Consider the following 57,671-nt stretch of genomic DNA (forward strand, 5'->3'; position numbering starts at 1 on the left):
GTCATTAAAGAGACCGATGAGGAAGTGCGCCCGGAAGATGAAGACAACTGGCTAAATACACTGGATGAAAGTGCTGATATAAAACATTCAGAGGACACAAAGCCTGCCGAAGACGAAAGTGACTTGTATCTGCTGGAACTCTTTGAAGAGGAAGAAAAAGAGGATCGTAAAAAAATAGAGATTTTAGACCATGAAGAAATTCAACTATCAGACGATAAAGAAAAAGAAGAAGGACTAGCAGATTACGTAGAAAAAACAGAAGAACGGAACGAACAATATTTAAGCAGCTTGTTTGAAGAAGACCTGATTGAAGCAGAAAACGATATAGAAGAAACCATTCCTGAGATGGAACGAGCGTTTCTGTTGGAGTCGGAGAACGAAGAAACAAAAGCAGAGGATATCGATCTGACTGAGGACGACATGATCAAAGAAAAAGAAGTATTTTTAACAGAGGAAGAGGAGCAGAAGGAGGAAGCAGAATCTGAACAAGAGGATCTTCCAGAAAACAACGCCCCAGCTTCTTTAGTGGAAGAAGTGTCCCTGTTGAAGCCAGAGCACGAAGAAACAAAAACAAAGGATATTGATCTGGCTGAGGGTGATATCATCACAGAAAAAGAAGCATTTTTAACAGAGGAAGAGGAGCAGAAGAAGGAAGCAGACTCTGAACAAGAGGACCTTCCAGAAAACAGCGCTCCAGCTTCTTCATTGGAAGAAGAGTTTCTTTTGGAGCCAGAGAACGAGGAAACGGAAGCAGAAGATTTTGATTTAGCAGAAGAGGACGTTATCACGGAAAAAGAAGCATTTTTAACAGAGGAAGAGGAGCGCAAGGAAGAAGCAGACTCTGAGCAAGAGGACCTTCCGGAAAGCAACGTTCCTTATTCTATGGAAGAAGAGGTTCATGATAAGCCAGAGGCTGCTGAAGAAAAAGAGCCTCGGCGTCTTTCTCCAGAATGGCTTCATATTATCGTTCAGGAAATTGAAGTGAAACAAAAAGCGTTACCTTATGAAGAAGTGGAAAGCGTGATGAAGCATTATTTGCAGGCACCGCTTCATGACCGCGATTACTATATTATCGGGCGCATGCTGACGGCGTTTTATATGGCAAACGATGAGCCGCTGCAAGCTCTGGCGCTTGCAGATGAGCTTGAGCATCGCTTACGTGCATATCCCGTTTTGGTAGAGGAAATTATAAATATGAAAGAAATCGTTTTAAATCAATCATTGGAAACAGGTGAGAGAGATGAAAAAAAGCAGTGAAGTACAAGGTCTTCCTATTATCAGTATTGCGGACGGGGTAGAAATCGGCCAGGCAAAATCGCTGATTATCAACCCCGAAAAAAGAAGCATCGACTTTATTACAATTGGCCATGAAGAATGGGAGCAGGAAGGCAAAGCGATTCCATTCAATAAAATTATCGGTATCGGTGATTATGCCCTGACGATTGACCATGAAAGCAGTGTTATTGAAATGAATAATATTCCGGTTGCCAATGAGCTTTTGAACCGGAAAACAAAAATTTTACAAACACGCCTGATGACGAAAAAAGGGCAGCTGATCGGGCAGGCAGTTGAATATATGATTGATGACGAAACGGGAGAAATTATTCAGCTTGTTGTAGAAGACAAAGAAGGGTCTTTTTTAGTCAGCGGGCAATACGTAGTCACATATGGACGTGATTTAATCGTAGTTGACGAAGGCGTAGTAAAAGAGTCGTTGGAAGAGGAAGTGCAGGAGCTCTATGCTCTTCCGATTGAGCCTGTCCAGTCATCTGCTGAATCTTCAGGTGTGACAGAACAAGCTGTTCAGCTTGAAGTATATAACGATGCTATTGAGGAAGTTCATCCTGATGCCGAGGAGCTCGAGGCGGGAGAGCCAATCGAGCAGGCAGCCGAAGAAGAAGCGGGCGAACAAGCGGAAGTATCAGAACAAGAAGAGTCTTCGGTTGACCGCTGGCTCCAATTGATTGAGGAACAGCAAAGCAAGCTATTAGTCGGTAAAACGGCTACGAAAAGCATTGAAGTAAACGGAGATGTGTTAATTCCAGCGGGCACGGTTTTACAGGAAGAAGATGTTCAAAAAGCGCGTGAAGCCGGACCGGAAATTTTAGTTGAATTAAGTATGAACAGCGAGGCTTAAGACAGGTGGAAGAAGTAGGGCGTTCCCAAAAAGTGGTTGGAAAAACAGCAGTGCTGCTGTTGCTGCTTGTCGTTTATCTTTTGTTGTTTTCGTTTTATGGAGGCAGGCTGTTTGACCGCGTGTTTTTTGCCGATGCCATCTTTGACGAAGGAACAACGATCGGCCCGCAGAAAGTCGATGAAATGACAAACAGTGAAGCAGCCAAACTTCTGGATGAAAAAGTAGAAGCCTGGCAGGAGCAAGCTGTTATAAAGGTAACGTATGCAGAAAAAGAAGTGACGATAAGCAACAGCTTGATTTCCTTTCAGGTTGACCAGTCTGTAAGGGAAGCGGCAGACAGCCAGAAAAACAAGCTTTTAGCCGCTGTTTCACCTGATGATTTAAAAGAAGAGCTGTCTCGTAAACTGCCCGCTCTTAAAACGGATGGAAGAATAGATGTGGAAACAATGGCCAGTGACCTATCAGACATTGGCGATTATTTAAAATCAGGAGAATCTGTTATTGATGTTTCGCTTTATTTGGAAGAAAGTGAAAAAAAAGCGAAACTCTCAGAAGTGACAGCAGATGGTTTGGACGGCGCAGCGGCTGACTTTCTGAAAGCCAATCCAGCTATTGCTGTAAAAGCTGGTACTTCTTTTTCTTTTAATAGCTGGGTAGAGCCTGCTGCAGGAAAAATAAGCGATAAAAGCTTGAATCTATTATCTTCTGCTCTGTATCAGCTTGTATTAAAAACAAATTTTGATATTATGGAAAAAAATCAAAGCAATGACCTGCCTGACTATATTAATTTAGGTTATGAAGCAAAAGTCGCAAAAGCAAAAGGGCAGGATTTTGTTTTTTTTAACCGTAATAAAGACGCTTACACGATCAACTGGACTGTATCAAATGGCCGTCTGTATGGTGTGTTAACTGGTATTCCGTTTTACTATACGTACAAAACGGAGCTGAGAAACAAGAAAACACTTGAACCAAAAACTGTTTTACACTTTAGCCCCGAGCTGCCTTATGGCGACATGCGGATTGAACAGTACGGAGAAGATGGTTCGATGATTGATGTATATCGAAGCCGCTCAGAAGGAAGCAAAAAGCTGGGCAGTGAGCAAATGGCAGCTGATTTTTATCCGCCGGTTCATCAAATTGAGCTGTACAGTTCACAGGAACCGCCTCCTCCTCCACCAGAGCCTGAAGAAACAGATGAGGATGATCAAGAGGAAACAGATGAAGACAATAACAATACCGATGCTGAAAATCAAGAAGAGCAGGATGAGAGTGATAGTACAACAGCCACGGATGAACAAAGTAATGAAAATGGACAATAAAAGGTGATGCAGCATGAAAACAAAGCGCAAACGGCTCGGTGATCTGCTGGTTGAATCCGGCCTGATTACGGATGAACAGCTGTCTGTTGCATTAAAAGAAAAAAAAGACAACCAGAAACTGGGCGATGCTCTCCTAAACAGAGGATTTATCACCGAGCAGCAACTGATTGAAGTGCTGGAGTTTCAGCTGGGCATTCCGCATGTCAGCTTATACCGGTATCCAATTGATATAAAGCTGCTTAGCCTCGTTTCAAAAGAGATGGCAAAAAAAAGCTTAATTATTCCATTAAAAAAAGAAGAAAACCGGCTGTTTGTGGCGATGGCCGATCCAATGGATTACTTTACAGTTGAGGATTTAAGGCTGGCAACCGGATTTCAAATTGAAACCGCAATTGCGACAAAGCAGGATATTCTGCGTGCTGTCAACAAGTATTACGATATGGATGATTCGCTTGAAGAGTTTATGCAGCAAAATACGCCGGCGGCAGGAGAGTCGGAAGAAGAAGCGGTGGAAGAGGATTCACCGGTTGTCCGGCTGGTCAATCAAATTATGTCTCGTGCGATGACTGAAAAAGCAAGTGACATTCACATCGACCCGCATGAAACAAAAGTTGTTGTTCGCATGCGGGTCGACGGAGTGCTGCAGCTGGACCGCCAGCTTCCAAAGTCGATGCTGGGCATGCTGACAGCACGGATTAAAATTATGGCCAATATGGATATTACCGAGCACCGGATTCCACAGGATGGAAGAATCAAAACGAATATTGATTTTCGGGCTATCGATCTGCGTATTTCCACACTCCCAACTGTGTACGGAGAAAAAATTGTTATGCGGATTTTAGATTTAAGCAGTTCGTTAAATGACATGAACCAGCTCGGGTTTAACAAAGTGAACTTAAAGCGAATGGAAACGCTGCTTCAGCGCCCGAACGGCATTGTACTCATTACCGGACCAACCGGATCAGGAAAGTCTTCGACACTGTACGCAGGATTAAACCGGCTAAACAGTGAAGAAGTCAATATTATTACCGTTGAAGACCCGGTTGAGTATCAGCTCGAAGGAGTGAACCAAATTCAGGTGAACCCGAGTGTCGGTTTAACCTTTGCAGCCGGTCTTCGTTCGATTTTACGGCAGGATCCGAATGTGATTATGGTCGGGGAAATTAGGGACAAGGAAACCGCTGAAATTGCGATTCGCGCTTCTCTGACCGGTCACCTTGTGCTGAGCACCCTGCACACAAACGATTCTATCAGCAGCATCACCCGTCTCATTGATATGGGCGTCGAGCCGTTTTTGGTTGCTTCATCCCTGAGCGGCATCGTCGCACAGCGTCTGATCCGTAAAGTATGCCGGGACTGTGGCCGTGAAGAACCGGCCACAGAGCGGGAGCGGGAGATTTTCGGGAAGAGGGGACTGAAAATTGAAACCGTCAACCGAGGAAAAGGCTGTGCGTCGTGTAATATGACCGGCTACAGGGGCCGTCTGGCGATTCATGAGGTGCTGACGGTGACAGAAGAAATGAAGCGGCTTATTTTAAACAATGAACCGCTATCGGAACTAAAACAAATGGCACTGAAGAACAAAACGATTTTTTTGCTGGATGACGGCCTCTTAAAAATTAAGCAGGGCATCACCACAACCGAAGAAGTGCTTCGTGCTGTCCTAATGGAGTAGAAACTATGAGAGAAAAGCTTGAATTTATTTTACGTTCTGCTTTTGAATTAAAAGCGTCGGATATCCACTTAACAGTCGGTACGGCGCCGGTATTTCGCATTCACGGTGATTTAAAACGGTACGGAAAAGATCCGCTGAAGCCGGCGGACACAGAAGCAATGGCAAAAGCGATCATTCCCGAACAAATGTGGGACCTGTTTAAGGAAAAGGGCGAGCTTGATTTTTCATTCGGCTTGCCGCGTGTATCCCGGTTCCGGGTCAATGCCTACCATCAGCGCAACTGTATTGCGCTTGCGTTTCGGGTGATTGCTTCCGGTGTTCCGACACTCGAAGACCTTCATATGCCGGACATCTTAAAAAAAGTGTCAGAGCGGCCGCATGGGCTTGTGCTTGTGACGGGACCGACCGGATCTGGTAAATCAACAACGCTTGCGAGTATGATAGATTACTTGAATCGTAATACGAGAAAGCATATTATTACACTCGAAGATCCAATTGAATACCTGCACAAGCACGGGAAATGTATTATTGACCAGCGTGAGGTCGGGTACGATACCCAGACGTTTGCCAACGGTCTCCGTGCTGCGCTGCGCCAAGACCCCGACGTTATTTTAGTCGGGGAGATGCGCGACCTTGAAACGATTCAAACCGCCATCACAGCGGCGGAAACAGGACACCTTGTATTCGCGACGCTTCATACATCAAGTGCGCCGGCTACAATTGAACGGATTATTGATGTGTTTCCAGCTGAACAGCAGCCGCAGATCCGTACCCAGCTCGCAACCGTGCTGACGGCTGTTATTGCCCAGCGGCTGTTTCCGACGGCGGATTTAAAAGGCCGGCGTGCGGCACTTGAAATCATGCTGAACAATTCAGCGGTCGCCAACTTAATCCGTTCCGAAAAAGTGCATCAAATTATTAATGTGATTCAAACGTCAAAAGCACAGGGGATGCAGCTGATGGCCGACCATGCCCAGGAGCTGTTCCGTCAGGAAGTCGTCTCTAAATCGGCACTGCTTCCTTATTTAAGAGAAAGGGATTAACGGAATGGCTAAATTTGCTTACACCGGAAGAGACCGCCGCGGTCCGAAAAAAGGCACACTGACCGCCAACTCTAAAAAAGAAGCGATCGAAAAGCTGCAGTCAAACGGCATTCGGGTAAAGAACATTGAGCAAAAGCAGGTAGCGTTTTGGGAGCAGGATATTGTCATTGGCCGTCCCGTTAAGCTTGAGCATATGGTTATTTTTCTCCGTCAGTTTGCGGCGCTGCTGCAGGCGGGTGTGACAGTGGTTGATTCTGCTTTTATTCTTTCACAGCAGACCGACAGCAAGCCGCTCAAGCGGGCGCTGGCGAATATGGAAATGGAAATGCGGGAAGGCCGGCCGCTCTCGGATGCGGCTGCCAAGCAGAAAAAGATTTTTGAGCCGCTGTTTATCAATATGCTCAGAGCCGGGGAAGCAACCGGGACGCTGGATCAGACATTCAGCGATCTCGCCGTTCACTACGAGCGGCAGCACCGTACCCGGCAAAAAGTTATTTCCGCACTTGCTTATCCGGTAGTCGTCGGAATTGTCGCCGTCTTCGTGGTTATCTTTTTGCTTGTTTCCGTTGTGCCGACCTTTGTCGGTATGTTCGAAGACTTTGGCGGCGAGCTGCCAGCGATTACGCAGTTTGTTATTAACGCCAGCGAATGGATGCAGCGATTCTGGTATATGATTGCGTTTCTTGCAGCAGCAGCAGCAGGAACGATCTGGCTGTTGCGCCGGCGTCCGGAGTCTAAAATGTATATTGACTATGCTGTTTTGCGTATGCCGATTTTTGGGAATTTAATGCGAAAAGCAGTGCTTGCCCGGATGACCCGGACGCTCAGTTCCCTTTTTTCCAACTCGGTGCCGATCCTGCGTGCCATGGATATTACCGGTGAGGTAGTTGGAAATGAAGTGATTGCCGGTGTGATCCGTGAATCAAGACAGTCGCTGGAGCGCGGTGAATCGATTACCGGACCGATGCAGCGCCACTGGGCGTTTCCGCCGCTTTTACATCAAATGGTGGCAATTGGGGAAGAAACCGGGTCGCTTGATCAGATGCTATCGAAGGTTGCCGACTTTTATGAAGCGGAAGTAGAAACCGTCACAGACCGGTTAAAAGCACTGATCGAACCGCTCATGATTGTCCTGCTGGCGGCGATTGTTGGGACTATTGTCATTTCGATTATGGTGCCGATGTTTGAAATTTTTAATACCGTACAGGACAGTGGATAAATGTGCTAATCATTGAGAAAATTTTCCTACGCTGTATTGCTTTTGCTGTTAAAAGCAAGTAGAATACTAGTGTTGATACTCTAATTCCATGGTAATTGTTAAAAACGAGAGGAGAAAGAAATATGTTAAATGCACTAAAACGCCGCTTGAAAAATGAAAAAGGCTTAACATTGATCGAGCTTTTGGCGGTTGTCGTTATTTTGGGTATTATTGCTGCTATTGCGATTCCGGCTATTGGAGGGTTAATTGATAACTCTAAGAGAGATGCACATATTGCCAATGCTACACAAATGGTTAATTCAGCTAAAACATATGTTGCAAGCAATCCAGCAGACTTGGAGTTTACTAGTAATGAGGCTGCAGTCTCACTGGAAACTTTAATTAATAAAGGTATGATCGATGAGCCGGAAGATCCTGATACAGGAAAAAAAGGTGCTAGTGATGGGTATGTTCCTACAAGTTCACAAGTTAAAATTACTAGAACTCCAGCCACGGCTGCAACTACAGGGGCTAATGCAGCCGCAGCAAAGGCAGCACAGTATAAATATGAAGTTATATTGATTGGAAATGAACGCCAAATTGCTGAGACAACACTTGATGAATTAGATCGAGATGATGTAGTAACCAAGTAATAATATGATTATATTAGTTTTTCTCTACGGTCTCCTGCTCGGCTCGTTTTATAACGTCGTCGGTCTCCGGGTGCCTGTTGGAAAGTCGATTGTAAAACCGCGCAGCGCTTGTTCGCTGTGCGGCCATCAATTGACGGCGCGTGATTTGGTGCCGGTGCTGTCATACGTTTTTTTGAAAAGACGCTGCCGTAAGTGCGGTGCGAACATATCAGTAATTTACCCTTTAACAGAGCTGGCCGCAGCGCTGTTATTTTTGTATTTTTATATATTGTACGGGTTTAGTGCGCCATTTTGGATGGCGATTTTGTTGTTTTCGATGCTTTTAATTATTGTTGTATCGGATTTTGCGTATATGCTCATTCCCGATAAAATCTTGCTGTTTTTTCTGCCGCTGTTTGTGGTGATGAGAGTTATTGATCCGCTTGACCCGTGGTGGGATGCGCTGCTTGGAGCGGCGGTCGGATTCGTCCTGCTTTTACTCATTGCAGTTGTGTCCAGAGGCGGAATAGGCGGCGGAGATATCAAGCTGTTCGGCGTGCTTGGCTTTGTGCTTGGCACAAAGCTTGTGCTGCTGACGTTTTTGCTTTCCTGCTTTTTCGGTGCGGCGATTGGGCTCATTTTGATGGCGGCGGGTATTGTAAAAAGGGGAAAACCGATGCCATTTGGCCCTTATATTGCGCTGGCTGCCACTATAGCGTATACACATGGCGAGAAAATGATCAGCTGGTATCTTCAGTTTTTTTAAAAAGGAGAAAAGAAGAATGGCGCTGCGTTTATTTCAAAAAAAAGATAAAACCATCAATTTTACGATAACGGACGAAGCGATCCGTTTTGTTGAGCTGCGTCAATCCAGTCCAATTGTCGTGGAAAAGTTCGGCGAACGGGAGCTGCCAGAAGGCATCATTGTGCGTGGTGATCTTGTGAAAATCGACGAGCTGCAGGATATTTTAGATAATGTCGTAGATGAGTGGAAGCTGAAAAACCGGAATATCCGCTTTACGATTCCAGACCGGTTTGTGGCGATCAAGGAAGAAAAAGTAGACCGTGATTTAACACTGGATGAAATTAAAAACTTCTTTTTTATGCAAATCGGCTCGACCATCCACCTGCCGTTTGATGAGCCGGTCTTTGATGTAGTCGTAACCGGTTATGAAGAAAAAAAGCAGACGGTTCTTCTTGTCGCGGCGCCGGAACAAGTAGTGGAGGAGTACGTCGGCTTATTTGAGCAGTCAAGGCTGAAACCAATGGCTGCTGATATTGCGCCACTTGCCGTTTACCGGCTGTTTCATGCCGGCGGACAAACCGATGAAAATGCGCACGAGATGCTTGTTCATTTAAAACAAAACGTGATGACGCTGTCTATTTTTCACCAGCACCAGCTGAAATTTATGAAGCCGGTATTTATTGAAAAAAGTGAAGATGTGCTTGAGCTGGAGGAAGCAGGCGATTTAGCGGATGCCCTTTCCGAAATGGAAAAAGTGATCAGCTTCTATGAAAACTCTGTCCACGGCGGCCAGGTGAAAATCAGCCGGGTGTTATTTACCGGCTACCATACCCAGCGTCCGTTTGTAGAACAATTTATCAAACAGTCACTGGATATTCCGGTTGGAACAGATGAAGAAATCAGTATGGATACAAAGCAGAACCAACCGCTTCCGCCCGCTTTTTACGCAGCGGCTGGCCTTGCGCTGAAAGATGGGTGATTGAGTGTGTTAATTGATATTAATTTACTTCCGGCCAAACGGAAAAAAAGTGTGCCGTTTTGGGTCTGGCTCATGACAGGCATCGCTGTACTGGCTGCCGGACTTGCCCTTTTTGCGGCGATTCATATCAAGCAGGGTCAGGTAGAGCGGGCGGAGCAGGAGCTTGCGACCCAGCAGCAGCTGCGGGAAACGCTTGAACAGGCGGCTCTCACGACCAGTAATGCTTCCGAAACGAGTGCGGAACAGCTGCGTCAGGCGGCAGCATGGTCACAGGCAAGGCGTCTGCCGGCGTCGCCTATTTTGGAGCATCTTGTCTCACTTTTACCGGACCGCGGCTTTTTTCAGGCAATGTCTTATACAAGTGATGAAACGATGAATTTGACTATTCAATTTGACACAAGCAGGCAGGGAGCCTACTACTTGGCTCAATTGAAGGAATCGGACTGGATAGAAAGTGCCTCCATTCTTCAGATGGATACATCTGTAGATGAAACAGAAGAGGATGCTAAAAAAATTCTTGAATTGACGGATGGGCTGCCGCGTTATTTAGTGCAATATGAGATCATCTTTAACGAGCAGGCTGTACTGCAGAAGCTGGAGGAAGCGAAAAAATGAGTAAACGGACAGTATACATAGGAGTGCTTCTTTTTCTTGTTGTGCTGGCGTTTGTTTACTGTTTTTTTGCTTTTTACCGCACAGAAGCACTTAAGCTTGAAACGGTTAATCAGCAAAAGCAGGCAGAGGAAGCGCTGGTCTCAGCACTTGAAGCAAACAGCGGCGCAGCCGGGACGACAGCTCAGGGGCCGGCTGTCGCCACAGGCTCACTGCAAAACAAAGTTCCGGTTAAGCCGATGAGTGATAAGCTGATGCTTGACTTTGAAAAAGCAGAGCTGTTATCAGACAGCTTGATTACAGCGATCGTGTTTACAGAAGGGGAGGAAGAAACCCTTCCTGCACCTGAAGAAGCAGACAATGCGGACGGAACCGCAGATGCAGAGACGACAGAAAATCCGGATACAGCGACGGATGACGAAGAGGCATCCGAGGAAGAACAGAGCAATGAGTCGGAAGAAGAAAATGTTACGGATGGCACAGAAGCGGAAAGGGATGTGCAGGAGCAGCCGATTCCAGCAGAAGAACTGCCGGCGGGTATTAAAAAAATTCGCGCGCAGCTGACGATTGAATCGCCTGGTTTTGCGGAGATGAATGCATTTATTGATTCGGTTGAAAACCAGATGCGCATGATCCGAGTCGAGCAGCTGGAATTTACCGGTCCGGAAGAAGCCCAGAAAATCGAAGGCGTGACCGAGCCTGTTACATATAATTTGACGATTGCCGCTTATTATATGCCGGAGCTTACGGACCTGCTAGAAGATACGCCGGAAGTGGATGCGCCGGACCCAGCCAATAAACAAGATCCGTTTGCGGTTGTGGAAAAGTAACCGGATATGAAGAAAAATGAAAAAGGCTACACTCTAATAGAACTGCTTGCCGTCGTCTTGATTCTCGGGATCATTTCGGCGGTTGCGGTCGTCGGCATCGGCCGCTTGATCGAGCAGTCTAAAGAAAGGGCCTTTGTGGCGCAGGCTCTCCACTTAAAAGAAGCAGCGGTATTGTTCGTGACAAATGAACGGGTCGAACGGCCGGATACCCTGCCTGGAAGCGTCACCTACAAAGAGCTGTACGAAAAAGGGTTTGTTGAAAAAATGAGGGATCCATTTACAGACAGCGTATTGGATCCGGATAAGAATGGAACGTATATCGGTATTCACTTAAATGGATCTATTCGTAATGTTTGCTTGCACGGAGAAGAAAAACAGCTTTGTCCGGATACGCTGGCAGATTTGGAAGAAAAAAATATAAAATAAAGGAAAGAACAAAGCGCCCGCCGCGCTTTGTTCTTTTTTAATAGATTCATCGTATATATAAAACAATGAGGAGGGATAAACATGGACGAGCCGGATTGGACGCGACGGGATGGAGAGGTACTGATTTGGCAGATGCCGGGTGAAGAAACGGCGCTGCCGAAGCCGAAAAAAAAGCCTGCTCTAAAAGCAGGTGCTGGCATTGTGATTGTTCTCGCTGCGCTTGTAACAGGCAGTGTTTTTGGATTGCTGATGATGAGTGCGGTTCCGGAGCAGCAGCCGGCAAAAGAAGCCCAGGCGGCAAGTGCAGTGCCTGAGAAAACGGCTGCACCCATGGAGGAGACGGATCAAAAAGAAACAGCTCCTGCCCAAAAAACCGTTTCCTTTTTTGTGTTACAGGGAGGGCTTTTCTCCACTAAAACGGCAGCGGATGAAGCGGCTTCTGCTTCAAAGGAACAGGCGGCAGTTCTTTCATCAGACGATCAATACAGTATGATTTACGGTATTTATTTCACCAAATCAGAAGCGGATGAAGCAGAGCGGCAACTAGAAGCAGGCGGTACAGCCGCTTACGTAAAAGAAACCGAAACAACGGTGTCAGACGAGGAGGAAGCAGCCTTGAGAAAAGCAGCACAAGATCAGCAGCTGGAAGAAGCTGTGTCTATAATTTCACCGTAGCCCGCCCCTAACCGGCGGGTTTTTATTGTTTCGCTTCACGTTGTTTGATATGATAAACGCGTAACTCCCAATTGCTCTTTATATCCATTTTAAAGGAAAGGTGATCCTCTTTGACCCGCATTATTCTGGCTTCATCATCACCCCGCAGAAAAGAATTGCTTTCTCAAGCGAACGTTCCTTTTACCGTTTATGCTGCTGACACAGATGAAACGATCGCACCTGGCACCCACCCGGCTCAAGCAGTCGAACAGCTTGCCCTGGAAAAAGCAGAAGCTGTTTTTGCCAAATATCCGGACAGGGCCGTAATAGGCGCAGATACCGTTGTTTCAATCGATGGCCGTATTCTTGGCAAGCCGGCAACCGAGCAGGAAGCAATGGAGATGCTTTCGAGTCTTTCCGGCCGCACACATGCTGTTTATACAGGCGTAGCTATTTTATCGAAGGATGAAAAAGTACTATTTCACGAAAAAACCGATGTTGAATTTTGGGAACTAACACGAGCGGAGATCGAGGCCTATATCAAGACCGGTGATCCGTTTGACAAAGCAGGCAGCTACGGTATTCAAACGGCCGGTGCGCTTTTTGTTCAAGCCATTCACGGAGACTACTATAATGTAGTGGGGCTGCCGATTGCGGCGCTTTACCGCCGCTTACAAAAAATGCGTCTGCTTGAAAGCCATTCGTCCCGCTGAACAAGGAAGGGGAAAATCGAATGAAACAAAACGACACCACTTTGCCTCAGCCATTGATGATTCGAGATGTACCGCCTCATGACCGCCCGCGTGAAAGAATGATGGCGAGCGGTCCTCATAGCCTGTCCAACCACGAACTCCTCGCCATTTTACTTCGTACCGGTTCAAAGGAAGAATCGGTCCTGCAATTGTCCAACCGCATTTTAACCCATTTTGAAGGCCTTCGACTGCTGAAGGATGCGTCCCTCGAGGAAATCACCTCTATAAAAGGGGTAGGAAGTGCCAAGGCCATTCAGCTTATGGCGGCAGTTGAAATCGGCCGCCGTATCGAACGATTAAAATACGATGACCGCTTTACAATCCGCTCGCCGGAAGATGCCGCTAATTATATGATGGAAGAAATGCGCTTCTTAAGCCAGGAGCATTTTGTCGCACTTTATTTAAATACAAAAAATCAGGTGATGCACAAACAAACGCTGTTTATTGGCAGTTTAAATGCCTCGATTGTACACCCGAGGGAAGTATTTAAAGAAGCATTCCGCCGCTCAGCTGCTTCTATTGTATGCCTCCATAATCACCCGTCTGGTGACCCGGCGCCAAGCCGTGAAGACATCGATGTAACGAAACGTCTGGTGGAGTGCGGAAAAATATTAGGTATTGATATCCTCGACCATTTGATTATTGGTGAAAAGAAATATGTTAGTTTGAAAGAAAAAGGTTATTTATAACGCTATGCTTTTTTTTTTCGTTCCGTTATAATATAAGTTATGGTTTTTGAGAAGCTTTTCACACATTTTTAAACAGCCATCACTAGTGAAATGATCACGATAAAAAGGGTCTATTGAGGAAAGGGAGATACACTACATGTTTGGAATTGGGAGCCGTGACCTGGGCATTGACCTTGGAACAGCGAATACACTTGTTTATGCAAAAGGAAAAGGTGTTATTGTACGTGAGCCATCTGTTGTGGCATTGCAGACAGATACAAAGCAAATTGTAGCAGTCGGAAATGATGCGCGTAACATGATTGGCCGGACGCCGGGCAATATTATTGCGACTCGTCCGATGAAAGACGGTGTAATCGCCGACTACGAAACAACAGCCACCATGATCAAGTATTACATTAAGCAGGCGACAAAAGGTACGACTGGTTTTCTGTCAAGCAAGCCATATGTAATGGTTTGTGTGCCATCTGGCATTACAGCGGTTGAGCGCCGTGCTGTTATTGATGCAACACGTCAGGCGGGAGCACGTGATGCATACCCGATTGAAGAACCGTTTGCAGCTGCCATTGGAGCCAATCTTCCCGTATGGGAGCCAACAGGAAGCATGGTCGTCGATATCGGCGGCGGTACGACAGAAGTTGCGATTATTTCACTCGGCGGTATCGTGACAAGCGAATCACTTCGGGTTGCCGGTGATGAAATGGATGATGCGATTATTGCGTATATCCGCAAGCAGTATAACCTGCTGATCGGGGACCGGACAGCAGAAATGATTAAAATGGAGATCGGGTCAGCTGGAGATGCGGAAGGCATTCCAAATCTGGAAATTCGCGGACGCGACTTGTTGACAGGACTTCCGAAAACGATTGAAATTACAGCGCAGGAAATAGCGGATGCGCTAAAAGACACAGTTTATGCTATCGTCGATACGGTAAAAGGTACATTGGAAAAAACACCTCCAGAACTCGCGGCTGATATTATGGATCGCGGTATTGTCCTCACAGGCGGCGGTGCACTGCTGCGTAATCTGGACAAGGTCATCAGCCAGGAAACAAATATGCCTGTTATTATCGCTGAAAACCCGCTTGACTGCGTAGCAGTCGGGACAGGCCTTGCACTGGATCATATTCATTTATTTAAAAACAAATAAGAAACGATGATGAGGCCGGTTCTCCGCGCGTCCTGACCGGTTTTCCGGTGCGCGTTGAACCAGCCTCACCGTTTTGAATGCTTAGAAAACTGAGGTGGAATTCATGCCGCACTTTTTAACAAACAAGCGGTTGATCATATTGCTCGGCAGCATTATTCTTCTTGTCGCCATGATTGGCTTTTCCATGCGAGACCGGGAGAACATCACATGGCCGGAAAAATTTGTTAAAGACGTAACGGGTTTCGGGCAAAATATTTTGTCGAAACCAGCTGGTGCCGTGGAGTCTTTTTTCGACAATGTAGGCAGACTGCGTCATACATATGAAGAAAATGAAAAGCTTCGCACTCATTTAGAAGAGCTTGCGCAGCTCGAGAGCGATGTGGCTCGTCTTGAAAAAGATAACGCGGAACTCCGCAAAGTGCTTGAAAAAGAAGAAAGCCTGGCAGACTATGAGCCCGTCCAGGCAACCGTAATTGCACGAAATCCTGACCGATGGTATGAGCTGATTACCATTGACCAGGGAGAGTCAAATGGCATTGAGCCGGATATGGCTGTTATGACGGCCAGCGGATTAGTCGGAAAAGTGCAAAGTACGTCGAAATTCACATCTACTGTGCAGCTTTTGTCAGCTCATGATTCAAACAATCGTGTGTCAGCCCTTGTTCAAGGAGACAAAACGGTTTACGGACTGATCGAAGGATATGACGAAGAAAAACAAATGCTCCGACTAACAAAGATTCCATCCGATTCTAAAGTAAAAAAAGGACAAGCTGTGACGACATCGGGTCTTGGTGGCGTTTTTCCGAAAGGACTTGTAATTGGAGAAGTGTCAGAGCTTGTTCCGGATGAATTTGGCCTGACGCAGACCGCTCTTGTCAAACCTGCCGCAAGCTTCTATGATCTTGAGCATGTGATGGTGTCCAAGCGTGAAATGACGAAAGTACTGCCCGAAGAAGAAGACCGCCAGCAGGTAGTGGTTGAGGAGGAAGGAATGTGAAAAAAGCGCTCCTTCCTCTTTTAATGGCCGTTCTGTTTTACAGTGATAGTGTGTTTATGATCTTTTTTTCAGAGCAGGCCTTTGATGGGGATTATATCCCGGCTCCACGATTTTTTATTATTGGTCTCCTGTTTATGTCTGTTTTTTTTGACCGGAATACAGCGATAAAATATGGCTTTTTCTTCGGCTTTTTATTTGATATGTTTTATACAGGGCTTCTTGGTGCCTATTTCTTTTTCCTGCCGCTTATCGTGTACATAACATCCATGCTGACGAAATGGCTTCATAGTACGCTGCCTGTTTTTTTCGTTATTGTCTTGTTTGATATCGCTCTGCTTGAATTAGTGATGTACGGATTGAACGTTCTCGTACAGCGGACAACCTTTTCATTTGAGCAGTTCACCTACATGCGGCTGCTGGCAACGCTTGTGCTGAATGGTCTTTTCTACATCCTGCTGGCCATACCGCTTCGAGGTGCTTTTTTGAAATTAAAAAAAGTGTTCGATTAAGAGAGAAAAAAGGAATATCGGATAGCGCTGTCGAATATTGAGACGTACAGAGGTGGGATACATTCAATGAAACAAAGTCAAAACGTCGTCATTAAAGGGACGAAAGACGGCCTGACTCTTCAGTTAAGTGATAAATGTTCCTATAATGAATTAATAGCAGAATTAACCGAAAAATTAGATGCCGTTACAAAAGAAGGCGAAAATGCACTTATTACGGTTACGGTCCAAACCGGAAACCGATATATGACTGAAGAAGAAAAAGAAGAGCTGCGCCAGCTGATCAGGCAGCGTCGTCATTTAGTTGTCGAAGACATCAAGTCCAACGTGCTGACAATTGATGAGGCTGTGCAGTGGAAAGAAGAAAATGAAATTGTTTCATATACAGGCCGTATCCGCTCTGGCCAGGTGCTTGAAGTACCGGGAGATCTGCTGCTGATTGGAGATGTAAATCCCGGCGGAACAGTGATGGCCGGTGGAAGTATTTTTATCATGGGAGCGCTGAAGGGTATGGCGCATGCAGGCTGCTATGGAAATGATGAAGCGGTCATTGCTGCCGGAAAAATGATGCCGTCCCAACTGCGGATCAGTAATCATTTAACCCGTTCGCCTGACCGTTATGATGAAGAAGAAATAACCGAATCAGAATGTGCATTCATTAATGAAGCACAACAACTGGTCATTGATCGGCTGCAAGTATTAAAGTATTTGCGTCCGGATTTATCGACGTTTAAAGGGGGCTTTTGAAGTGGGGGAAGCAATTGTCATAACTTCTGGAAAAGGCGGAGTCGGCAAAACAACAACAACCGCCAATCTCGGTACAGCGCTTGCGCTGCAAGAGAAAAAAGTATGTCTCGTTGACACAGATATTGGTCTTCGTAACCTGGATGTGGTCATGGGGCTTGAAAATCGGATTATTTATGACCTTGTTGATGTAGTGGAAGAGCGGTGCAAAACACATCAGGCTCTTGTAAAAGACAAGCGTTTTAATGATCTCCTCTATTTGCTGCCGGCCGCCCAAACGACCGATAAGTCTGCTGTTACGCCTGAGCAAATGAAGAAATTAGTGGACGAATTAAAACAAGATTATGATTATATTTTAATTGATTGTCCGGCTGGAATCGAGCAGGGATATAAAAATGCTGTAGCCGGTGCAGACCGTGCGATTGTCGTTACAACACCGGAAAAGTCATCCGTTCGCGATGCAGACCGGGTAATCGGTCTTTTAGAAAAAGAAGAAGGGATGGCTCCGCCCAAGCTTGTGGTGAACCGTATTCGTAACCATATGGTAAAAGAAGGGGACATGCTGGATGTGGATGAAGTAGCTGCACATTTGTCAATCGAGCTGATCGGCATTGTAGCTGATGACGACGAAGTTATTAAATCATCGCACAACGGGGAGCCGGTTGCGCACAATCCAAACAACCGTGCCTCGATCGCTTACCGGAATATTGCCCGCCGTATACTTGGTGAATCTGTTCCGCTTCAGCCGCTGGAGCAGGAAAAAGATACGTTTTTTACAAAATTCAAACGATTTATCGGTATGGGCCGGTAAAAAAAACCGCTTTTTTAAAAAGCGGTTTTTTTTCTTTGAACGGCATATACATAAGCAGGCAGGAGGGATTCCTATGATCAAGAAAGTCCTCGGTTCTGTTTGCTTGTTTGCGGTAGTTTATGTGAATCAGCATACTTCGGTCGTACAAAATATGTTCACCCATGATTTTTCATTTGCTGCTTTTTCAGCCGCCTATGAAAAGCGATTCGGCCCCTTGCTGCCGTCTGTGCAGCAAACAAACGACAGGCAAACCTTTGTTGCCAGCACAAATAACCTGCTTGCTGCAGAGCAGGACGGTGTGGTAGTGCGGATTGGCACTGAACATATCATCATCCAGCAGGAAGACGGCTCGGAAATGGAAGTGAAGGGGCTGAAGCCTCATTCCTATCGGCTTTTTGAACGAATCAAACAAGGGGAGCCAGTTGGTGCTGCTGCCGGAAGTTCGATTGAATTGATTGAGCGGAAAAACGGCCAGATTCTTTCCTCTAGAAAAGTGGATGTGGATGAGTAAGATTACGGTTCACCCGCTCACCTGGATATTTGGCGCTGCCGCTGCGGCAACGGGTCTTTTTTTAGAAGCAATTTGTGTTGCACTGATTTTATTCATACATGAACTCGGGCATGCCGCCGCCGCAAGGGCAGCAGGCTGGCGTATTGTAAAAATAGAGCTGCTCCCGTTCGGCGGAAAGCTTGAAACGGACGAGCATGCCGGCCGGCCGCTTGTAGAAGAATGGCTTGTTGTAGTATCTGGCCCTTTCATGCATGTACCCATGTTTATAGCCGGCGTGCTGCTGCACAAAGCGGGCTGGCTGGATGCTCATTTAGCTGACCTGCTGTTTCAATTAAATGCTTTTATTTTTTTGTTTAATTTGCTTCCGGTGCTTCCGCTTGACGGTGGCAAGATGGTTCAGCTTCTCCTGTGTGCACTTCAGCCGTACTATAAAGCGTACAAGCAATCAATCTTTTTTTCCTTTGCGGCCCTTTCTGTAATCCTGGCTGCAGCGGCTGTGCTGCTCCCTTTTTATGCACAACTCCTTTTAACTGCTTCTTATATTGCCGTTCAGCTTCTTGTGATGTGGAAAGAAAAAGAGGTCATGTTTATCCGGTTTTTAACAGCGCGCTACTATGATCCGGTTTCCCTGCGTCTCTACTGCCTTCCAGTGCTGAAATCCGATCGTCTTCTCCTTACAGTAAGGAGGTTTAAACGAAATCGGACCCATACTCTTCAGGTGAAAAACGGCAGGAATATGACAGAAGAGCAGCTTCTTCAATCCTTTTTCGGTGGAAAAAAATACATCCGGGAAGTCGATGAAAATATGGATTGACACACCTTTTAAAAGATGATAGAATTCATATGTTATTGTTTGTAGCACCCGTGCTACAACCGCACACAGCAGGTTTAAGCATCTACGGATCACCTGTCAGGTGGCGAGTCTGAGTAAACAGGGAGGTGCAGAAATGTACGCAATTATTGAAACAGGCGGCAAGCAGGTTAAAGTTGAAGAAGGTCAAGCAATCTACATCGAAAAATTGAACGCACAAGACGGTGACTCTGTCACGTTTGATAAAGTTCTTTTCGTTGGTGGTGACGACGTGAAAGTCGGCAGCCCAGTCGTAGAAGGCGCAACTGTAACGGCGAAGGTTGAAAAGCAAGGACGCGCGAAGAAAATCATCGTTTTCAAATATAAAGCGAAGAAAAACTACCGCAAAAAGCAAGGACACCGTCAGCCTTACACGAAAGTAGTCATTGAAAAAATCAACGCATAAGGCGATGATCCAATGATTTATGTTGATGTAAACAAAGACGAGTCGGGACTGATTCAGTCGTTTACAATGAAGGGACATGCCGGCTTTGATGAAAAAGGCAAGGATCTTGTTTGTGCGGGTGCATCGGCTGTTTCGTTTGGTGCTATCAACGCAGTAGAAGCACTTACCGGCGTTACTCCTCATATTGAACTGGGGGAAGATGGCGGCTTGCTTTACTGCCAGGTGCCGGATGGACTGCCTGAAGACAAGCGCAGCCAGATTCAGCTTTTGCTCGAAGCGATGGTTGTATCTCTTCAAACGATTGAAGAAGGACACGGACAGTATATTCAAATAAACTTCCTATAGGAGGTGAAAACACATGTTGTTGAAATTGGATCTTCAATTTTTCGCATCCAAAAAAGGGGTAGGTTCTACAAAGAACGGACGTGACTCTGAGTCAAAACGCCTTGGCGCTAAACGTGCTGATGGCCAGTTCGTTACAGGTGGTTCTATTCTTTACCGTCAACGCGGTACAAAAGTTCACCCGGGTGAAAATGTTGGCCGTGGCGGCGATGATACATTGTTTGCGAAAACAGACGGTATCGTTCGTTTCGAGCGCGTTGGACGCGATCGTAAAAAAGTAAGTGTTTATCCTGCTGCTCAATAAGCGGATGAATGAATGGAGGCGTTCTGAAAGTCAACCTTTCGGAGCGCCTCTCTTTTTTTGTATACAGCTCTGTATGTTTTCCCGTTCAATTGGGACATTTTTCTGCTATACTGAAAAAGAATGTTTGAACGTTTGGAAGGAGCGGGAGGTGTGATCAGCCAGATGGAAAATGAAAAATGGACGTTGTTGAATACGCTCCGTCATGCGCGTCATGACTGGATGAACGATATACAGATTGTCAAAGGGTATCTATCTCTCAATAAAATCGATGCCGCAGCCCGAGCAGCAGATCATATCATTTTAAAAGCTGTACAGGAGTCAAGGCTGTGTAATCTTGGCATGCCGGGGATGGCGGAGCTGTTTATAACGTTTAACTGGTCACAGCATCTATTCCGCCTTGAATATGAACTTGATGAACCCATTACATCCGGTCAGGCGGATGACCAAACAGTATACAGCTTCTTTAATCGGTTGTTTGCGCTTCTAGAACAGCATGTAGAAGAATTTAACGAGCATGAGTTATTTGTGCGTTTTTTCGAAAAACAGGAGTCTCTTGTGGCAAGAATAGAATGGATAGGAAAAGTATCCAACCGCTCACAGCTGTTAAACAAAATAGAGGAAATTCCGGGTGACCTGCAGTTTAAAAGTACTGTGTGGGAAACGGATTCCGGGGATATACTAATGGAAGTGACATTTTAGGAGGAACAGACAAGATGTTTGTAGATCAGGTTAAAATATATGTTAAAGGCGGCGACGGCGGAAATGGTATGGTGGCATTCCGCCGCGAAAAATACGTACCAAATGGCGGACCTGCAGGCGGTGACGGCGGAAACGGTGCAAACGTTGTATTTGAAGTGGAAGAAGGTCTCCGCACACTAATGGATTTCCGTTACCAGCGCCATTTTAAAGCACCGCGCGGCGAGCACGGAATGAGCAAGAATATGCACGGCCGTAATTCAAAAGATATGATTATCAAAGTCCCGCCGGGTACAGTCGTTACAGACGATGAGACAGGTGTGGTCATTGCAGACTTGGTCGAACACGGACAGCAGGCGATTATTGCCCACGGTGGGCGCGGTGGACGCGGAAACAGCCGTTTTGCAACACCGGCTAACCCGGCACCCGAGATTTCTGAAAATGGAGAGCCGGGCATTGAACGCAACGTGACCCTGGAGTTAAAGCTTTTGGCAGATGTTGGGCTTGTTGGCTTCCCAAGTGTAGGAAAATCAACACTTCTTTCAGTTGTTACGGCGGCTAAACCAAAAATTGCCGCGTATCATTTTACTACGCTCGTTCCAAATCTGGGCATGGTGGAAACAGAAGACGGCCGCAGTTTTGTCATGGCAGATTTACCGGGATTGATTGAAGGAGCTCATGAAGGAACCGGACTTGGTCACCAGTTCCTGCGCCATATCGAGCGGACACGGGTGATTGTCCACGTGCTTGATATGTCTGCCATGGAAGGTCGCGATCCGTACGAGGATTATGTAACGATCAACAACGAATTAAAGGAATACAATCTTCGGCTGACAGAACGTCCAGAAATTATTGTAGCCAATAAAATGGATATGCCGGATGCAGAAGAAAATTTAAAAGAGTTCAAAGAAAAAGTAGGGACTGACGCGGTTATTTTCCCAATTTCTGCGCTGACACGCAGCGGCCTGCGCGACTTGTTATTTGCGATTGCCGATAAAGTGGAAGAAACACCGGAATTCCCTCTTGAATACGAAGAAGAAGATTTATCAGTGAACCGGGTCATGTACCGTCATGAAAAACAGGCTGCTGAGTTTGTGATTACACGCGGACCGGATGGCGCCTTTGAGCTGACAGGAAGCAAGATTGAAAAGCTATTTAAAATGACGGACTTTACGCGTGAAGCTTCTGTTCGCCGCTTTGCCCGCCAGCTGCGCTCCATGGGTGTAGATGACGAGCTTCGTGAGCGCGGTGCACAGAACGGCGATATTGTTCGCCTGCTTGATTACGAATTTGAATTTGTCGAATAAGAGCTGCAGCCGGCGGTTTTGAGGGGGAGCGACATGGGGAAGAAAGAGCAGAATGAAAAATTTTATCTTGTCCGCGAAGACGTACTTCCGGAAGCGATGAAAAAAACGCTTGATGCAAAAGAATTAATCGAACGGAAACGAGCTGACTCTGTGTGGGATGCGGTTCAGCAGGTCGACTTGAGTCGCAGTGCTTTTTATAAGTATCGCGATACAGTGTTTCCGTTCCACACCGTTGTTAAAGAGCGAATCATTACTTTATTTTTTCACTTGGAAGACCGGTCCGGTACCTTGTCAGAACTGCTGGCCGTTGTCGCGAGCTGCGGCGGAAACGTCTTAACGATTCATCAGACGATTCCGCTGCAGGGACGCGCAAACGTAACATTGTCCTTGAACGTAACCGGTATGATTACCGGGCTGGACGAGCTGTTGTCCCAATTGAAAAAATTGGAGTTTGTCGATACAGTAGAAGTGCTCGGTTCGGGCGCTTAACTTGTTTGAAGAGAAGACTGGAGTGAACTGTTTTGAGGAAAATTGCTTTTTTAGGTCCTGCGGCCACGTTTACTGATATTGCGGTATCAGAAGCATTCCCGAGTGATGAGCGTATTCCATGCGTAACGATTCCAGAATGTATGGACTATGTAATCGAAGGAAAAGCGGATTTGGCTGTTGTACCAATTGAAAATGCCCTGGAGGGAACGGTCAATATGACCATTGACCATTTGTTTCATGAAGCAGATTTAACGATTGTGGGTGAATTAACGGCGCCGATTCAGCAGCATCTGCTCGTTCATCCGGATAATGCGCCTAAGTGGACAGACGCAAAAAGAATTTTGTCGCATCCACACGCGATTGCACAATGCCATAAATTTTTGCATCGTCAATTTTATGGAATCCCATCCCAGCAAATGACTTCTACTGCGGCGGCAGCAAAATACGTAAGTGAACATCCCGAAGAATGTATCGCAGCGATTGCGAACTCGCTTTCAGCACAGGAGTACAATTTGTTTACGGCGCAGGCAGACATTCATGATTTTTCATTTAACCATACACGGTTTCTCGTTTTATCTAAAACACATGAAGAGCTCTCGTTTCCGCTTCCGCAAACTGGCGGTAAAACAACGATCGTTGTAACACTTCCGACCGACCATCCAGGTACGCTTCATCAAGTATTAGCCACGTTTGCCTGGCGAAATCTGAACCTTGCGAAAATTGAGTCTCGTCCGCTTAAAACAGGTTTGGGCAATTATTTTTTCATTATTGATGTTGCCCAGCGTATTGACGACGTACTAGTGCCAGGTGCCTTTGCCGAGATGGAAGCACTCGGTTGTAAGGTGCAGGTGCTTGGAAGTTATTACGGGTATGAAGTGGGACAAGCCACAGAAAAAGCATAAAAAAGAAGCTCGTTTCAAAACGGGCTTCTTTTTATTTTATTGAAGCAAAAAACCAGCTTCCCACAAAGCCTTTTCTGCTTCATCAAGCACCGCGGCTTCTTTGGCGGACAATGTATGCAAGTGGACACCTTCCGTTAATTCAGATAAATAGGCAGCACCTGTTTGACTGATTTTGTCCAAAAACTGCAAGGCTTCTTTTCGGTTTGATACCATAATGGATGCGGTTAAATCACCGTAAACAGGATGTTCAATTTTAACGTCTTTAACAAGAACACCAAGGTCAACAAGGAGAAGAAGCTCTTCTTTTGTTTGACCGGGCGGGTGCGAGCAGGCAACGACCCGTTCCACTTGACCGCTCCCGGGTGCATCCATATATACATACCCCTGGCTTGTTGCCATAATTGGAATGCCGCGGGCTTTAAGCAGCGTAATATCTCCGACCACAACCTGACGGCTCACCTGCGCCCGTTCGGCCAGTTCACTCCCGGTCAGTGGGCTTTCGCTTGTTTGAAGCCAGTTCAAAATCTGCTCACGCCGATTTTCACCGATCAGTTTCCTTTTATCTGTCATGATACAATCCCTCCACCGGTAATCATAGCATAACCGCTTGTTTTGCAACATGAATAAGTGCCTGTCCAAGCTGTCGGACTTCCTCTTCTGTCGTCTCGGAGCCAAATGAAATACGGAAAAACTGCCTTGCTTCTTCCATGGACATCCCCATCGCAAGTGCTGCTTTCATCCCTGACGCAGAAGAGGCATCACAAGCACTCCCGGTTGAGATGAATATATTCCGGGCATTCAAAGCCAGCATCACCAGCTGTCCTTCCACGCCGGGAATACACATACCAATTACACCCGGGTACTGCTTGCTGTCTGGTCCTTCAATCCACCGAATCGAAGAGCCCTTTAGCTCCTGTTTCAGCAGACGACGCAGGGAGGAAAGCTTCTCAAGGGATAAATTCGTTTGGGCGGCTTCTGCAAAAGCCGCAGCAGCCGGTGTATTCACTGTACCGCCGCGGACACCTTTTTCATGCGTTAAACCGGGAAACACAGGCTTTAATGCATGAAACGGAGATAGATAAATGGCTCCGCAGCCTTTTGGGCCGCCGACTTTGTGAGCCGAAAAAGTCATGGCGTCCGCGCGGATGGAATGAAGAGGCATTTTGCCAAACGATTGAACACAGTCTGTATGAAAAAAAACCCCTCGCTTGTTTGCTTCCGCAGCCAGTTTTTCCACCGGCTGAATTGTACCGATTTCCGGGTTAATATGCTGAATGGAAACGAGCCCGGTTTGAGGGGTAATCGCTGTTATTACCGCTTCTACAGCAATAATCCCTTCACTAGTCATTGGCAGCTTCGTCACAGAAAATCCTTCTGATTGCAAAACGGACATCGCAGAATGCACAGATGTATGCTCTGCCATGGATGTAATGATATGTTTTTTTCCGCTGCTTCGTGCTAAGGAAAGAATCGCCAGCAAATTCCCTTCCGTTCCGCTGCCTGTAAAGTAAATTCCCTCCTTTTGTACACCGGCCCGCCCGGCAATTAGAGCCCGGCTTTGCTCAAGCAGGAGGGAAGCGCGTGTTCCTTCATCATGTGGACTGGAACTGTTGCCCCAAAAACGACTGGCTGCTTCTATATATATATCGAGTGCTTCCTTTTTCATTGGAGACGTCGCTGCATAATCAAAATACATTCTTATCCCTGCTTTCTACACAGTAAAATTAAAGCTTGTCTTTCTTTTTATTTTATGTAAAGATAGGTGTCAAGACAACTGTAAAGTGAGGGTGGGCGATGAAAAAAATGCCACAGGCGGTCATTATCGGCTCCGGGATTGCGGCGCTGCAGGCCGCTAGACATTTAGCACTGCATATGAATGTGATTGTTATCACAAAGACGACGATTCGACAAAGCAACTCTTACTATGCGCAGGGCGGGATTGCAGCCGTTTTGTCTTCATTCGATACAAATGAATCTCACATACAGGATACTCTCGCGGCGGGTGAATACCATCATAATAAAGAAGCCGTCAGAGAGCTGGTTATAAAAGGAGCCCATGAAGTAAGCAGCTTATTAAGAGAAGGGTTTCCGGCTGATCGGCAAGCGGATGGAAGGCTTTCATTTGGTTTAGAAGGGGCGCACAGCACAAGCCGAATCGTTCATGCGGGCGGCGATGCAACCGGGAAATGGACAATTGAGCATTTACTGGCACACCTGCCAAAGCAGGTCATCATCCGTGAAGGAGAAATGGCGATTGAACTCATCGTTCATGATGGCATCTGCACGGGTGTTAAAACAAAATCAAGCCGAGGGGATTTGTATCACTATGATGCAGACCATGTGGTGCTGGCTACGGGCGGTGCTGGAGCTCTTTATTCGTTTACCTCTAACCAGGAAACGATTACGGGTGATGGGATTGCTTTGGCCTGCCGGGCTGGAGCTGCAGTGACCGATATGGAATTTATGCAGTTTCACCCGACTCTTTTATTTATAAATGGTGAAACGAAAGGGCTTGTTTCAGAAGCGGTCAGGGGAGCAGGGGCTGTACTGGTCGATGGACAGGGCCGCAAAATAATGAAAGATATACATCCGCTTGAAGATTTAGCACCCCGTCATGTGACAGCTTTTGAGATATACAAAGCCCGTCAGCAGGGAAGAGATGTTTTTTTGGATATCTCGATGATTGAACAGTTTGACCGCCGCTTCCCGTCCATTGCCGCGTTATGCCGCCGGCACGGCGTGGATGTTACAAAAGGACGCATCCCTGTTGCACCGGGAAGCCACTTTTTAATGGGCGGCGTACAAACAGATACATGCGGCCGTACGAGCGTAAAAGGGCTGTATGCGATTGGAGAAACAGCCTGCACGGGTGTACATGGAGCAAATCGCTTAGCAAGCAATTCTCTTCTTGAAGGGCTTGCCTTTGGAAAACGCTTTGTTGAAGCGGTGCTTCACGACAAAGAAGAGAAAAGGAGTGTTTATAGGCCGAAGCCAGTGGTGCCGGTGTCCCCTCCGCCGCTTTTGCAAAAAGGAGAGCTTCAGGCGGCCATGATGGAAGGAGCCGGTATTATCCGAACAAAAAAAACGCTTCAAGAACTTGAAGACTGCTTAAAGCAGGCAGGAGCACAAAAAGGGGACATCAGCGGCTGGCCGATCGAAAAAATCGAGCGTTTCTTTATGCATATAACCGCTTACTTGATTGTTTCCGCCGCGTTAAAACGTACTGAGTCACGCGGCGCTCATATTCGGGCTGATTATCCAGAAAAAAATGAGCAATGGGCAAAAACATGGATCACCTTTCAAAATAAATGGCTATATACAAGGAGTGAAGGGCATGAATGGCATGAAACTGGACGATATGCTGAAAGCTTTTTTTATTGAGGATATAGGAGACCGCGACCTGACAGGAGAAAGCATTTTTGGTGAAAACGAAGCAGGTACGTTTTCTTTTTGGGCAAAAGAAGCCGGTGTTTTTTGCGGAAGAGCCGTGATTGAACGAGGGTTCAGACTTGTAGACGAGACGATTTCTGTAAATGTGCTGAAACGGGACGGAGACCAGGTGGAAAAGGGAGAGTGCCTCGCCAGAATTACAGGGCCGTATCGATCCCTTTTAGCGGGAGAGCGGGTCATTTTAAATTTGGTTCAGCGAATGAGCGGGATTGCCACAGCTGCGGCGGCCGCCGTAAAACAAACAGAAGGAACAAGAGCGAGAATATGTGATACAAGAAAAACGGTTCCCGGCCTTCGTATGCTTGAAAAGTATGCGGTTCGGACAGGCGGTGCCTTCAATCACCGCAATGGGCTCTATGATGCCATTATGCTCAAGGATAACCATATTGCATTTGCAGGCGGAATCGAGCAGGCTGTAACAAAAGCGAAGCAGTCATGCGGACATACAGTCAAAATTGAAGTGGAAATTGAATCGGAAGAACAGCTCAAAGAAGCTGTGCAGGCAGGCGCGGATATTATTATGTTTGATAACTGTACGCCGGATGAGATCGAGGCGTGGCTGCCCCTTGTACCGGCGCATATTGAAACAGAAGCGTCAGGAGGCATCGAGCTTGAAACAATCCGTGACTACGCGTTAACGGGAATCGGATGGATCTCGCTTGGCACATTAACACATTCCGTTCAAGCACTTGATATTAGCGCAAGAGTAGAAATGAAAGGAGAGGTTTTACATGGCATTAACTGAACTGGTTAAAGCGATTCTGCCCGATCGGTACCGGCAAATGGCGCAGGAGGATATGGAAGCACGGGTGCGGGAAATCAAAAAGGAAATGGGTAAATCGTTATTTATTCCTGGCCACCATTATCAAAAAGATGAGGTCATTCAATTTGCAGACGCAGTAGGAGATTCTCTTCAGCTTGCACAGGTCTCAGCAGCGAATCGTGAAGCAGAACATATTGTGTTTTGCGGCGTTCATTTTATGGCGGAAACAGCCGACATTTTAACAAGTGAAAAACAAACGGTTTACCTGCCGGATATGCGTGCAGGATGCTCCATGGCGGATATGGCTGATATTTATCAGACAGAGCGTGCGTGGACAGCCCTTCAGGCGTTGTTCGGTGACACAATGATTCCTTTGACTTATGTGAATTCAACCGCGGCGATAAAAGCTTTTACCGGACGCCATGGCGGCTCATGTGTTACTTCATCCAATGCAAGGTCAATGGTAGAGTGGGCGTTTACGGAAAAGCCGCGTATTTTGTTTCTGCCGGATCAGCACCTTGGGCGCAATACAGCTTTTGACATTGGTGTGCCGCTTGAAGAAATGGCGGTCTGGAATCCGATTACTGATACATTGGAATATGAAGGAGACATGGAAAAAGTCCGGGTCATTTTATGGAAGGGACACTGCTCGGTTCATGAAAATTTCACGGTCGCTAATATTGAAGAACTGCGCCGTACACGGCCGGATATAAAGATTATCGTTCATCCGGAATGCCGCAGAGAAGTAGTGGGATTGGCGGACGATAACGGTTCCACAAAGTATATTATCGATGCCATTGAGCGAGCTGAGCCGGGTACAGCCTGGGCTATCGGAACAGAAATGAACCTTGTCAAACGGATTATAGCGCAGCATTCGGACAAAGAAATCATCTCGTTAAATCCGAATATGTGTCCGTGCCTCACAATGAACCGGATTGATCTGCCACATTTGCTTTGGTCACTCGAAACCATTGCAGAAGGAAAGAGCGGAAACGTTATTCAGGTGGATTCACGCACGGCCCAAGAAGCCAAATGGTCGCTTGACCGTATGCTGGCACGGACGAACTGATTTTTTCGCACACCGGCCTACCGGGCGCATACAATATGGGAGAATGATCATTGAGGAGGGACACAATGAAGATCCATATTGTGCAGCGCGGTGATACGCTATGGTCGATTGCCGAGAAACATGGAGTGTCGTTTGAAGAAGTGCAAAAATTAAATGCTCACCTGGCCAATCCGGATATGATCGTTCCGGGTATGAAAATTAAATTGCCTGATACGGCTACAGTCATGGAAAAAAGCCATCCATATGCAAACAATAAACCACTTGCATACCCGCCTTTAATGGAAGAAACAAAAGAAATGGAAGAAAACATGCCGTCTGAACCTGAACTGACTATGCCGGAGAACTGGATGACAGAACCAGCGCCGGTACCAGCACCATCCATGCCATCTGTACCACAATCACCATCCATGCCGTCTGTACCGCAGGCGCCACCGCAGATGGAGATGGAAATGGAGATGGAGATGCCATCGATGCCTTCTCTGCCACCGCAGATGGAGAATGAAATGATGATGCCGTGCCCGCCGATCCCGTGTTATTTTGTGCCGGTGCCTTATCCAATGCCGTATATGCACCAGCCTTATGAGATGATGCCGGAGTCGGAAGATCATGAAGAAAATGAAAGCTATGAAGGTCATGAAAACATGCATTATCCAAATATGATGATGCCAAGATGTCCATATTGTCACCGTTAATAAAAAAGGCGTGCGTTTTCGCACGTCTTTTTTGTGTGTATGCAATTGATTGTTTTTTTGTATATTTGCGCAATTTTCAGATAAAATAGTACCGAAAATGAATGATTTTGCCATAAAACAGTCATAAATAATCATAACGTGAGTGTTTTTGAAAAATAATGATTGAAAATGATTGTTTTTACGTGAAAGCGGTTATATAATGGAAGTGAGAAAAAGTAAAGGAGGGATGCAGCCAGTGCTGACAGAAGAACGCCACGCTACAATTTTAAATTGTTTAAAAGAAAAAGAAGTGGTTAAGATTCAAGAACTGACTGAAGCAACAGGAGCGTCAGAATCGACCATCCGCCGTGATTTGACGGACCTGGAAGAATCAGGACTCCTCAGGCGGGTTCACGGCGGCGCTGCAAAAGTATCCAGGAAACGTATTGAACCATCAATGGGTGAAAAAAGTAATCGTTTCTCAGAAGAAAAGCGTGCGGCCGGGCGACTGGCTGCATCCCTTATTGAAGACAATGACTGCGTGTTTATTGATGCGGGAACAACAACACTTGCTCTTATTCCATATATTCAGGCGAAAAATATTGTCGCTGTCACAAGCGGTTTTGATCATTTGCGTCTCTTAGCTGAACAGGGAATTGAAGCGTACGGAACAGGCGGCCGGTTAAAGCAGTCTACAGAAGCTTTAACGGGGACAGGAGCGGTACACGGCCTTCAGCAATATTGGTTTGACAAAGCATTTCTTGGAGTAAACGGGATTCATTTAAAAGCAGGCTATACTACACCGGATCCGGAAGAAGCAGCTGTGAAAACAGAGGCAATAAAGCGTGCTCAGCAGCCGTTTATTTTAGCGGATGCGTCTAAATTTCAGGAAAGCACGTTTGCTCATATTGCTGATCTTGAAGACGCAGTCATTATTACGGGCAAAATCCCGGAGAAAACAAGACGGATGTTCGAGAAAGTCACGGACATCAAGGAGGCACTATCATGATTTACACATGCACACTAAACCCAGCCATTGATTACGTGATAAGGGTCGATCAATTTCAAGCGGGTGAATTAAACCGCTCTGAAAGCGCAGATATGTATGCTGGAGGAAAAGGAATTAACGTATCGCGTGTTCTGAAGCGCCTTGAAAGTGACACTTGCGCTATTGGTTTTGCAGGCGGATTCACAGGTGAGTTTATCAAGAGCGAATTGGATCGTGAAGGAGTACTGCACCGATTTACATCTGTTGAAGGCGCCACGCGCATCAATGTTAAGCTAAAGTCAAATAGCGAAACCGAGATTAATGGGCCATCACCTGCTATTTCAGAAGAGAATGCAAAGCAATTGGTTCAGCTAACGAGCGAATTAACAGATCGGGACTGGCTTCATATTGGCGGCAGTGTACCGTCTTCATTGCCAGCAGACTATGCAGGAATGTTAATTGATGCGGCAAAAGGAAAAGGCGCACGTGTTGTAGTTGATACAAGCGGTGCAGCTTTAAAGGCTCTTCTGCCGTACAAGCCGTTTTTCGTAAAGCCGAATCATCATGAGCTGGGAGAATTGTTCGATACGAAAGTAGAAACAAAAGAAAAGGCGGCATCCATTGCTCGAAAACTAGTGGATGAAGGCGCCCAAAATGTCATTGTCTCCATGGGCGGAGATGGTGCTGTTTTAGTTAATGAGGAAGGCGTTTATTTTGCTTCTTCTCCAAAAGGCACAGTGAAAAACACTGTCGGATCCGGAGACTCCATGGTAGCGGCATTTATGGCTAAAATTGATGCAGGTCTGGCGCCGCATGAAGCATTCCGCTGGGCAGTTGCCGCGGGAAGCGCGACAGCATTTTCCGATGATTTGTGTACAAAAGCAGAAGTAGAAGATGTATACAGCCGTGTGACGATTGTAAAAGCAGAGCAGGAGGGGTTAGTATGAAAATTACAGACTTACTGAAAAAAGACACAGTCATTATGGACTTGTCTGCAACGGATAAAGCGTCTGTTATTGATGAGCTGGTTGCGAAACTAGATCAAGCCGGCCGTTTAAACGACCGTGCTGCCTATAAAGAAGCCATTTTAGCTCGTGAAGCACAAAGCACAACAGGTGTGGGAGAAGGCATAGCGATTCCGCATGCGAAAACAGCAGCTGTTAAAACACCGGCTGTAGCATTTGGCCGTGCGAAAAATGGAATTGACTATGAATCATTAGATGGACAGCCATCTACACTATTTTTTATGATCGCAGCTCCAGACGGTGCAAATGAAGCGCACTTAGAAACACTTTCAAGCTTATCAGGCTTTTTAATGGACCCGGGCTTCCGGGATGAGCTGTTGAACGCAAAAAACGAAGATGAAATTATTCAAGCATTTGATCTGCGTGAAAATGCTGAAGAAAAAGAAGAAACAGCGCCACCTGCCGAAACGGATGCTCCGCTCGTGCTGGCAGTAACAGCCTGCCCGACAGGGATTGCGCATACGTATATGGCAGCAGACTCACTCAAAGCAAAAGCAAAAGAAAAAGGTCTTAACTTTAAAGTCGAAACAAACGGCTCAAGTGGCGTGAAAAACGCGCTTACAGCCGATGAAATTGCGAAAGCGTCAGCCATTATTGTCGCAGCGGACAAGCAGGTAGAAATGGAGCGCTTTAAAGGCAAGCATGTGATTCAGGTACCGGTTGCACAGGGAATCCGCAACCCGGATGGACTGCTTGATCGTGCCGTAAAACAGGATGCTCCTGTATTCCAGGGCGGTGGTTCCGCATCATCGTCATCTGATGAGGGCACTTCTGCGGGCAGCGCATTTTACAAGCATTTAATGAGCGGTGTATCCGCGATGCTTCCGCTTGTAGTTGGTGGCGGTATCTTAATTGCCATTTCGTTTTTCTTTGGTATTCATGCAGCGGACCCAGAACATGAGTCTTATAATTCTTTTGCCAAAGCGTTAAGTGATATCGGTGGCGGCAGCGCCTTTGCTTTAATGATCCCGGTATTAGCCGGCTTCATTGCGATGAGTATTGCGGATCGTCCCGGTCTTGCTCCTGGTCTTGTTGGTGGTTTACTAGCTGCAAATGCTAATGCTGGTTTTCTGGGCGGCTTAATCGCCGGTTTCCTGGCTGGTTATCTTGTAGTAGGATTGAAAAAGCTTTTTGCTGGCCTTCCACAGGCGCTTGACGGAATTAAACCGGTTCTTTTGTATCCACTGTTTGGTATTTTCTTGACGGGTATCATCATGGTATACGTTGTAAATGGTCCAGTTGGTGCCTTGAACAGATGGCTTGTAGATGTTCTGGGCGGTATGGGAACAAGCAACCTTGTTCTTCTAGGTATTTTGCTTGGTGGTATGATGGCAATCGACATGGGCGGTCCGATCAACAAAGCCGCTTTCACATTTGGTATTGCCATGATCGATGCCGGCAACTTTGCACCGCACGCAGCGGTTATGGCCGGCGGTATGGTTCCGCCACTTGGTATCGCGCTTGCGACAACAATCTTTAAAAACCGTTTTACTGCGCAGGAACGCGATGCCGGTAAAACAAACTATATTATGGGTCTTTCTTTCATTACAGAAGGCGCGATTCCATTCGCAGCAAAAGACCCGGCACGCGTAATTCCGGCAGCAGTAGCCGGTTCAGCAGTAGCCGGTGCACTTACAATGATCTTCGGTGTTAAATTGCCTGCACCGCATGGTGGAATCTTCGTTTTCCCTGTTGTACAAGGAAATCCGCTTCTTTACCTGGTAGCAGTCCTGTTGGGTGCAGTTGTAACGGCTCTCCTGCTTGCTGTTTTGAAAAAGCCAGTAAAATAAGAAACAAAGGCAGTTCAACCCCGGTTGAACTGCCTTTTTCTATGGAAAAAAGCCAGAGAAACGGATAGTATTAAAAGAAAAGGGAAACGGAGAGATAAAATGGGAAACTTGCAGGGAAAGAAAATTGCCATTACCGGTTCACGTAAAATGGCCGAAATGAGCATGATGGTTCAAAAAAAAGGCGGCACTGCTTACGAACGGCCGCTTCAGGAAACAATAAAATGCAAGCCGGAAGATATGCAGGAGATCTTGAATGATGTGATAACAAATGGAACAGACTGGAGCGTTTTTACAACTGGAGTCGGTACAACAGCACTTTTTGAAGCAGCAGCCTCACTTGGCTTGAGTGAACCATTTCAAAAAGCGATAAAGGCTTCTCGGATTGCTACGCGTGGCTACAAAACAGTGCAAGAATTAAAAAAATATGGTCTAGCACCGGACATCATTGATGGGGACGGTACAAATGCCGGGCTGCTTGGAGCGCTTGAAGAAGTAGATCTGGCTGATCAGCGTGTGTTCCTACAGCTTCATGGAGAGCGGGTGCCGGCTCTTGAGAAGGGATTTGCGGAAAAAGGAGCAGAACTAACATGCATTATGCCGTATGAAACAACAGTCCCCTACCCTGAAATGGTTACGAAACTGGTTCATGAAGTAATCGACGGCGAAATGGATGCGGTTTTGCTAACGGCAACACCGCAAGTGCGTGTGTTATTTAAAGAAGCGGAGAAACAGGGGCTGGCTGAACAGCTGGCACAGGCGTTTAATGAAAGAGCTGTCGCTGGCTCGATTGGCAGGGTGACGACTGGAACATTAAACGAATATGGCGTTACTCGCGTTATTGCTCCGGAGCATGAGAGAATGGGAGCACTAGTTGTAGCGGTTGATGAATTTTTTAAAGGTAACTGAATATTCAGGGAACAAATGTTTCTTTTTGAGCGCTGATATGATATGATACAATGAACAAAGTGTGTAAAAGGAGACAAAAATTTGTACGAATACATTAAGGGAATGATTTCATTTATTGGGCCGGAATATATCGTCGTGGAAAACAGTGGTATTGGCTATCGGGTGCTCACACCGAACCCATTTGCTTTTTCAAAACATGAGCAGGAGCAAAAAATGATTTATTTGTATCAGCATATCCGTGAAGATGCTCATTTATTATTTGGATTCGCAACAGCGGAGGAAAAAAGATTGTTTGAAAAGCTGATCAGTGTATCGGGTATCGGTCCAAAGGGAGCGCTGGCTGTTCTTGCCTCTGGTACGCCAGCGCATGTAGTAAATGCGATCGAGCGCGAAGACGAACCGTATTTAGTTAAATTTCCGGGCATTGGCAAAAAAACAGCTCGTCAAATGATTCTAGATTTAAAAGGGAAGCTAGATGATGTTGCAGCAGACTCATTGACTGGCTTGTTTATTCCAGAACAGCCAGACGATGCTGTATCAGGGAATGCGGCACTTGACGAAGCGCTCCTTGCTCTAGAAGCACTTGGATATTCTGCGCGGGAAATCAAGCGTATTACAGGGCGGCTTGAGAAAGAAGCAGCTATGTCCACGGATGAATACATTCGAAAAGGGCTACAGCTGCTGCTCGGATAGGAAGGAGGGACTGGATTGGAAGATCAGCGTGTACTATCAGGCGGAGCCGGGGCAGAAGAGCGGTTTGAAGAGCAGTCGCTCCGGCCACAAACACTAAGCCAATACATTGGACAAGAACAGGTAAAACAAAACCTGTCTATTTTTATTGAAGCTGCTTTAAAAAGGGAAGAAACACTCGATCATGTCCTTTTATATGGACCGCCGGGCCTCGGAAAAACAACGATGGCAGCGGTTATTGCGAATGAAATGGGAGCCGGTTTTCGGACAACGTCTGGACCGGCAATCGAACGCCCGGGAGATTTGGCGGCGGTGTTAACTGCGCTTTCTCCTGGAGATGTCCTTTTTATCGATGAGATTCATCGGCTGCCGCGTTCTATCGAGGAAGTCCTTTATCCAGCGATGGAGGATTTCTGTCTTGATATCGTCATTGGAAAAGGACCGGAAGCAAGGTCAGTCCGGCTTGATCTGCCTCCATTTACGCTTATTGGAGCAACAACACGTGCGGGTTCACTTTCTGCGCCGCTTCGTGACCGATTTGGTGTTCACTCGCGATTAGAGTATTACACGCCCGATCAATTGAGAGAAGTGGTGCTGCGGACTGCAGACATACTCGGGACAGCGATTGACGTAGAAGGCGCTGGCGAGCTGGCACGCCGCTCACGCGGAACGCCTCGGATTGCCAATCGTTTATTAAAACGAGTACGGGATTATGCAGAGGTGCGAGGGGAAGGCTATGTTACGATCCAAAAAGCGAATGAAGCTCTTGAACTTCTTCAAGTTGACCGTCTTGGTCTTGATCATATTGACCATAAACTGCTGAACACGATCTTAAACCGTTTTAAAGGCGGTCCAGTCGGCCTGGATACACTTGCGGCCAGCATTGGTGAAGAATCTGCTACAATTGAAGATGTATATGAGCCTTATCTGCTGCAGATTGGTTTTCTGCAGCGAACGCCGCGCGGAAGAATTGCGCTGCCAGCCGCCTATGAGCATTTCGGGATGGAAGTGCCGGCTCCATGACAAGCATCGGGAAAATGCTTATGCTGGCCGGTGCTGTCTTGTTCCTTATTGGGCTTTTTGTCCAATTTGGAAAGCTCGGCCGCCTGCCGGGTGATATTGTCATCAAGAAAGAAAATGCAACCTTTTATTTTCCGATTGTAACGTCGATTGTGGCAAGCATCGTGCTGTCGCTTCTTTTTTATGTAATTGGAAAATGGAGATGAAATTAGAGGTGTAAAAGATGAAAGTGGAAGATTTTGATTTTAATCTGCCAGAGGAATTAATTGCGCAGACACCGCTTAAAGAGCGGACCAAGAGCCGTTTGATGGTATTGGATAAACACACGGGAAGCGTCACTCATGAAACGTTCCAAAACGTCACAAACTATTTGCAGCCCGGAGACCTTCTTGTATTAAATGATACGAAAGTGCTGCCGGCACGTCTTCATGGTATCAAAGAAGAAACCGGCGCCAATATTGAAGTGCTTCTTCTAAAGCAGGATGAAACAGATGTATGGGAAACACTTGTAAAGCCGGCAAAACGCATTAAAGAAGGAAGCGTTATTTCATTCGGAGAGGGCAAGCTTAAGGCGGTTTGCATCGGTGAAAAGGAACAGGGCGGACGCCTGCTCCGCTTCGAATACGAAGGCATTTTTTATGAGGTGCTTGATGAGCTTGGTGAAATGCCGCTGCCTCCATATATTAAAGAGCAGCTTGAGGAAAAAGACCGTTACCAGACTGTGTATGCAAAAGAGCGCGGTTCTGCTGCAGCACCGACAGCTGGTCTTCATTTTACGCAGCCGCTTTTAGCCGAGTTAAAGGAAAAAGGCATACGGATCGAATTTATTACACTTCATGTCGGTCTCGGAACATTCCGTCCGGTGTCTGTTGATTCTATTGAAGATCATGATATGCATGCAGAATATTACACAATTTCGGCGGGAACAGCAGAAGCGATTCGGGAAACGAAAAAAACAGGCGGCCGTGTTATTGCAGTCGGCACCACTTCTGTCCGCACGCTTGAAACGGCAGCGCGTGAGTTTGGCGAGGTCAAACAATCAAGCGGCTGGACCGACATTTTTATTTATCCGGGATTCGAGTTTCGGGCGATTGATGGAATGATTACAAACTTTCATCTGCCGAAATCCACGTTGATTATGCTGATCAGTGCCCTTGCCGGCCAGCAGCCTGTACTTGCAGCGTACGAAGAAGCAGTAAAGGAAAAATACCGCTTTTTCAGTTTTGGAGACGCGATGCTTATTATTGATGGGAAAGGTGACAAAACGAATGACAGCCATTAAATACGAACACATTAAAACATGCAAACAAACAGGAGCGCGCCTTGGCCGTGTACATACACCGCATGGCAGCTTTGAAACACCGGTTTTTATGCCGGTCGGAACGCTTGCTACTGTAAAAACAATGGCGCCGGAAGACATCAAAGCAATGGGCGCCAACATTTTACTCAGCAACACCTATCACTTATGGCTCCGTCCTGGACACGATATTGTTCAGGAGGCAGGCGGTCTTCATAAATTTATGAATTGGGATGGAGCGATCCTGACAGATTCGGGCGGATTCCAGGTGTTTTCACTAAGTGAATTCCGGAAAATTGAAGAAGAAGGCGTTCATTTCCGCAATCATATTAATGGTGATAAATTATTCCTTTCTCCAGAAAAAGCGATGGAAATTCAAAATGCTCTTGGCTCTGATATTATGATGGCCTTTGATGAATGCCCGCCGTATCCTGCTGAGTATGAATACATGAAGAAGTCAGTGGAGCGCACATCACGCTGGGCAGAGCGCTGTCTGGCTGCACATAAACGGCCGCAGGATCAAGGGCTGTTTGGAATTGTACAGGGCGGTGAATATGAGGAACTGCGTAAACAGAGTGCTCGTGATCTTGTGTCATTGGACTTTCCGGGCTATGCGATTGGCGGCTTGTCTGTAGGGGAGCCAAAAGATGTGATGAACCGTGTGCTTGATTTTACGACTCCGCATTTGCCGGCAGATAAGCCGCGTTATTTAATGGGGGTAGGATCACCGGATTCTCTTATTGACGGGGCTATACGCGGAATTGATATGTTTGATTGTGTACTCCCGACACGCATCGCCCGCAATGGAACTCTGATGACAAGTGAAGGAAGACTCGTAGTCAAAAATGCAAAATATGCCCGCGATTTTGGTCCGCTTGACCCAAATTGTGACTGCTATGCATGCCAAAACTATTCGCGTGCGTATGTCCGCCATCTGCTTCATTGTAATGAAACATTTGGAATTCGACTTACGACTTACCATAACCTACATTTTCTGATAAAATTAATGGAAAACGTACGTCAAGCGATCCGAGAGGACCGGCTTGGTGATTTCCGCGAGGAGTTCTTTGAGCAATACGGGTTCAACCGTCCGGATGCAAAAAACTTTTGACGTTGTTTGTTTTTAGAAAGGAGTGAAAAACACGAATGGAAGCATTAGCTCAGTTTCTTCCTTTAATTATCATGTTTGCTCTGTTTTATTTCCTGTTGATTCGCCCGCAGCGAAAGCGTCAGCGTACAGTAATGGAAATGCAGAACAACTTGCAAAAAGGAGACAAAATCGTCACGATTGGCGGACTTCACGGTATGATTGAATCATCCGATGAAACAACGATCACGATTGTAGTCGGCGATGGTACGCGTTTAACGTTTGACCGTTCTGCAGTACGTGATGTAGTAAATAAAAGCACAGTATAAAATGGAAAAGCCCGGAGAAATCCGGGCTTTTTATGTGCGCCAAAACAAGACGGTGGAAAGATCCTCCTTCTTAAAAATGCCGAGTACAGCAGCGCCAGCCAGATAAACGAGCAGACACCCTGCCAGTCCACCTCCAAGATAAAGAAAGGTATTTCCTGTTAAAAAAGGCAAGAAAGCCTGCGCACTCAAATACGTAAAAACAAGCAATAAGCCGATTTTTGCATATAAGCCGTATTGAAGCGAAAAAGGAACCGCTTTTAACATAGACGCGGTGTGAAGAAGTGTGACGATTACGATGCTAGCAGCAATTGCGATAGCTGTACCGCGTATACCAAACGATGGCTGACTGGCCAGGATAAAAATGATAAGAAGTTTTACTGCTGCTCCGTAAAAGCTGTTCAGCATAGCTGCGCGTGACAGGTTAAGGGCCTGCAGAACAGCCTGCAGCGGCCCCTGACAATAATAAAGGAGAAAAAATGGAGCCATAAGCTGAATTAAATCAGCTCCTTTTTCGGTATGGTACATCACAAGCATAAACGGTTCAGCAAATAAAAACAGCACGACCGTAGCAAAACCGCCCGAAAACAAGCAGAAGCGGATGGATTCATTTACCCGCCAGGCTACATTGCTGAATCTTTTTTTACTAAACGATTCACTAATATCCGGCACAAGGGAGGAGGAGAGAGCAACGGTTAAAAAAGATGGCAGGAACATAAGCGGCAGCGCATATCCCGTCAGCACACCATATTCCTTCATTGCTTCATTCGCTGCGAGTCCTGCAATAGCCAGGCTTTTGACCACAACGATCGGTTCCAAAAACCAGGCACCAGACCCGATCAGCCGGCTTCCTACAGCCGGAAGAGCTGTTTCAGCAAGTTCACCGAAAAGCGGTCGGCTTGTCCGCCTGCCGGGATACCGGCGGACTTTTTTCCATTCTGACCGAAAGGCACTGAGCAGATAAAGGAGAGAAACCAATTCTCCTGCAGAAGCTGCTGCCATGGCACCTGCAGCGGCATATTCAATTCCATAAGGCAGCAGGAGCCGACCGGCTACTATAATCAGGCCGATTCTGACAACCTGCTCAATCAGCTGAGAAAGAGCAGCGGGCTTCATATTCATTTTTCCTTGAAAATAACCGCGCACAATCGAAGAAACAGCGATGATCGGAATAGAAGGTGCGATCGCGTAAAGCGGTAGTACCGCCCGCTTGTCATGAAACAGGTTTTCAGCTAAATAGGGCGCAAGAAACCAAAATAAAGGGGTTAAAACAGCAGCCAGTGAAAGGGTGATAAAAAGGGATGTGCATAAAATATGCTTTCGCTGCGCGTCATTCTCTGCCGCTGCGACACTTCGAGTGACAGCAACCGGCAGTCCGAATTGAACGGCTGTAATGGTCAAAATAAAAGCGGGAAACACAGCCATATATAAGCCAATGCCTTCTTCGCCGATTAAACGGGCAATGACCATCCGATTGACAAAACCAAGGATTTTTACAAGGAAAATGGCGCCTGCGAGCCACATGGTTCCTTTTATAAATGATGACAATCTGCCACCGCCTTTTCTAAGAAAGTAATTGCGTGAAAAGTATTGTATAATGAGGTATATGTACAAAGATGGACGAGCATGACAGGGGGCATTCATGATGGGAAATCATCCGTACGACGCGTACTACAGCAAATTGCTGCCGGCATTGATCAGCAAAGTGGAGGAGTTTCGGCTGCTGAATTATGAAACAGCACAAACAGACATGTTGTGGCGTTTTCTCAAAGAAAAAAAGTGGAAGTCAATGGACAAAGAGCGGCCGATGTCCCGTTTGGTAGGGGATATTTTATCGGTTAAGCCGGGTGAGTATATGAACTATACACAAATCACAGCATATAAAGCACCGGAGTGGAATGAACCGATGTCTGGCGAGGAGCTGGCTTCCTTATTTGTTCCACCCAAAGGGCGTGAGTAAATTGACAGTCTGTTTGTTCTCATTCATAATGTAGAGGGCTGAGGGATTCTGGTATTCGTTACCGGAATTTTTTTTATAAACTGGTTTTTATATATCGTAAGGAGTGGGAATGAAGAATGGTAAAACGGAGCCGGATCGTTGCTTTTTTGCTTGTGGTCCTCGTTTTGTTAGGAGCGATGAGTACAACGGCAAAAAACATCGTCCAGGATATTAAACTGGGGCTTGATTTGCAGGGTGGTTTTGAAGTGCTTTATGAAGTACAGCCTGCAAAAGAAGGCCAGAAAATAACGGAAAGTGTAGTAGCGGATACTGCTGAAGCGCTGGATAAGCGAATTAATGCTCTCGGTGTCAGCGAGCCAAGCATTCAAGTGGAGGAAGGTAATCGGATTCGTGTGCAGCTGGCTGGTATAGAAGATCAGGAGCAGGCACGAAGCATGCTGTCTACACAGGCAAATTTATCTTTCCGCGATGTAAACGACAAGTTAATGATGGATGGAAGCGATCTTGTCGAAGGTGGAGCTGAGCAGTCCTTTACGGAAACCGGACAGCCCAACGTCGCTGTTAAGTTAAAAGATAAGGATAAATTCAAAGAGGTAACAGAAAAAATTGTTTCTATGGCACCAAATAATCAGCTGGTCATCTGGCTTGATTTTGAAGAAGGTAAAGATTCCTTTGCCAAGGAAGTTCAAAAAGAAAACCCGAAGTTTTTGTCAGCGCCAAATGTTGACGAAGTATTCAATACAACAGAAGTCACTATTCAAGGGGATTTTACAGTAGAAGAAGCACAGGAACTTGCAGCACTGCTGGATGCTGGGGCTCTTCCTGTTAAGCTGAAAGAAATATATTCAACGTCCGTTGGGGCACAATTTGGTGAACAAGCACTCAATGAAACGATTCTGGCGGGTATTGTTGGTATCGGGATCATCTTCTTATTTATGATTCTCTATTACCGCCTGCCTGGATTCGTAGCAGTCATTACACTGACAGCCTTTCTTTACTTAACATTGCTTATTTTTGATTTGCTTGGTGCAGTCATGACGCTGCCAGGTATCGCGGCTCTTATACTCGGGGTTGGGATGGCAGTAGATGCGAACATCATTACCGCCGAGCGGATCAAGGAAGAAATTAAGATCGGCCGGCCGATCAAAGCGGCTTTCAAGACAGGAAGCAGCAACGCCTTCCTGACCGTCGTTGACGCAAACTTAACGACACTGCTGGCCGGCGGCGTTTTATTTTACTTTGGGACAAGCTCTGTAAAAGGCTTTGCGACCACCCTTATTATTAGTATTCTGGTCAGCTTTATTACCGCTATCTGGGGCGCAAGGGTGCTGATGAGCATTCTTGTGAAAAGCAACTGGCTAAATAATAAGCCGGGCTGGTTTGGCGTGAAAAAAGCAGATATTCATCCGATTAGTGAAGGATATGATGCGCTGGATCTGCCGACTAAATTTGATAAGCTGGATTTTGTTAAACCGCATAAAAAGCTGTTTGCATTTTCGGCAGTGGCGATTATTGCCGGCATGATTGTACTGGCTGTGTTCCGCTTAAATCTCGGCATTGATTTCTCGAGCGGTTCCCGGATGGAATTACTGTCTGAGAAACCGTTAACCGAGGAGGCGGTTGAAGCAGAGCTCGACAAGCTTGGCTATGACGTAAATGTAACACTTGGCGGGGACAATCAAACCATTGCGTCTGCCCGTTTTGATGAGGCGCTGACACAGCAGGAAATTGCTAAAGTCAAAGCAGACATGAATGAAAAATTTGGATCTGAGCCAAATATCAGTACCGTTTCGCCGGTCGTTGGAAAAGAGCTAGCGAAAAATGCAATGAAGGCACTTGCCATTGCCACAATAGGGATTATTTTATATGTGGCGTTCCGTTTTGAATTCTACATGGGCCTTGCTGCCGTTCTGGCACTTTTGCATGACGTATTCTTCATTATTGCGTTTTTCAGCTTAACGCGTCTTGAAGTCGATATTACTTTTATTGCGGCTGTATTGACGATTGTCGGATATTCGATTAATGATACGATTGTTACATTTGACCGGATCCGTGAAAATATGACGAAAGCAAAGAAAATCACTGCACCGGAGCAGCTGGACGATATTATCAATAAAAGTATCCGGCAGACGCTGGCCCGTTCAATCAATACGGTTTTAACAGTTGTCATTGCGGTTATTGCGTTGATTGTGCTTGGAAGCCCGTCGATCTTAAACTTCTCCATTGCACTTTTGGTCGGCTTGATTGGCGGGGCGTATTCGTCTATCTTTATCGCTTCCCAGCTATGGCTGATCTGGAAAAAGAAAGAATTAAAGAAAAAAGGCAAGTTAATTACGTACAAAGAAAAAGCAACAAACAAAGACGAATTACAAGTATAAATGCAAAAAACCTGCAGACGCATAAGTCCGCAGGTTTTTTCTGTTAGTAAGGATGGCTTGTTTCGGTTCTTAAGCGTTTTGCTTCAAAAAAGAACATTTGTATAAATTTTTTCATATTTACTTTAACGGGAGTAGAGCTGGCGTCCGGATCTCTCTGCAATTCCATCATCTTTTGACGCACTATCATAAAATCAAAGAATTTAGCAGCGTAAAACTCAAATTTAGGATTCGTGTAATCAGCCAGTCCCAGCGACGCAAAATGAATGATAGAGTGAGTAATGGCGCGGCGAATCCGCTGCTCCGAAGCTTTCATTTCCCGATTAATGGCTTGAACAGAAGCAGTATCACCAAGCCTTTTCTGAGTGGTTTTTTCAAAAATCATTTTTAAAGAGGGGAAGGTCTGGTCTGTTGCAGGCAGGTGTTCATCGGAAAACAAAAAGTAAAGAATATCAAGTAAATCCTTTGTGCCATTGTGACCGATAATTCCAAGCTCAGCCAGCAGGTACTCTCCTATGTCGGACAGGCTGGTTTCATTTTTCGTTGATTGCGTCTCTGTTGTGTGGCCGGTCAGCAGGCCGTTCAGAGAGGTTTGGATTGTTTGAATTGATTTTTCAAGCTGAATTCGTTCTTTTACCTTTCGAATAACGGTAATGATTTCAATTCGATTGATCGGCTTCATGATGTAATATTCAGCGCCGAGTGCGTAGGCTTCACCGATCAGTTCTTTTGTTTCTACCTGGGAAATCATGATGATTTTGCCCTTGTACTGACCGGATAAATCACGAATTGTTTCAATCCCGTCTTTAATTGGCATAAGTAAATCAATAAACAAAATATCAATGTTCTGCATGTTTAAAAAAGAGCCGGTCAGCTGATCCCCATCCTCCTGTTCACCAGCTATTTCTCCTAAATCTTCATCTTCAATAATCTTTGTTAAGGTGAGACGAATGGTCTCATCATCATCAACAAGAAAAAAGCGCATAATAATCAACCTTTCTCAATAAATGACCGTCCGGGAATGCGAATGCGAAATAAAACACCGTCTGGTTCATTTTTTACTGCTATATTGCCTCCAGAGCCGTTTACAATTTCCCTGACGTGAGCAAGACCGATGCCGGTTGAAGGATTTCCCTGTTTATCGTATTTGGTTGTAAAGCCCGGCTCGAAAATGACCTCCGTGTACTTATCGGCAATAGGCTGGCCGCTGTTTCGTACTTGAAGCTCAATCCAATCCTGACGGGATAACAGGTGTATCTCTATAGTGCCCTGCTCCACAATAGCTTCTACTCCATTTGAAACCAAATTATTTACTAAGGACAAAAACGTATAAGCATGGTAGGGTGTATGCTTTCCTGAAACCATTTTAAAAAACAAGATATCCTTTTTTAATGAAGCGGCATATTTCTCATTGATCTGGACGGCTAGCTGGAGCAGCTCCTCGGCACTCATAAAATCTTTTGGGCTTTCGTTTGTAATCACTCTGGAAAGTCCTGCAAAAATTCGCTGGTTATCTTTTTTTATATCGTGAATTTTGCCGGCCAGCTTTAATGCTTTCTGGCTTGCTTCATGGTTATCCTGCTTCAGCGAGCGATAAAGCTGATAAGATTCTTTTGTTGCTTCTTCGGCATCATTCAATGTTTTTTTCAAATAAATGGTTTCCTCGTACAAATTGGAAACAAGCATAAGCATATGCTCATGCTGCTTGGTAATATGTTTTTCTCTTATGTAGGCATCATTCAGCTTAAGCATGGTCAACAAACTGACAACGATAAAGCCGCGTGCAAATGCAATCAAAAAAATTTCTATTACATCATCTAAAGAAAGAGTGATCGCAAACAACAGGGAGTCTACAAACAATTCAATAGAATTAGAAGCTAAATCGATGCCAAGCATGACAAGCCCGATTTTAATGGGCTGATTTTCGTACCGTTTTAACTGGGAAAAACGACATAAACAGGCATAGGAAAAATAATAAACAAACGCCGGAATATGGTGCAACGCGGAAGCAAAAACAGCTTCGATATGAAAAAGAGGCTGTTCAAGGACAGAACGAACTACCACGACCGCCATTGCCGTAATCAGCCCGGCCCACACCATTCGTTCTTTTCTTATACACAGCAAAAAGAAAAACATAACAGGGGGACCTAAACCAATCCGGAACACTTCTCCGAATGGATATATTTTTAATTCGCCTGCGGCGGGCACAGCGGAAGCCATAAGTAGGATCAGCAGCCGTTCGTTTTTAAAAAAGGGATGGGTAGAAAAAATAAAAAGCCTCTCCTTTTGCTTCAATATATGAAGAATAGTATACAGTTGAGCGGTGGACAACACAATATGACGATCTTTTTTGTGAAAAAAACGCTCACTTTGTAGGAAAATGTATGATCGTGTAGGTCGTGAAATATAGTTACATACATGGAAGTATACCTATCATTTGCATGTAATTAAAACAGGCATGCGTAAAGATTGAGGGCGGAGAACAAGTGGCTGCGTTTAATTCCACACTATGCGCAGCTTTGAATTGTTAATTAATAGAAGGGATTGATGAAATGAAAAAAATAGGATTAGCATGGCAAATTTTAATAGGGTTGATTCTGGGTATTGCGGTTGGGGCCGCTTTTTACGGAAATCCGCATGTATCCACTTATCTTCAGCCGATTGGTGACATTTTTTTGCGTCTTATTAAAATGATTGTTATTCCAATCGTAATTTCCAGCATCATTGTCGGCGTAGCTGGCGTTGGTGACACGAAAAAGCTCGGAAGACTGGGCGGTAAAACAATTCTTTATTTTGAAATTATTACGACTATCGCGATTCTGGTTGGGCTTGCTGCTGCCAATATTTTTCAGCCGGGTGCTGGAGTCGATATGTCCAATCTGGATAAAACCGACATCAGCAGCTATGTAGACACAACGGAAGAAACAGCAAACCATGGGTTTGCTGAAACATTTGTCAATATCGTGCCGTCAAACTTATTTACTTCTCTTGCAGAAGGTGACATGCTGGCCATTATCTTTTTCTCTGTTGTATTCGGTCTTGGTATTGCTGCAATCGGTGAAAAAGGAAAGCCGGTGTTAAACTTTTTCCAGGGAACGGCAGAAGCAATGTTTTATATTACAAACCAAATTATGAAATTTGCGCCATTCGGTGTATTTGCTTTGATTGGTGTAACGGTATCTAAATTCGGGGTTGAATCATTGATTCCGCTGAGTAAACTGGTTATTCTCGTATACGCCGCTATGATTTTCTTTATCATTGTCGTGCTGGGACTTACAGCAAAAATCGCAGGTATAAATATTCTTAACGTATTTAGAATTTTAAAAGACGAAATGATTCTTGCGTATACAACGTCAAGTTCAGAAACGGTTTTGCCGAAATTAATCGAAAAAATGGAAAGGTTCGGCTGTCCAAAGGCGATTGTTTCGTTTGTTATTCCAACGGGCTATTCGTTCAATCTTGATGGATCGACGCTTTACCAGGCAATTGCTGCTTTGTTTATTGCACAAATGTACGGTATTGAGTTGACGCTGGCAGAACAAGTATCACTTGTACTCGTTCTAATGGTTACGTCCAAAGGAATTGCTGGAGTGCCAGGCGTATCGTTTGTTGTGCTTCTTGCTACGCTTGGAAGCGTGGGCATCCCGGTTGAAGGCTTGGCATTCATCGCTGGAATTGACCGGATCATGGATATGGCCCGCACAGTGGTCAACGTTGTTGGTAACTCTCTTGCTGCCATTGTCATGTCCAAGTGGGAAGGGCAGTACGATGAAGCTAAAGGAAGACGGTACTTGGAAGAAGTGCGTCAAATACAGCAATCTAAATCCGCATAAGAAAAGACAGGCTGAAAAAGCCTGTCTTTTTTATGTTTACATCACATATGCACAAATAATTCATTTGAGTCAATATGGCCGAATACGCGAGTGATGGGAAAACGTTCTCCAGCCACCCAGCGGCCAAAGTCAATGGGGATGGGCCGTGCTTGTTCGCCAACGCCGAGCAGAACATGACGGGACGCCGGCTCATAAATGGTTGTGTGAAGCGTTCCAGCCCAGCTGGCGTACTTGTTTTTAAAAATACCGTAGCTGGGATCATTAAAGAGCTTAAACCTTTCAAAAGCGTTCTGCAAGGATTCAGAATACTTTTGAAGAGTGTGGAGCCGTTCTTTTGATTCGACAGTGTGGTGACGGTTTTCGTCAGACAATTGATTCGAAACAAAATGATTCGCGCAGGCCTCCACCTGATTATGTACATGCACGCCTCGCGGTGATGCCTCGACAACAGCGCTTCGCATAGAATTGTCGTAAATCGAATAATTGAACGCGTGACGATGTGGGATAGAACGGAGAAGCGCAACGGCTTCATCTGTTGTAGAACACGTATCAAGCACCATTCGGGCAATAACGCTGCAGGTAAAGCCGTCCTCAGCGCGGCGCCGGTTCACAAAGTGAAAGCCGATCACCAGACCCTTTTCATTCATGCCGTCAATTCGGCCGACCAGCCGTCCGCTTATGCCGACCGATGCGTAGCCATCATCGGGCTGCCATAACAAAAGCCTGCCTTCGTACGTTTTTGGATGATAATCATAGTTCCTGGCGAAAACGCCATTATTCATCAAGGCTGAGCAGCCGCTGTTCACATCGTCCGCTTGAAAACCGCTGTATTCATGAACAACGTCATACAGGGACCAGCCAAGCGATTCTGACAATCCTTCAAATTCCTCCCACATAAAAGGGGCGAAGGATTGAAAGTATTTTTTTACCTGCTTGAAATCAATATCATAAGAACGAAGAGACTTTTTGTGTCGTTTTTGATGAACGGCAAAAAGCGGCGACTGCTTGAGTTTCTCTCCGGCAAGTCGTCCAAGATCGTAGTAGCTTCCTCTTCCTTGCAAAACGTCTATATAAAACCGCTGCATCCTATTCCTGCTTTCTTTTTCTCTTATCGTGCCTGTTTTGGAAAAAGAATTCAAGAAGGAAGTGTGGAATGATGTTTGAAGGGAATTCGAAAAAGGGAAAAGTAAAGATATGTAGGGAGGGAAGAATATGAAAACACAAACAGCCCTTATTTTAGGATTAATTTTCGCACTTGTTATCGCTGTTTTTGCTGTAATTAATGTAGATCCCGTAACGGTAAATTACGCATTCGGATCTGCACAGTGGCCGCTTATTCTTGTTATTTTGTTTTCTGTGCTGCTCGGCGGTCTGGCCATTTTTATGTTCAGTTTATTTCGAACAATGGCTCTTAAACGTCAGCGCAAAGAACTGGCACGCCAAAATGAACAGCTGAAAAAAGAACTGCATGACTTAAAGCTTGAACACCGCGAGCGAAGAACGCCCGCCGCTACTTCAACTCGGCTTGCGCCGGATGGTGATTCTTAAAGGAAAAAGGAAGGCTGAATGGATTCCATTTAGCCTTCCTTTTTTAATCATATTGTCATTTATCCAATTGACCCGTATAATGAGTACGTTATGGGGTGAAATTATGCTAAAACCAAAAATGCGCTGGTCCTTGAAAGAAGTGGACCGCAAAAAAAGTGAAGCGTTTGCGGAGGAAGTTGGAACAAGCCCTCTCGCGGCATCGCTTTTATTGGGACGGGGAATCACCGAAAAAGAAGAAGCACGTGCATTTTTGTTTGATGAAGGTGTCGCTTTTCACGATCCTTTTTTATTAAAAGATATGAACAAAGCAATTGACCGTATTCGTCAGGCGAAAGAGCAGGGAGAAGCAGTTCTTGTTTTTGGTGACTATGATGCTGACGGTGTCAGCAGTACAGCGCTGCTTTTAACAGCGCTTCGCGATTACGGGGTTTACGCTGATTATTATATTCCGAACCGGTTCACTGAAGGATATGGTCCGAATGAGCCGGCTTTTCGTCATGCGAAAGAAAGTGGTTTTGGGTTAATTATTACGGTTGATACCGGAATTTCCGGTGTCCATGAAGCACAGGTGGCCAGGGAAATTGGTATTGACTTAATTATTACCGATCACCATGAGCCTGGGCCTCAGCTGCCGGAAGCATTGGCTATTATCCATCCGAAGCATCCAGACGGAACGTACCCATTTGGTTACCTTGCTGGTGTGGGCGTGGCATTAAAAGTAGCCCATGCGTTATATGGTAAAGTACCAGAGCATCTGCTTGACTTGGCCGCCATCGGGACGATTGCCGACCTGGTACCGTTGAATGGAGAAAACCGGCTGATTGCCAAAAAAGGTTTGTCGGCTCTGCGTCAAACTGAGCGGCCCGGTATTGTAGCGCTTTGCAAACAAACGAGTACGGAGCAGTCATCTATTAATGAAGAGACGGTCGGGTTTATGATCGGACCTCGTATTAATGCGGCTGGCCGTCTTGATGATGCCGGTCCGGCTGCAGAATTAATGCTGACAGAAGACATGGAAGAAGCGCTGATGCTCGCGGAAGAAATTGACGGCATGAACAAGCAGCGTCAGACGATCGTCAACGAAATGGCAAAAGAAGCGATCGACATGGTGAATGAGGAGTATCCGCCTGATGAGTACCCGGTTATTATCGTTGGTAAGGAAGGGTGGAATCCTGGTGTCGTTGGCATCGTTGCATCACGGCTGACCGATACATTTTACCGTCCAGCTATCGTCCTTGGATTTGACTCGGAGAAGGGAATTGCAAAAGGATCAGCCAGAAGCATTAAAGGTTTTGATTTGTTTCAAAGCCTGTCAACCTGCCGCGATATTCTGCCTCATTTTGGCGGTCACCCAATGGCAGCCGGCATGACATTATCTATTAATGATGTAGATGAGCTGCGCAGCCGTATGGTTCGTATCGCTAAGGATACACTTACAGAAGAGGATTTTACTCCCCTTATTCAAGTGGATGGGGAAGCGGCAGTGTCGGATATTACAGTATCGGGGATTGAGGAGCTGAATAAGCTGGCGCCGTTTGGCATGAATAACCCAAAACCTCTTTTTGTGATCCGGGACGCGAAAATTGCTTCTATGAAAAAGATTGGTGCCAATCAAACCCATTTAAAAGCAGCGCTTGAACAGGATGGGCAGACCATTGATGGAATTGGCTTTGGCATGGGCGAATACGTCGATCAAGTAGCAAAAACATCTGACATTTCGGTCATTGGTGAATTGTCCATCAATGAATGGAATAATATGCGCCGCCCGCAGCTTATGCTTCGCGACCTGCGGGTAGACGAATGCCAGCTGTTTGATATGCGCGGCGGAAAAAATGTTTCAAGCTGGTACAAAGACGTGCCGGATGAAAAAGTTGCCGTGTCTTTCAGCCATGTATCAGGGGATCCGAATGTTGTATTTGTGAAAACTGAACAGGAGGCGGCACTCGTTGAAATGGACGGGAAAAATGTAGTTCTGCTTGATTTGCCGGAAAGGGAAGCCGTGATGAAGTCACTCCTGGCTGGAAAAGCGCCGGCCCGCATTTACGCCCATTTCAGCACACAGGAGAATCATTTCTTCAGTGCGATGCCAACACGGGATCATTTTAAATGGTACTACGGGTTTTTATTAAAAAGAGGCTCATTTGATGTAAGACAGCACGGCGAGCTGCTGGCGAAAAAGCAGGGCTGGTCTTATGCTGCGGTTCGTTTTATGTCAAACGTGTTTTTAGAGCTTGGATTTGTTAAACTAGAGAATGGAAAGATTGAAGTGCAAAAGAAAGCGGACAAGCGTGATTTGAGCGAGTCGCCTGCCTACATACGAAAGCAGACGCAATTTAACCTTGAACAAAAGCTGCTGTACTCATCCTATCGTGAATTAAAAACGATTCTGGATGAATGGATGAAGCAGCCCGCTAGACACTGGGAGGAACGATGAACATGAATTTAAAAGAGTATATTAAAATTGTACCGGATTGGCCAAAGCCGGGCATTCAGTTTAAAGATATTACACCGCTAATGGATAATGGCGAGGCATTTCGTTATGCAACAGACCAAATTGTTGCTTATGCAAGAGAGAAAAAAGCTGATTTAATTGTTGGACCGGAAGCGCGTGGCTTTATTGTAGGCTGCCCAGTTGCTTACTCTCTTGGTGTAGGGTTTGCACCTGTTCGCAAAGAAGGCAAGCTGCCGCGTGAAACAATCAAAGTAGAGTATGGGCTTGAGTACGGGAAAGACGTATTGACCATTCATAAAGATGCGGTTAAGCCGGGCCAGCGTGTTTTGATTACAGACGATCTTCTGGCAACAGGCGGTACAATTGACGCAACGATCAAGCTTGTGGAGCAGCTTGGCGGTATTGTAGTAGGTATTGCCTTTTTAATTGAATTAAATTACTTGAACGGGCGCGAAAAATTGGATGGATATGATGTATTAACCATCATTCCATACGACTGATTCGACAAAAATCGCCTAATTCACAAAAAAAGTGCAGGATGACTTTACATCCTGCGCTTTTTTTTCGATAATAAGAACAATTAGTTTTTTTTTTCGGAAAGGGCGAAGGTGAACAAAACATATGGCGAAAGACCAGATATTAACCGCCGACCAGGTCATCGACCGGACCCGTGCCTACTTGAATGAGGAGCATGTCGGATTTGTCCGGCGTGCATTCGAGTACGCAAAAGAAGCGCATAAGCACCAGTTTCGTAAATCGGGCGAGCCGTACATCATTCATCCCATCCAGGTTGCGGGTATATTGGCTGAACTTGAAATGGACCCGGCAACGGTCGCATCCGGTTTTCTGCATGATGTGGTAGAAGACACGGAAGTGACACTGCAGGATTTAGCAGATGAATTTAACGCGGAAGTAGCAATGCTGGTAGACGGTGTTACAAAGCTTGGGAAAATTAAATATAAGTCAAAAGAAGAACAACAGGCAGAAAATCACCGGAAAATGTTTGTGGCAATGGCGCAGGATATTCGAGTCATTTTAATTAAACTGGCGGACCGGCTACACAACATGCGGACATTAAAACATCTGCCGCAGGAAAAACAGCGTCGTATCTCTAACGAAACGCTGGAAATATTCGCCCCGCTTGCCCATCGTCTTGGTATGTCGAAAATTAAATGGGAGCTGGAAGACACGGCTCTTCGTTATTTAAATCCGCAGCAATACTACCGGATTGTCAACTTGATGAAACGTAAGCGTGAAGAGCGGGAGCAGTATTTAGACGACGTCATAGATTTAATGCGAAGCCGGCTTGACGAAATGGACATTAGTGCGGAAATATCGGGCCGCCCTAAACATATTTACAGTATTTATCGAAAAATGGCTATGCAGCACAAACAATTTAATGAAATTTACGATTTACTGGCGGTGCGTATTGTCGTGGATAGCATTAAAGACTGTTATGCAGCACTTGGTATCATCCACACATGCTGGAAGCCAATGCCGGGCCGTTTCAAGGATTATATAGCCATGCCGAAAACGAACATGTACCAGTCTCTTCACACAACGGTCATTGGGCCGAAAGGTGATCCGCTTGAAGTGCAGATTCGTACGGAAGAAATGCACCGAATTGCTGAATTTGGGGTTGCAGCGCACTGGGCTTATAAAGAAGGCAGAACGGTGGATGAAAACGCCTCGTTTGAAAAGAAAATGACGTGGTTCCGCGAGATTTTGGATTTTCAAAATGAATCGCAGGATGCAGAAGAATTTATGGAGTCACTGAAGCTTGATTTGTTTTCAGACATGGTTTTTGTATTCACGCCAAAAGGTGATGTGCTCGAGCTGCCAGCCGGTTCTGTGCCGATTGATTTTGCTTACCGTATTCATTCAGAAATCGGCAATAAAACCATCGGCGCCAAAGTAAACGGCAAAATGGTTACGCTCGACTATAAGCTGAAAACAGGGGATATTTTAGAAATCTTAACGTCCAAGCATTCATATGGTCCAAGCAAAGATTGGATTAAAATGGCGCAGACGTCACAGGCAAAAAATAAAATCCGTCAATTCTTTAAAAAGCAAAATCGTGAAGAAAATGTGGAAAAAGGCCAGGAACTGGTCGAGAATGAAATAAAAAATATGGAATTCGATGTAAAAGAAGTACTGACACAGCAGAACTTAAAGCGCGTGGCGGAAAAGTTTAACTTTTTAAACGAAGAAGACATGTACGCAGCCGTCGGCTACAACGGTGTAACAGCTCTGCAAGTTGCCAATCGGCTGACAGAGAAACTGCGCAAGCAGCGTGATCAGGAAGCGTCTTTAAATGAAGCGGTTAAGGAAATTAAAACGCCGCCGAATCCAGCCGCACAAAAGAAAAATGCCGGCGTTACAGTAAAAGGCATTGATAACCTGCTGATTCGTTTGTCCCGCTGCTGTAATCCGGTGCCGGGTGACGACATTGTCGGCTATATTACAAAAGGACGAGGTGTTTCTGTTCACCGGGAGGACTGTCCAAATGTAACAGCAGATGACGATGCAGAAAATCGCCTGATTCCCGTTGAATGGGAGTCTGGCGGCTCTAATCAAAAAGAATATCTCGTCGACATTGAAATTTCCGGCTATGACCGGCAGGGTCTTTTAAATGAAGTCCTGCATGTGGTAAGCGAAACGAAAACAAATATTTCAGCGGTGTCTGGACGATCAGATCGGAATAAAATGGCGAAAATCGATATGTCCATTTTTATTCGTAATGTGAACCATCTGCAAAAAGTGGTGGAACGGGTTAAACAAATACCTGATATTTATGCGGTTCGCCGCATTATGAATTAACATTGGCAGGTGTGAGAAAATGAAAGTAGTTCTGCAAAGAAGTAAAAAGGCCAGTGTTATGGTTGGAGGAGAAGTAAAAGGAGCAATTGACTCCGGCCTTGTTCTTCTGGTTGGAGTGACGCATGAGGATACGGAGCAGGATGCGGCCTGGCTCGCTGAAAAAATTGTGCACCTGCGTATTTTTGAAGACGAGTCAGGGAAAATGAACCGATCGCTGCTTGATGAGGGCGGATCGATTTTATCGATTTCCCAATTTACCCTGTACGGCGATTGCAAAAAAGGCAGGCGGCCAAATTTTATGAAGGCGGCAGCTGGTTCTCACGCGGAAGGTCTGTATAATACGTTTAACCGCCTCCTCTGCGAAAAAGGGGTCCAGGTAGAAACAGGAGTGTTTGGCGCCATGATGGATGTTTCTCTTGTAAACGATGGACCGGTTACTTTAATTCTTGATACAAAAGATTAAGGTTGAAATAAACAGGAAAGTTTTTTATAATTTTTTCAGCGGGCTGGATATCCAGTTCATTATAAAAACATACGAAAAGCCATAGACGAAGAAAAGTAGTGAATACCCTGCCCGGACAGAGAAAAATGCCGCGACTGAGAGCATTTACGGTGCACCTTCATGAACAGACACTTCCGAGGCGTTTTTCTGAAAGATAGTAGGAAAAACCGCGCATTGCGTTATCAAAAAAAGGGAAAGCTTCGGCTTTAACGAGGGTGGTACCGCGGAAAACTTCCGTCCCTGCGCACAATGCAGGGATGGAAGTTTTTTTATGTGTTTTTACAAATAAAGGAGGAACAACCATGTCAGTGAATATTCCACGCGGCACACAGGATATTTTGCCAGGCCAGTCAGAAAAATGGCAGTACATAGAATCCATTGCTAAAGACGTCTGCCGCCGTTATCACTACAAAGAAATTCGAACGCCAATTTTTGAGCATACCGAATTGTTCAAGCGCAGCGTCGGCGATACAACCGACATTGTGCAAAAAGAAATGTACACGTTTGAAGACAGAGGAGAGCGGAGTTTGACCCTGCGTCCAGAAGGTACAGCGGCGGTTGTCCGTTCATTTGTTGAAAACAAAATGTTTGGCCATCCGGATCAGCCGGTAAAGCTGTTTTATACAGGCCCAATGTTCCGGTATGAGCGTCCTCAGGCAGGCCGCTATCGCCAATTTGTTCAGTTTGGTGTCGAAGCGATTGGCAGTGAAGATCCGGCTATCGATGCGGAAGTAATCGCACTTGTTATGGACATTTACAAATCAGCTGGATTGAAAAAGCTAAATCTCGTCATTAATTCCCTTGGCGATGCTGACAGCCGGAATGCACACCGTGAAGCACTGATCCGTCATTTCGAGCCGCGTATTGATGAGTTCTGCAGTGACTGTCAAACACGTTTGCAGCAAAACCCGCTACGGATTTTAGATTGCAAAAAAGATCGGAATCACGAGCTGATGGGAACAGCACCATCTATTCTGGACTATTTAAATAAAGAATCAAAAGCGTACTTTGAGAAAGTAACGGGCTATTTGGATGCAATCGGCATTCCGTATACGGTAGATCCAAAGCTTGTCCGCGGGCTTGATTACTACAACCACACAGCTTTTGAAGTGATGAGCGAAGCAGAGGGCTTCGGAGCAATTACAACGCTGTGTGGCGGTGGACGCTACAACGGCCTTGTACAGCAGCTTGGTGGCCCGGAATCACCGGGAATCGGCTTTGCTTTCAGTATTGAGCGGTTTATTGCCGCGATGGAGGCAGAAGGAACAGAATGGCCAATCGATCAAGGAATTGACTGTTTTGTCGTAGCACTTGGAGATGCAGCGAAAGATCGATCTGTATCACTTGTTCATGAACTGCGTACAGCGGGGCTTTCAGTAGAACGTGATTATCAGGACCGGAAAATGAAAGCTCAGCTGAAAGCATCTGACCGCCAGCACGCCCGCTTTACAGCGATTTTAGGCGAAGATGAACTGGCAGAAAACCGGATTACCGTCAAAGATATGGCGGCAGGTTCCCAGGACCAGGTATCACTGGATGAGTTGGCTGGTTATATTAAAACAAAAATGGAGGCGAAGTAAATGTTTGGACGCACGTTTTATAACGGTGAAATGACCGAAGAACATATTGGAAAAGAAGTATCATTAAAAGGGTGGGTGCAGCGCCGCCGTGACCTTGGGAGCGTTATTTTTATTGATTTGCGTGACCGTACAGGTATCATGCAGATCGTATTTAACCCGGAAATTTCAGCAGAAGCACTTGCTATAGCAGAAAAAGTCCGCAATGAATACGTGCTTGATGTGAAAGGAACGATTGTTAAGCGTGATGCGGAAACCGTAAACGAAAACATCCCGACTGGCACGATTGAAGTACATGTAACAGAAATCAATGTACTGAGCGAAGCGAAAACACCGCCGTTCATGATTGAAGACGGAACAGAAGTAAACGAAGACGTCCGTTTAAAGTATCGTTATATGGATCTTCGCCGTCCGGTTATGTTCGAAACGCTGAAAATGCGCAGTGACGTAACGAAAACGATTCGTGATTATTTAGATGAAGGCGGCTTCCTTGATGTGGAAACACCGATCCTAACAAAATCAACACCGGAAGGCGCCCGTGACTATCTTGTACCGAGCCGTGTTCATCCAGGCGAGTTTTATGCACTGCCGCAGTCTCCGCAAATTTTCAAGCAGCTGTTGATGGTATCCGGTATAGATCGTTATTATCAGATTGCGCGCTGTTTCCGTGATGAAGATTTGCGTGCAGACCGCCAGCCGGAATTTACACAGGTCGATATCGAAACAAGCTTTATGAGCCAGGAAGATATTATGCAGATGACGGAAGAAATGCTGAAAAAAGTGATGAAACGTGTGAAAAACGTGGATATCGATGGAGCATTCGAACGCATGACGTATGAAGATGCCATGAACCGTTTTGGCTCTGATAAGCCGGATACACGCTTCGGTCTTGAATTAATTGATATGGCAGATGTTGTACGCGGATCTGGATTCAAAGTGTTTGCACAGGTTGTAGAATCAGGCGGACAGGTAAAAGCACTTTGTGTACCAGGCGGCGGTGAAAAATATTCCCGTAAAGATATCGACCATTTAACAGAGTTCGCAGCGATTTACGGTGCGAAAGGCCTTGCGTGGCTGAAAGTGGAAGAGGATGGCATGAAGGGCCCGATTATCAAGTTCTTCACAGAAGAAGAGCAGGCGAAGATGCTGGAGACGGCTGGAGCCAAAACAGGCGATTTAATCATGTTTGTGGCAGATAAAAAACAGGTTGTCGCAGATGCATTAGGCGCTCTTCGCTTAAAGCTTGGTAAAGAGCTTGGCATGATTGACGATTCAAAATTCAATTTCCTTTGGGTTACTGACTGGCCACTGCTTGAGTATGACGAAGAAGAAGGACGTTACTACGCAGCACACCATCCATTTACAATGCCATTCCGTGAAGACATCGAGAAAATGGAATCAGATCCGGGTGCTGTACGTGCACAAGCCTATGATATTGTCTTAAACGGCTATGAGCTGGGCGGCGGTTCAATTCGTATTTTTGAACGTGATGTGCAGGAAAAAATGTTTAAGCTTCTTGGCTTTACAGAGGAACAGGCGAAAGAACAGTTCGGCTTCCTTATGGATGCATTTGAATACGGTACACCTCCGCATGGTGGTATTGCACTTGGTTTGGATCGTTTGGTTATGCTTCTTGCCGGCCGTACAAACCTGCGTGACACCATTGCATTCCCGAAAACAGCAAGCGCAGCGGATGTATTAACAGATGCGCCAGGTGAAGTATCGAATGCTCAGCTTGAAGAACTGCATCTACGTATCAGTCAAACAGCGAAATAAGAAAAAAGTTGTGTTTTTAATTTTCTGATAAATTAGCAGTGGT

59 protein-coding genes and 2 other annotated features (1 of these 61 cut by a window edge) are annotated in these 57,671 nt (G+C 45.8%); of the genes, 53 read left to right on the top strand and 6 right to left on the bottom strand.

Going from position 1 to position 57,671, the window contains the following annotated elements:
- The 29 genes from VP97_RS07955 to pheA form a co-directional block, all read left to right on the top strand.
- Positions 1-1,257: the 3' portion of a hypothetical protein gene (locus VP97_RS07955; protein WP_050181209.1), read on the top strand. 672 nt of this gene lie to the left of the window's left edge; 1,257 of the gene's 1,929 nt are visible here — the last part of the coding sequence; its start codon lies beyond the left edge, outside the window; it ends in the stop codon at positions 1,255-1,257.
- A complete protein-coding gene (locus VP97_RS07960; protein WP_050181210.1) occupies positions 1,241-2,137 on the top strand; it encodes a PRC-barrel domain-containing protein in 897 nt (298 codons plus the stop codon). Before VP97_RS07955 ends, VP97_RS07960 begins: the two co-directional genes overlap by 17 nt.
- Before the next feature lie 5 nt (positions 2,138-2,142).
- Positions 2,143-3,456 (top strand): VanW family protein, encoded by a 1,314-nt coding sequence (locus VP97_RS07965; protein WP_156153442.1) that lies wholly within the window; start codon positions 2,143-2,145, stop codon positions 3,454-3,456.
- A gap of 13 nt (positions 3,457-3,469) precedes the next feature.
- On the top strand, positions 3,470-5,131 hold the full coding sequence (locus tag VP97_RS07970) for a GspE/PulE family protein (RefSeq protein ID WP_050181212.1): 1,662 nt from the start codon (positions 3,470-3,472) through the stop codon (positions 5,129-5,131).
- A gap of 5 nt (positions 5,132-5,136) precedes the next feature.
- Positions 5,137-6,174, top strand: coding sequence for a type IV pilus twitching motility protein PilT (locus VP97_RS07975; protein ID WP_050181213.1), 1,038 nt, complete (start codon positions 5,137-5,139; stop codon positions 6,172-6,174).
- Between the two features lie 4 nt (positions 6,175-6,178).
- Complete coding sequence (locus VP97_RS07980) at positions 6,179-7,393, top strand: type II secretion system F family protein (protein ID WP_050181214.1); 1,215 nt, start codon at positions 6,179-6,181, stop codon at positions 7,391-7,393.
- A gap of 122 nt (positions 7,394-7,515) precedes the next feature.
- Entirely contained in the window at positions 7,516-8,025 is a 510-nt protein-coding gene (locus VP97_RS07985; RefSeq protein ID WP_050181215.1) for a prepilin-type N-terminal cleavage/methylation domain-containing protein, read from the top strand.
- A 4-nt stretch (positions 8,026-8,029) separates the two neighbouring features.
- Positions 8,030-8,770, top strand: coding sequence for a prepilin peptidase (locus tag VP97_RS07990; protein ID WP_050181216.1), 741 nt, complete (start codon positions 8,030-8,032; stop codon positions 8,768-8,770).
- 16 nt (positions 8,771-8,786) lie between these two features.
- A complete protein-coding gene (pilM, locus tag VP97_RS07995) occupies positions 8,787-9,728 on the top strand; it encodes a type IV pilus biogenesis protein PilM (protein ID WP_050181217.1) in 942 nt (313 codons plus the stop codon).
- A gap of 6 nt (positions 9,729-9,734) precedes the next feature.
- Entirely contained in the window at positions 9,735-10,343 is a 609-nt protein-coding gene (locus tag VP97_RS08000; RefSeq protein WP_050181218.1) for a hypothetical protein, read from the top strand.
- Complete coding sequence (locus VP97_RS08005; protein WP_050181219.1) at positions 10,340-11,170, top strand: hypothetical protein; 831 nt, start codon at positions 10,340-10,342, stop codon at positions 11,168-11,170. The genes VP97_RS08000 and VP97_RS08005 overlap by 4 nt, the downstream gene beginning before the upstream one ends.
- A gap of 6 nt (positions 11,171-11,176) precedes the next feature.
- On the top strand, positions 11,177-11,596 hold the full coding sequence (locus VP97_RS08010) for a type II secretion system protein (RefSeq protein ID WP_050181220.1): 420 nt from the start codon (positions 11,177-11,179) through the stop codon (positions 11,594-11,596).
- Positions 11,597-11,677: 81 nt separating this feature from the next.
- Positions 11,678-12,271: a hypothetical protein gene (locus tag VP97_RS08015; protein ID WP_050181221.1), complete on the top strand. Its 594-nt coding sequence runs from the start codon at positions 11,678-11,680 to the stop codon at positions 12,269-12,271.
- A 110-nt stretch (positions 12,272-12,381) separates the two neighbouring features.
- Entirely contained in the window at positions 12,382-12,963 is a 582-nt protein-coding gene (locus VP97_RS08020; protein WP_050181222.1) for a Maf family protein, read from the top strand.
- Positions 12,964-12,983: 20 nt separating this feature from the next.
- Positions 12,984-13,691 (top strand): RadC family protein, encoded by a 708-nt coding sequence (gene radC, locus VP97_RS08025; RefSeq protein WP_050181223.1) that lies wholly within the window; start codon positions 12,984-12,986, stop codon positions 13,689-13,691.
- Positions 13,692-13,827: 136 nt separating this feature from the next.
- Positions 13,828-14,838 carry a rod shape-determining protein gene (locus VP97_RS08030; protein ID WP_050181224.1) on the top strand — a complete coding sequence of 337 codons (1,011 nt, stop codon included), beginning with the start codon at positions 13,828-13,830 and terminating at the stop codon, positions 14,836-14,838.
- Positions 14,839-14,941: 103 nt separating this feature from the next.
- Positions 14,942-15,835: a rod shape-determining protein MreC gene (mreC, locus tag VP97_RS08035; RefSeq protein WP_050181225.1), complete on the top strand. Its 894-nt coding sequence runs from the start codon at positions 14,942-14,944 to the stop codon at positions 15,833-15,835.
- The gene (gene mreD, locus VP97_RS08040; protein ID WP_050181226.1) at positions 15,832-16,344 is read left to right on the top strand and encodes a rod shape-determining protein MreD; all 513 of its coding nucleotides are present in this window, start codon (positions 15,832-15,834) and stop codon (positions 16,342-16,344) included. Before mreC ends, mreD begins: the two co-directional genes overlap by 4 nt.
- A 66-nt stretch (positions 16,345-16,410) precedes the next feature.
- Positions 16,411-17,088 (top strand): septum site-determining protein MinC, encoded by a 678-nt coding sequence (gene minC / locus VP97_RS08045; protein ID WP_050181227.1) that lies wholly within the window; start codon positions 16,411-16,413, stop codon positions 17,086-17,088.
- Position 17,089: 1 nt separating this feature from the next.
- Positions 17,090-17,896, top strand: coding sequence for a septum site-determining protein MinD (gene minD, locus VP97_RS08050; protein ID WP_050181228.1), 807 nt, complete (start codon positions 17,090-17,092; stop codon positions 17,894-17,896).
- A 73-nt stretch (positions 17,897-17,969) separates the two neighbouring features.
- Positions 17,970-18,407: a hypothetical protein gene (locus tag VP97_RS08055; protein WP_050181229.1), complete on the top strand. Its 438-nt coding sequence runs from the start codon at positions 17,970-17,972 to the stop codon at positions 18,405-18,407.
- Positions 18,400-19,221 carry a site-2 protease family protein gene (locus VP97_RS08060; protein WP_050181230.1) on the top strand — a complete coding sequence of 274 codons (822 nt, stop codon included), beginning with the start codon at positions 18,400-18,402 and terminating at the stop codon, positions 19,219-19,221. The genes VP97_RS08055 and VP97_RS08060 overlap by 8 nt, the downstream gene beginning before the upstream one ends.
- 47 nt (positions 19,222-19,268) lie before the next feature.
- Positions 19,269-19,342: a sequence feature (ribosomal protein L21 leader region), on the top strand.
- 12 nt (positions 19,343-19,354) lie between these two features.
- On the top strand, positions 19,355-19,663 hold the full coding sequence (gene rplU, locus VP97_RS08065) for a 50S ribosomal protein L21 (protein ID WP_050181231.1): 309 nt from the start codon (positions 19,355-19,357) through the stop codon (positions 19,661-19,663).
- A 12-nt stretch (positions 19,664-19,675) separates the two neighbouring features.
- Positions 19,676-20,008 carry a ribosomal-processing cysteine protease Prp gene (locus VP97_RS08070; RefSeq protein WP_050181232.1) on the top strand — a complete coding sequence of 111 codons (333 nt, stop codon included), beginning with the start codon at positions 19,676-19,678 and terminating at the stop codon, positions 20,006-20,008.
- A gap of 16 nt (positions 20,009-20,024) precedes the next feature.
- Positions 20,025-20,309 (top strand): 50S ribosomal protein L27, encoded by a 285-nt coding sequence (gene rpmA / locus VP97_RS08075; protein WP_156153451.1) that lies wholly within the window; start codon positions 20,025-20,027, stop codon positions 20,307-20,309.
- 150 nt (positions 20,310-20,459) lie between these two features.
- A complete protein-coding gene (locus tag VP97_RS08080; RefSeq protein ID WP_050181234.1) occupies positions 20,460-21,008 on the top strand; it encodes a Spo0B C-terminal domain-containing protein in 549 nt (182 codons plus the stop codon).
- A 14-nt stretch (positions 21,009-21,022) separates the two neighbouring features.
- A complete protein-coding gene (gene obgE / locus VP97_RS08085) occupies positions 21,023-22,312 on the top strand; it encodes a GTPase ObgE (protein ID WP_050181235.1) in 1,290 nt (429 codons plus the stop codon).
- Between the two features lie 33 nt (positions 22,313-22,345).
- Entirely contained in the window at positions 22,346-22,801 is a 456-nt protein-coding gene (locus VP97_RS08090) for an ACT domain-containing protein (protein ID WP_050181236.1), read from the top strand.
- A 32-nt stretch (positions 22,802-22,833) separates the two neighbouring features.
- On the top strand, positions 22,834-23,703 hold the full coding sequence (gene pheA / locus VP97_RS08095) for a prephenate dehydratase (RefSeq protein WP_050181237.1): 870 nt from the start codon (positions 22,834-22,836) through the stop codon (positions 23,701-23,703).
- Positions 23,704-23,739: 36 nt separating this feature from the next.
- Here the strand turns inward: pheA and VP97_RS08100 are convergent, their stop codons facing one another.
- The gene (locus VP97_RS08100) at positions 23,740-24,273 is read right to left on the bottom strand and encodes a transcription repressor NadR (protein WP_050181238.1); all 534 of its coding nucleotides are present in this window, start codon (positions 24,271-24,273) and stop codon (positions 23,740-23,742) included.
- 22 nt (positions 24,274-24,295) lie between these two features.
- Positions 24,296-25,399 carry an IscS subfamily cysteine desulfurase gene (locus VP97_RS08105; protein ID WP_050181239.1) on the bottom strand — a complete coding sequence of 368 codons (1,104 nt, stop codon included), beginning with the start codon at positions 25,397-25,399 and terminating at the stop codon, positions 24,296-24,298.
- A 98-nt stretch (positions 25,400-25,497) separates the two neighbouring features.
- On the opposite strand from VP97_RS08105, the gene nadB reads away from it, so the two are divergent.
- The 14 genes from nadB to yajC all read left to right on the top strand — a co-directional run bounded on the left by nadB (position 25,498) and on the right by yajC (position 38,788).
- On the top strand, positions 25,498-27,084 hold the full coding sequence (nadB, locus tag VP97_RS08110) for an L-aspartate oxidase (protein ID WP_050181240.1): 1,587 nt from the start codon (positions 25,498-25,500) through the stop codon (positions 27,082-27,084).
- The gene (gene nadC / locus VP97_RS08115) at positions 27,038-27,898 is read left to right on the top strand and encodes a carboxylating nicotinate-nucleotide diphosphorylase (protein WP_050181241.1); all 861 of its coding nucleotides are present in this window, start codon (positions 27,038-27,040) and stop codon (positions 27,896-27,898) included. The genes nadB and nadC overlap by 47 nt, the downstream gene beginning before the upstream one ends.
- Positions 27,885-28,985, top strand: a complete 1,101-nt coding sequence (gene nadA / locus VP97_RS08120) for a quinolinate synthase NadA (RefSeq protein WP_050181243.1) — start codon at positions 27,885-27,887, stop codon at positions 28,983-28,985. The genes nadC and nadA overlap by 14 nt, the downstream gene beginning before the upstream one ends.
- A 65-nt stretch (positions 28,986-29,050) precedes the next feature.
- The gene (locus tag VP97_RS08125) at positions 29,051-29,677 is read left to right on the top strand and encodes a LysM peptidoglycan-binding domain-containing protein (protein ID WP_050181244.1); all 627 of its coding nucleotides are present in this window, start codon (positions 29,051-29,053) and stop codon (positions 29,675-29,677) included.
- 235 nt (positions 29,678-29,912) lie between these two features.
- Positions 29,913-30,665: a DeoR/GlpR family DNA-binding transcription regulator gene (locus VP97_RS08130; protein ID WP_050181311.1), complete on the top strand. Its 753-nt coding sequence runs from the start codon at positions 29,913-29,915 to the stop codon at positions 30,663-30,665.
- On the top strand, positions 30,662-31,591 hold the full coding sequence (pfkB, locus tag VP97_RS08135; RefSeq protein WP_050181246.1) for a 1-phosphofructokinase: 930 nt from the start codon (positions 30,662-30,664) through the stop codon (positions 31,589-31,591). Before VP97_RS08130 ends, pfkB begins: the two co-directional genes overlap by 4 nt.
- The gene (locus VP97_RS08140; protein ID WP_050181247.1) at positions 31,588-33,459 is read left to right on the top strand and encodes a PTS fructose transporter subunit IIABC; all 1,872 of its coding nucleotides are present in this window, start codon (positions 31,588-31,590) and stop codon (positions 33,457-33,459) included. Before pfkB ends, VP97_RS08140 begins: the two co-directional genes overlap by 4 nt.
- 99 nt (positions 33,460-33,558) lie before the next feature.
- Positions 33,559-34,365, top strand: coding sequence for a uroporphyrinogen-III synthase (locus VP97_RS08145; protein WP_050181248.1), 807 nt, complete (start codon positions 33,559-33,561; stop codon positions 34,363-34,365).
- 81 nt (positions 34,366-34,446) lie between these two features.
- Entirely contained in the window at positions 34,447-35,058 is a 612-nt protein-coding gene (ruvA, locus tag VP97_RS08150) for a Holliday junction branch migration protein RuvA (protein ID WP_050181249.1), read from the top strand.
- Between the two features lie 15 nt (positions 35,059-35,073).
- Positions 35,074-36,078, top strand: a complete 1,005-nt coding sequence (ruvB, locus tag VP97_RS08155; RefSeq protein WP_050181251.1) for a Holliday junction branch migration DNA helicase RuvB — start codon at positions 35,074-35,076, stop codon at positions 36,076-36,078.
- On the top strand, positions 36,075-36,281 hold the full coding sequence (locus VP97_RS08160) for a DUF2905 domain-containing protein (protein ID WP_050181252.1): 207 nt from the start codon (positions 36,075-36,077) through the stop codon (positions 36,279-36,281). The genes ruvB and VP97_RS08160 overlap by 4 nt, the downstream gene beginning before the upstream one ends.
- Before the next feature lie 17 nt (positions 36,282-36,298).
- Complete coding sequence (queA, locus tag VP97_RS08165) at positions 36,299-37,357, top strand: tRNA preQ1(34) S-adenosylmethionine ribosyltransferase-isomerase QueA (RefSeq protein ID WP_050181253.1); 1,059 nt, start codon at positions 36,299-36,301, stop codon at positions 37,355-37,357.
- Positions 37,344-38,483, top strand: a complete 1,140-nt coding sequence (gene tgt, locus VP97_RS08170) for a tRNA guanosine(34) transglycosylase Tgt (protein ID WP_050181254.1) — start codon at positions 37,344-37,346, stop codon at positions 38,481-38,483. Before queA ends, tgt begins: the two co-directional genes overlap by 14 nt.
- Before the next feature lie 35 nt (positions 38,484-38,518).
- Complete coding sequence (yajC, locus tag VP97_RS08175) at positions 38,519-38,788, top strand: preprotein translocase subunit YajC (RefSeq protein WP_050181255.1); 270 nt, start codon at positions 38,519-38,521, stop codon at positions 38,786-38,788.
- A 30-nt stretch (positions 38,789-38,818) separates the two neighbouring features.
- On the opposite strand, the gene spoVB is transcribed toward yajC, so the two are convergent.
- Positions 38,819-40,333: a stage V sporulation protein B gene (gene spoVB / locus VP97_RS08180; RefSeq protein ID WP_050181256.1), complete on the bottom strand. Its 1,515-nt coding sequence runs from the start codon at positions 40,331-40,333 to the stop codon at positions 38,819-38,821.
- 97 nt (positions 40,334-40,430) lie between these two features.
- Between spoVB and VP97_RS08185 the strand changes: the two genes are divergently transcribed.
- Entirely contained in the window at positions 40,431-40,745 is a 315-nt protein-coding gene (locus VP97_RS08185) for a post-transcriptional regulator (protein ID WP_050181257.1), read from the top strand.
- Positions 40,746-40,861: 116 nt separating this feature from the next.
- On the top strand, positions 40,862-43,123 hold the full coding sequence (gene secDF / locus VP97_RS08190) for a protein translocase subunit SecDF (protein ID WP_050181258.1): 2,262 nt from the start codon (positions 40,862-40,864) through the stop codon (positions 43,121-43,123).
- A gap of 43 nt (positions 43,124-43,166) precedes the next feature.
- Here secDF and VP97_RS08195 read toward each other — a convergent pair whose 3' ends face one another.
- Together VP97_RS08195 and VP97_RS08200 are read right to left on the bottom strand one after the other, a co-directional pair.
- The gene (locus VP97_RS08195) at positions 43,167-44,105 is read right to left on the bottom strand and encodes a response regulator (protein ID WP_050181259.1); all 939 of its coding nucleotides are present in this window, start codon (positions 44,103-44,105) and stop codon (positions 43,167-43,169) included.
- Between the two features lie 5 nt (positions 44,106-44,110).
- The gene (locus VP97_RS08200) at positions 44,111-45,340 is read right to left on the bottom strand and encodes a sensor histidine kinase (protein WP_050181260.1); all 1,230 of its coding nucleotides are present in this window, start codon (positions 45,338-45,340) and stop codon (positions 44,111-44,113) included.
- A gap of 332 nt (positions 45,341-45,672) precedes the next feature.
- On the opposite strand from VP97_RS08200, the gene gltP reads away from it, so the two are divergent.
- Positions 45,673-46,953, top strand: a complete 1,281-nt coding sequence (gltP, locus tag VP97_RS08205; RefSeq protein WP_050181261.1) for a glutamate/aspartate:proton symporter GltP — start codon at positions 45,673-45,675, stop codon at positions 46,951-46,953.
- 41 nt (positions 46,954-46,994) lie between these two features.
- Here gltP and VP97_RS08210 read toward each other — a convergent pair whose 3' ends face one another.
- Positions 46,995-48,038, bottom strand: coding sequence for a C45 family autoproteolytic acyltransferase/hydrolase (locus VP97_RS08210; RefSeq protein ID WP_050181262.1), 1,044 nt, complete (start codon positions 48,036-48,038; stop codon positions 46,995-46,997).
- A gap of 127 nt (positions 48,039-48,165) precedes the next feature.
- Here VP97_RS08210 and VP97_RS08215 point away from each other — a divergent pair, with 127 nt between their 5' ends.
- From VP97_RS08215 to aspS, 7 genes are all read left to right on the top strand, one after another.
- Positions 48,166-48,501, top strand: coding sequence for a LapA family protein (locus VP97_RS08215; protein WP_050181264.1), 336 nt, complete (start codon positions 48,166-48,168; stop codon positions 48,499-48,501).
- A 103-nt stretch (positions 48,502-48,604) separates the two neighbouring features.
- Complete coding sequence (recJ, locus tag VP97_RS08220; RefSeq protein WP_050181266.1) at positions 48,605-50,935, top strand: single-stranded-DNA-specific exonuclease RecJ; 2,331 nt, start codon at positions 48,605-48,607, stop codon at positions 50,933-50,935.
- Positions 50,936-50,937: 2 nt separating this feature from the next.
- Entirely contained in the window at positions 50,938-51,453 is a 516-nt protein-coding gene (locus VP97_RS08225) for an adenine phosphoribosyltransferase (protein WP_050181268.1), read from the top strand.
- Between the two features lie 121 nt (positions 51,454-51,574).
- Entirely contained in the window at positions 51,575-53,773 is a 2,199-nt protein-coding gene (locus VP97_RS08230) for a RelA/SpoT family protein (RefSeq protein ID WP_050181269.1), read from the top strand.
- Positions 53,774-53,792: 19 nt separating this feature from the next.
- On the top strand, positions 53,793-54,236 hold the full coding sequence (gene dtd, locus VP97_RS08235) for a D-aminoacyl-tRNA deacylase (protein WP_050181270.1): 444 nt from the start codon (positions 53,793-53,795) through the stop codon (positions 54,234-54,236).
- 73 nt (positions 54,237-54,309) lie between these two features.
- Positions 54,310-54,520 (top strand) — a binding site (T-box leader).
- Between the two features lie 57 nt (positions 54,521-54,577).
- Positions 54,578-55,855, top strand: coding sequence for a histidine--tRNA ligase (gene hisS, locus VP97_RS08245; RefSeq protein ID WP_050181273.1), 1,278 nt, complete (start codon positions 54,578-54,580; stop codon positions 55,853-55,855).
- Positions 55,856-57,628: an aspartate--tRNA ligase gene (gene aspS / locus VP97_RS08250; protein WP_050181274.1), complete on the top strand. Its 1,773-nt coding sequence runs from the start codon at positions 55,856-55,858 to the stop codon at positions 57,626-57,628.
- The last annotated feature ends 43 nt before the right edge of the window (positions 57,629-57,671 follow it).

The organism is Domibacillus robiginosus (assembly GCF_000966195.1).
Lineage (GTDB): Bacteria > Bacillota > Bacilli > Bacillales > Domibacillaceae > Domibacillus > Domibacillus robiginosus.

What these genes read in the sequence shown, in the direction of transcription:
- nadC (WP_050181241.1), top strand. Translation starts at nt 27,038, where the DNA reads ATGAATGGCATGAAACTGGACGATATGCTGAAAGCTTTTTTTATTGAG.
- VP97_RS08060 (WP_050181230.1), top strand. Translation starts at nt 18,400, where the DNA reads ATGAGTAAGATTACGGTTCACCCGCTCACCTGGATATTTGGCGCTGCC.
- VP97_RS08010 (WP_050181220.1), top strand. Translation starts at nt 11,177, where the DNA reads ATGAAGAAAAATGAAAAAGGCTACACTCTAATAGAACTGCTTGCCGTC.
- VP97_RS08210 (WP_050181262.1), bottom strand. Translation starts at nt 48,038, where the DNA reads ATGCAGCGGTTTTATATAGACGTTTTGCAAGGAAGAGGAAGCTACTAC.
- VP97_RS07960 (WP_050181210.1), top strand. Translation starts at nt 1,241, where the DNA reads ATGAAAAAAAGCAGTGAAGTACAAGGTCTTCCTATTATCAGTATTGCG.
- hisS (WP_050181273.1), top strand. Translation starts at nt 54,578, where the DNA reads ATGTCAGTGAATATTCCACGCGGCACACAGGATATTTTGCCAGGCCAG.
- VP97_RS08230 (WP_050181269.1), top strand. Translation starts at nt 51,575, where the DNA reads ATGGCGAAAGACCAGATATTAACCGCCGACCAGGTCATCGACCGGACC.
- VP97_RS08195 (WP_050181259.1), bottom strand. Translation starts at nt 44,105, where the DNA reads ATGCGCTTTTTTCTTGTTGATGATGATGAGACCATTCGTCTCACCTTA.
- VP97_RS08215 (WP_050181264.1), top strand. Translation starts at nt 48,166, where the DNA reads ATGAAAACACAAACAGCCCTTATTTTAGGATTAATTTTCGCACTTGTT.
- VP97_RS08225 (WP_050181268.1), top strand. Translation starts at nt 50,938, where the DNA reads ATGAATTTAAAAGAGTATATTAAAATTGTACCGGATTGGCCAAAGCCG.
- aspS (WP_050181274.1), top strand. Translation starts at nt 55,856, where the DNA reads ATGTTTGGACGCACGTTTTATAACGGTGAAATGACCGAAGAACATATT.
- obgE (WP_050181235.1), top strand. Translation starts at nt 21,023, where the DNA reads ATGTTTGTAGATCAGGTTAAAATATATGTTAAAGGCGGCGACGGCGGA.
- VP97_RS08125 (WP_050181244.1), top strand. Translation starts at nt 29,051, where the DNA reads ATGAAGATCCATATTGTGCAGCGCGGTGATACGCTATGGTCGATTGCC.
- recJ (WP_050181266.1), top strand. Translation starts at nt 48,605, where the DNA reads ATGCTAAAACCAAAAATGCGCTGGTCCTTGAAAGAAGTGGACCGCAAA.
- pfkB (WP_050181246.1), top strand. Translation starts at nt 30,662, where the DNA reads ATGATTTACACATGCACACTAAACCCAGCCATTGATTACGTGATAAGG.
- nadB (WP_050181240.1), top strand. Translation starts at nt 25,498, where the DNA reads ATGAAAAAAATGCCACAGGCGGTCATTATCGGCTCCGGGATTGCGGCG.
- VP97_RS08140 (WP_050181247.1), top strand. Translation starts at nt 31,588, where the DNA reads ATGAAAATTACAGACTTACTGAAAAAAGACACAGTCATTATGGACTTG.
- VP97_RS07990 (WP_050181216.1), top strand. Translation starts at nt 8,030, where the DNA reads ATGATTATATTAGTTTTTCTCTACGGTCTCCTGCTCGGCTCGTTTTAT.
- VP97_RS08055 (WP_050181229.1), top strand. Translation starts at nt 17,970, where the DNA reads ATGATCAAGAAAGTCCTCGGTTCTGTTTGCTTGTTTGCGGTAGTTTAT.
- nadA (WP_050181243.1), top strand. Translation starts at nt 27,885, where the DNA reads ATGGCATTAACTGAACTGGTTAAAGCGATTCTGCCCGATCGGTACCGG.
- tgt (WP_050181254.1), top strand. Translation starts at nt 37,344, where the DNA reads ATGACAGCCATTAAATACGAACACATTAAAACATGCAAACAAACAGGA.
- mreC (WP_050181225.1), top strand. Translation starts at nt 14,942, where the DNA reads ATGCCGCACTTTTTAACAAACAAGCGGTTGATCATATTGCTCGGCAGC.
- VP97_RS07980 (WP_050181214.1), top strand. Translation starts at nt 6,179, where the DNA reads ATGGCTAAATTTGCTTACACCGGAAGAGACCGCCGCGGTCCGAAAAAA.
- radC (WP_050181223.1), top strand. Translation starts at nt 12,984, where the DNA reads ATGAAACAAAACGACACCACTTTGCCTCAGCCATTGATGATTCGAGAT.
- VP97_RS08100 (WP_050181238.1), bottom strand. Translation starts at nt 24,273, where the DNA reads ATGACAGATAAAAGGAAACTGATCGGTGAAAATCGGCGTGAGCAGATT.
- VP97_RS08015 (WP_050181221.1), top strand. Translation starts at nt 11,678, where the DNA reads ATGGACGAGCCGGATTGGACGCGACGGGATGGAGAGGTACTGATTTGG.
- VP97_RS08105 (WP_050181239.1), bottom strand. Translation starts at nt 25,399, where the DNA reads ATGTATTTTGATTATGCAGCGACGTCTCCAATGAAAAAGGAAGCACTC.
- VP97_RS07975 (WP_050181213.1), top strand. Translation starts at nt 5,137, where the DNA reads ATGAGAGAAAAGCTTGAATTTATTTTACGTTCTGCTTTTGAATTAAAA.
- yajC (WP_050181255.1), top strand. Translation starts at nt 38,519, where the DNA reads ATGGAAGCATTAGCTCAGTTTCTTCCTTTAATTATCATGTTTGCTCTG.
- VP97_RS07970 (WP_050181212.1), top strand. Translation starts at nt 3,470, where the DNA reads ATGAAAACAAAGCGCAAACGGCTCGGTGATCTGCTGGTTGAATCCGGC.
- rplU (WP_050181231.1), top strand. Translation starts at nt 19,355, where the DNA reads ATGTACGCAATTATTGAAACAGGCGGCAAGCAGGTTAAAGTTGAAGAA.
- VP97_RS08200 (WP_050181260.1), bottom strand. Translation starts at nt 45,340, where the DNA reads ATGGCTTCCGCTGTGCCCGCCGCAGGCGAATTAAAAATATATCCATTC.
- VP97_RS08185 (WP_050181257.1), top strand. Translation starts at nt 40,431, where the DNA reads ATGGGAAATCATCCGTACGACGCGTACTACAGCAAATTGCTGCCGGCA.
- VP97_RS08030 (WP_050181224.1), top strand. Translation starts at nt 13,828, where the DNA reads ATGTTTGGAATTGGGAGCCGTGACCTGGGCATTGACCTTGGAACAGCG.
- VP97_RS08145 (WP_050181248.1), top strand. Translation starts at nt 33,559, where the DNA reads ATGGGAAACTTGCAGGGAAAGAAAATTGCCATTACCGGTTCACGTAAA.
- pilM (WP_050181217.1), top strand. Translation starts at nt 8,787, where the DNA reads ATGGCGCTGCGTTTATTTCAAAAAAAAGATAAAACCATCAATTTTACG.
- queA (WP_050181253.1), top strand. Translation starts at nt 36,299, where the DNA reads ATGAAAGTGGAAGATTTTGATTTTAATCTGCCAGAGGAATTAATTGCG.
- VP97_RS08005 (WP_050181219.1), top strand. Translation starts at nt 10,340, where the DNA reads ATGAGTAAACGGACAGTATACATAGGAGTGCTTCTTTTTCTTGTTGTG.
- VP97_RS08090 (WP_050181236.1), top strand. Translation starts at nt 22,346, where the DNA reads ATGGGGAAGAAAGAGCAGAATGAAAAATTTTATCTTGTCCGCGAAGAC.
- VP97_RS08070 (WP_050181232.1), top strand. Translation starts at nt 19,676, where the DNA reads ATGATTTATGTTGATGTAAACAAAGACGAGTCGGGACTGATTCAGTCG.
- gltP (WP_050181261.1), top strand. Translation starts at nt 45,673, where the DNA reads ATGAAAAAAATAGGATTAGCATGGCAAATTTTAATAGGGTTGATTCTG.
- secDF (WP_050181258.1), top strand. Translation starts at nt 40,862, where the DNA reads ATGGTAAAACGGAGCCGGATCGTTGCTTTTTTGCTTGTGGTCCTCGTT.
- dtd (WP_050181270.1), top strand. Translation starts at nt 53,793, where the DNA reads ATGAAAGTAGTTCTGCAAAGAAGTAAAAAGGCCAGTGTTATGGTTGGA.
- VP97_RS07985 (WP_050181215.1), top strand. Translation starts at nt 7,516, where the DNA reads ATGTTAAATGCACTAAAACGCCGCTTGAAAAATGAAAAAGGCTTAACA.
- VP97_RS08160 (WP_050181252.1), top strand. Translation starts at nt 36,075, where the DNA reads ATGACAAGCATCGGGAAAATGCTTATGCTGGCCGGTGCTGTCTTGTTC.
- minC (WP_050181227.1), top strand. Translation starts at nt 16,411, where the DNA reads ATGAAACAAAGTCAAAACGTCGTCATTAAAGGGACGAAAGACGGCCTG.